Below are 45,618 nucleotides of genomic sequence, written 5' to 3'. Positions count from 1 at the left end.
ACACGAAGGACGCTACCGGAGAAATACAGGAGCTCGCCGACTATGCCGGCCCATTCAGCGCGCGAAACGCGCAGATCGCCCGGAACGTGGACCGCTACGAACGGGAATGGGCGGCCGCGCGCCCCGGAGCCCGCCGGCCGGCGGCTGCCCGACGGCCGGGAGGGCACCGACACCCCCGCGGGCCGGGAGCCCGGAACAGGCGGGCAGGGCCCCGACGGCCCGTCCCGCACGATCGAGGGCCGCGGCCCTTCGCGGAGGCGATGAGCGATGCCACTCACCCCTGTCCTCACCACCCGCTGGGGCGCCGACCGGTCGTGGCGGCTGTCCACCTACGAGTCCCTCGAGGGCTACGCGGCGCTGCGCACCGCGCTGTCGATGCAGCCCGACGAGCTGGTCACCCTGGTCAAGGACTCCGGGCTGCGCGGCCGCGGCGGCGCCGGCTTCCCGACCGGGATGAAGTGGAGCTTCATCCCGCAGCCCAAGCCGGGGGAGGAGCCCACCGGGCCCGCGGCGCTGCCCAAGTACCTCGTGGTCAACGCCGACGAGGGCGAGCCGGGCACCTGCAAGGACCTGCCGCTGATGATGGCCGACCCGCACTCCCTCATCGAGGGCGTGATCATCTCGTCCTACGCCATCCGCTCGAAGCTGGCCGTCATCTACGTCCGCGGCGAGGCCGTGCACGCCCATCGCCGGTTGATGAACGCCGTCGGCGAGGCCTACGCGGCCGGTTACCTCGGCCGCGACATCCTCGGTTCCGGCTACGACCTCGACCTGATCGTGCACGCCGGCGCCGGCGCCTACATCTGCGGCGAGGAGACGGCGCTGCTGGACTCCCTCGAGGGCTACCGCGGCCAGCCCCGGCTCAAGCCGCCGTTCCCCGCGGTCGCCGGCCTGTACGGCGCCCCCACGGTGATCAACAACGTCGAGACCCTGGCCAGCGTGCCGTTCGTCGTCCGCGGCGGAGCCGAGTGGTTCAAGGCGTTCGGGCCGGAGAAGTCGCCGGGGCCGAAGATCTACTCGCTGTCGGGCCGCGTGGTCCGCCCCGGCCAGTACGAGGCCCCCATGGGGACGACGATGCGCGAGCTGCTGGAGATGGCCGGCGGCGTCCGCCCCGGGCACCGGCTGAAGTTCTGGACGCCGGGCGGCTCGTCGACCCCGTACTTCACCGCCGAGCACCTCGACGTACCGCTGGACTTCGACTCGGTCGCCGCGGCCGGGTCGATGCTCGGCACCACGGCGCTGATGGTCTTCGACGAGACCGACTCGATCGTCGAGGCGACCCTGCGGTTCACCGAGTTCTACGCGCACGAGAGCTGCGGCAAGTGCACCCCGTGCCGCGAGGGCACCTACTGGCTGGTGCAGATCCTGGAACGGATCGCGCACGGGCGGGGGACCGCCCAGGACCTCGACATCCTGGTCGACACCTGCGACAACATCCTGGGCCGGTCGTTCTGCGCCCTGGGTGACGGTGCCACGAGCTGCATCACGAGCTCGCTCAAGTACTTCAGGGACGACTACGTCGCCCTGCTGCCGCCCGAGGAGCAGGCCCGGCTCGGCCGCTCCCTCCGCCTCGAGCCGGTCGGAGCCGCGTCATGACGCTCATGCCCACCAACCCCCCGCCCGCGGCCGCGGTGCCTCCCGGCGCGCCCGGCCCGCACACGCCGCCGGACGCCGTCCACTGCACGATCGACGGCTTCGACGTCGCCGTGCCGAAGGGGACGCTGATCATCCGCGCCGCCGAGATGGTCGGCGTGCAGATCCCGCGGTTCTGCGACCACCCGCTGCTCGAGCCGGTCGGTGCCTGCCGGCAGTGCCTCGTGGAGGTGGAGGGTCAGCGCAAGCCGGTCGCCTCCTGCACGATGCCGGTGACCGACGGCATGGCCGTGAAGACGCAGCTGTCCAGCCCGGTCGCCGACAAGGCGCAGCAGGGCACGATGGAGCTGCTGCTGATCAACCACCCGCTGGACTGCCCGGTCTGCGACAAGGGCGGCGAGTGCCCGCTGCAGAACCAGGCGATGAGCAACGGCCGCACCGAGAGCCGGTTCGTCGACGAGAAGCGCACCTACCCCAAGCCCCTGCCGATCAGCACCGAGATCCTGCTCGACCGCGAGCGCTGCGTGCTCTGCGCCCGCTGCACCCGGTTCTCCCAGCAGGTCGCCGGTGACCCGTTCATCGAGCTGTTCGAGCGCGGCGCCCTGGAGCAGGTCGCCATCTACGAGGACGAGCCGTTCGAGTCCTACTTCTCGGGCAACACCACCCAGATCTGCCCGGTCGGCGCGCTCACCAGCGCCCAGTACCGGTTCCGCGCCCGCCCGTTCGACCTGCGCAGCGAGCCCAGCGTCTGCGAGCACTGCGCCTCCGGCTGCTCCATGCGCACCGACTACCGGCGCGGCAAGGTCACCCGCCGGCTGGCCGGCGACGACCCGGCGGTGAACGAGGAGTGGACCTGCGACAAGGGCCGCTACGCGTTCCGCTACGCCACCGCCAACGAGCGGCTGACCACCCCGCTGGTGCGTCGTGACGGCGTCCTGCAGCCAGCGTCCTGGCCGGAGGCGTGGGCCACCGCCGCCGCGGGCCTGCGCGAGGCCCGCGAGCAGGGCGGCGTCGGCGTGCTGCCCGGTGGCCGCCTGACGGTGGAGGACGCCTACGCCTGGGCGACCTTCGCCCGCGTGGGGCTGGGCACCAACGACGTCGACGCCCGCGCCCGGGCCCACTCCGACGAGGAGCTGGCCTTCCTGGCCGCCACCGTGGCCGGCACCGGGCCGGCCACCGGCGCCGTCACCTACGACGACCTCGGTTCGGCACCCGCCGTCCTCCTCGCCGGCCTCGAGCCGGAGGAGGAGTCGCCGATCCTCTTCCTGCGGCTGCGCCGCGCGGTGCGGACCAACGGCCTCGCGGTCTTCGACCTGGCGCCGTTCGCCACCCGCGCCGCGGAGAAGCTGCAGGCCACCGTGCTGGCCACCCTGCCCGGCGCCGAGGCCCGCTCCCTGCACGCCCTGGCCGAGGGCAGTTGGGGTGGCCCGGCGGTGGAGGCGCTGCGCGCGCCGGGTGCCGTCCTGCTCGCCGGGGAGCGGCTGGCCGAGGTGCCCGGTGCGTTCTCCGCGCTGCTCGCGCTGTCCCGCGCCACCGGCGCGCGGCTGGCCTGGGTGCCGCGCCGCGCCGGGGAGCGGGGCGCGGTGGAGGCCGGTGCTCTGCCGACCCTGCTGCCCGGTGGCCGCAGCGTCGCCGACGCCGAGGCCCGTGCCGAGGTGGCCGCCGTGTGGGGGATCGACCCCGCAGCCGTGCCCGCGACGCCCGGCCGGGACACCACCGGCATCCTCACCGCCGCGCGCAGCGGCCGGCTCGCCGGCCTGCTCGTCGGCGGGGTGGACCCGGCCGACCTCCCCGACCCGGCGCTCGCGGTCGGGGCGCTCGACGCCGCCGCCTTCGTCGTCAGCCTGGAGATGTTCCCGAGCGCGGTGACCGAGCGCGCCGACGTCGTCCTGCCGGTGGCCGCCGCTCCGGAGAAGGCCGGCAGCTACCTGGACTGGGAGGGGCGGGTGCGCTCCTTCGACGCCACGCTGCACGGCACCGGGATGCTGACCGACGGGCGCGTGCTGCAGGGCCTGGCCGACGAGCTGGACGTCGACCTGCGACTGCCCACGCCGGAGGCGGCCCGTGCGGCGATGGCCGCGCTCGGCTCCCGTCGTCCGGCGGGCGCCGCCGGCCCGGCCGTGGCGGCGCCGGTGGCGTCGTCCCTGCGCGCCGGGGAGGCGCTGCTGGCGTCCTGGCGCCAGCTGCTGGACGTCGGCACCCTGCAACGCGACGAGCCGGAGCTCGCCGGCACCGCCCGGCGCCCGGTGGCCCGCGTCTCGGCGGGCACCGCGGCCGGGCTCGGGCTGGCCGACGGCGACCACCTCACCGTGGATGGCGTCACCGGGTCGGTCAGCCTGCCGGTGCGCATCACCGCGATGCCCGACCAGGTGGTGTGGCTGCCGATGCGCTCGCCGGGCAGCGAGATCCGGACCGCTCTGGGCACCGGGCCGGGCGGCATCGTGCGGCTCGCCCGGACGACCCAGCCGCACGGCTCCACCTCGGCCGACGTCCGCGGAGGCGTGCGATGAACCTGTGGGCCGCGGCGGACCAGCCGACGCTGGAGGACTTCGGCAACGACGTCTGGTGGATCGTCCTCATCAAGATCGTCGGCGTCTTCGTCGTGCTCGTGCTCATGACGCTGTTCGCGATCGTGTTCGAGCGCAAGGTCGTCGCCCGCATGCAGCAGCGGATCGGCCCCAACCGGGTCGGGCCGCGCGGCTACCTGCAGAGCCTCGCCGACGGGCTGAAGCTGGCGTTCAAGGAAGACATCATGCCGGCGCTGGCCGACAAGCCGGTGTACTTCCTGGCCCCGGTCCTGGCTACGGTTCCCGCGTTCCTGGCCTTCTCCGTCATCCCGATGGGCCCGATGGTGAGCATCTTCGGCGAGCGCACGCCGCTGCAGCTGACCGACGCCCCCATCGGCGTCCTCGTGGTCCTGGCCTGCTCCGCCATGGGCATCTACGGGATCGTGCTGGGCGGCTGGGCCTCGGGCTCGACGTACCCGCTGCTGGGCAGCATGCGGAGCGCGGCCCAGATGATCAGCTACGAGATCGCGATGGGCCTGTCCATCGTCGCGGTGTTCCTCTACGCGGGATCGATGTCCACCTCCGAGATCGTCGCCGCCCAGGCCGACGGCAACCGGCTGGACTTCTTCGGCCTGGAGTTCACCGGCCCCAGCTGGTTCGCCGTGCTCCTGCCGGTCTCCTTCGTCATCTACGTGATCGCAGTCGTCGGCGAGACCAACCGGGCGCCGTTCGACCTGCCCGAGGCCGAGAGCGAGCTGGTCGGCGGCTTCCACACCGAGTACTCGTCGCTGAAGTTCGCGCTGTTCTTCCTCGCCGAGTACATCAACATGGTCACCGTCTCGGCGCTGGCCGCGACGCTGTTCCTCGGCGGCTGGCGCGCGCCGTGGCCGATCTCGATCTGGGACGGCGCCAACAGCGGCTGGTGGCCGCTGCTGTGGTTCTTCCTCAAGGTCGTTGCCGCGCTGTTCGTCTTCATCTGGCTGCGCGGCACGCTGCCCCGGCTGCGCTACGACCAGTTCATGCGCTTCGGCTGGAAGGTCCTCGTCCCGGTCGCGCTGGTGTGGATCCTCGTCGTGGCCACCATGCGCACCGTCTCCCGCGAGGCCGACCTGTCCACCGGCGAGGTCGCGATCTACGTCGGGCTCCCGGCGGCGCTGCTGGTCCTCGGCGGCCTGCTGGTCGCCAGCCGCTCGGCCAACCGGGACACCCGGCTCATGGCCGAGCAGGCCTCGGCCGGGGCCGTGCACGCCAGCGACCCGGAACCGGACGTGCTGCCCCCGGCCGGTGCACGCCGTCGGCCGACCGGCGGTCCGAGCCGGGCCGAGGGCGGGTTCCCCATCCCGCCGATGGACCTCACGGTGCCGCCCTCGCCGCGGATCCGCCGCGAGAGCACGGAACCGGGGACGGCGGTCGTGAGCACCGGCCGCCGCGGCACGGCGACGATCGAGGAGGACGGCGATGACTGAGCCCACCGAGCCCGGCGAGCAGGACCTGGTGCGGCGCTCCGCCGGCGAGGTCGAGCGCTCTCCCGGCGCCCGCCCGGGACGGCCCTCCGTGCGGGACGCGATCATGCCCGCGCCCACCCAGGGGTTCGGTGTCACGTTCGCGCAGATCTTCCGCACGGTGAGCACCGAGCAGTACCCGTTCGAACCCAAGGTGACCAAGCCGCGCTACCACGGGCGGCACGTGCTGAACCGGCACCCGGACGGGCTGGAGAAGTGCGTCGGGTGCGAGCTGTGCGCGTGGGCGTGCCCGGCCGACGCCATCTACGTCGAGGGCGGGGACAACACCGAGGACGCCCGCTTCTCACCCGGCGAGCGGTACGGCGCGGTCTACCAGATCAACTACCTGCGGTGCATCTTCTGCGGGCTGTGCATCGAGGCCTGCCCGACCCGCTCGCTCACGATGAGCAACGACTTCGAGCTGGCCGACGACAACCGCCAGGACCTGATCTACACCAAGGAACAGCTCATGGCCCCGCTGCTGCCCGGCATGGAGGCGCCTCCGCACGCCATGCGCCTGGGCGACGACGAGAAGGACTACTACCTGCGCGCGCCGGAGGTGGCACCGTGAACCCGGACGCCGCGGAGGTCGTGATCGGCACCGGTGAGGCCGTCGCCTTCTGGGTCCTCGGCCCGGTCGCGCTCGCCGGGGCGCTGGGCATGGTCTTCAGCCGCAACGCCGTCCACTCGGCGCTCTGGCTGGTCACCACCATGCTGTCGCTGGGTGTCTTCTACGTGATCCAGTCCGCGCCGTTCCTCGGTGCGGCGCAGATCATCGTCTACACCGGCGCGATCATGATCCTGTTCCTCTTCGTGCTCATGCTCGTCGGACGCGACTCCTCGGACTCCGTCGTGGAGACGCTGCGCGGCCAGCGGGTCGCCGCGGCCGTCCTGGGTGTGGGCTTCGCCGCGCTGGTCGGTGCCGGCGTCGCCCGTGCGACCGAGGGCCTGACGGTGGTCGGCCTCGGCGACGCCGGTGGCGACGGGAACGTGACGGCGATAGCCGAACTGCTCTACACGCGCTACGTGCTGGCCTTCGAGGCCACCGGTGCGCTCCTGATCGTCGCCGCGGTGGGTGCGCTGGTCTACACGCAGATGGAGCGCCGGCCCGGGAGCCGGCGCGGGCAGAAGGAGCTGTCCCGGGCCCGCTTCCTGACGGACGACCGCCCCCAGACCCTCCCCGGCCCGGGTGTCTACGCCCGCGCCAACTCGGTGGCCGCGCCCGCGCTGCTGCCCGACGGGCGGACGTCCGCGGAGACCGTCGCCACCGGGGTCGAGGCCCAGGAGGTCGAGCAGATGCCGCGCCCCACCGGCCGCGAGCAGCTCGGCTCACCGGACGCCGCGCTCGGCAGCCTGGACCCGACGACGAGCGGCACGCCCGGCGGTCGCACGGGAGGCGAGCACAGGTGAGGAAGTTCGGGAGCTCACCCGGGAGCAGAGCGCCCCGAGGCATGACGCCGACCAGCGCCGGCGAGGAGAAGTCATGACTCTCACCTACTACCTGGTGCTGGCCGCGATCCTCTTCACGATCGGCGCGGTGGGCGTCCTGGTCCGGCGGAACGCCATCGTCGTCTTCATGTGCGTCGAGCTGATGCTCAACGCGGTGAACCTGACGCTGATCACCTTCGCGCGGAGCACGGGCACCGTGGACGGCCAGATCATGGCGCTGTTCGTGATGGTCGTCGCCGCCGCCGAGGTGGTCGTCGGGCTCGCCATCATCATGTCGATCTACCGGACCCGCCGGTCCGCCTCGGTCGACGACGCCAACCTGCTGAAGTACTGACCGGACGGGGTTGCAGTGCCTGCTGAAGGGTTGCTCGCCGCCTCCTGGCTGCTGATCGCGTTGCCGCTCGCCGGCGCCGCGGTGCTGCTGCTGGGCGGCCGCCGCACCGACCGCTGGGGCCACCTGCTGGGGACGGCGACGGTCGTGGCCGCCTTCGTCCTGGCCGTGGCCTGCACGGTGCAGCTCGCCGGGCTGGACCAGCGGTCGGCCGACGTCGAGCTGTTCACGTTCATCCGGAGCGGGGAGCTCGACGTCACCGCCGGGCTGCTCTACGACCCGCTGTCGGCGATCTTCGCGCTGCTGATCACCGGCGTGGGCTCGCTGATCCACGTGTACTCGATCGGCTACATGGCGCACGACCCCGCACGCCGCCGGTTCTTCGCCTACCTCAACCTCTTCGTCGCGGCGATGCTGCTGCTGGTCCTCGGCAACAGCTTCGTGGCGCTGTACGTGGGCTGGGAGGGCGTGGGCCTGGCGTCCTACCTGCTGATCGCCTTCTGGTACACCCGCCCGGCCGCGGCCACCGCCGCCAAGAAGGCGTTCATCATGAACCGGGTCGGGGACGTCGGTCTGGCGATCGCCATCTTCGTGATGTTCGCCCAGCTGGGGACGACGTCCTACGCCGGGGTCTTCGGCTCCGTGGGCACCCTGGCCGGCGGCACGATCACCGCGATCGGGCTGCTCCTGCTGCTGGGCGCGTGCGGCAAGTCCGGTCAGTTCCCGCTGCAGGCGTGGCTGCCCGACGCGATGGAGGGCCCGACCCCGGTGTCGGCGCTCATCCACGCCGCGACGATGGTCACCGCCGGCGTCTACCTCATCGCCCGGTCGGCGCCGATCTACGACCTGGCGCCGACCGCCCGCGCCGTCGTCCTTGCCATCGGGGCGGGAACGCTGCTGATCGGCGCGATCGCCGGCTGCGCCTACGACGACATCAAGAAGGTGCTGGCCTACTCCACGGTCAGCCAGATCGGCTACATGTTCCTGGCCGTCGGCCTGGGCCCGGCGGGTTACGTCGCCGGCCTGGCCCACCTGCTGGCGCACGGGTTCTTCAAGGCCGGGCTGTTCCTCGGCGCCGGGTCGGTCATGCACGCGATGAACGACTCGGTGGACATGCGCCGGTTCGGTGCGCTCTGGAAGAAGCTGCCGGTCACCTTCGCGACCTTCGGGCTGGGCTACCTCGCGCTCATCGGGTTCCCGTTCCTGTCCGGCTACTTCACCAAGGACGCGATCATCGAGGCGGCGCTGGACCGCGGCGACGTCTGGGGCTGGGTGCTCGGCGGGGTCGCCGTCCTCGGCGCTGGGCTGACCGCCTTCTACATGACCCGGCTGATGCTCATGACGTTCTTCGGCCGCGCCCGCTGGGAGGACGGCGTCCACCCGCACGAGGCGCCGACGGTCATGACCGCCCCGATGGTCGTGCTGGCCGTCGGGTCGGTCGGCGCCGGTGCGCTGCTGGTGTCGGTCTTCCCGCTGTCGGGCTGGCTCGAGCCGGTGTTCGGCGAGCCGGCGGAGGCCGCGCACGTGGTGGCCCCGGCGGTCATCGGGCTGGTGGTGACCGTCGTGATGCTGCTGGGCGTGCTCGCGGCCTGGCTGTTCGTCGGCCGGCGCGAGGTGCCGGTCACCGCGCCGGTGCGGGTCTCGCCGGTGACGCGCGCGGCCCGCAACGCCCTGTACGCCGACACCGTCAACGAGTCGCTGTTCATGCGCCCCGGCCAGTGGCTCACGCGCGCCCTGGTCTGGCTGGACAACCGCGGCGTCGACGGCGCGGTCAACGGCCTGGCCGCCGGGCTCGGCGGCACCTCCTCCCGGCTGGCCCGGACGCAGACCGGTTTCGTGCGTTCGTACGCGATGGGCATGCTCGGCGGCGCCGTCCTGGTCGCCGGGGCCCTGCTGGCGGTGACCGCCGGATGAGCGGCCGCCCGACCCCCGCCCCGAACCTCCCGACCCCCGAGACGGTGGTGCCCCGACCGTGAGCGCGTCCCTCTACCTGGTGGCGATGATCGCGGTCCCCGCGATCGGTGCCGCGGCGGTCGCCGCGCTCCCGCGGGAGCGCGGCCTGCTGGCCAAGCAGGTCACGCTCGGCGTCAGCCTGGTCGTCCTGCTGCTGGCGGTCCTGGCCACCGCGGCCTTCGACGTCGACGGCGACCGGTTCCAGCTGACGACGTCGGTCTCCTGGATCCCCGACTTCGGTGCCGAGTTCGCGCTCGGGGTGGACGGCATCGCCCTGGTGATGCTGCTGCTCATCGGCGTGCTCGTACCGCTGGTCGTCACGGCCTCGTGGCACGAGGCCGATCACGGCCCCCGCCCGACGCGGGTGTTCTTCGCCTGGCTGCTGCTGCTCGAGGCCATGATGGTCGGCGTCTTCGTCGCCACGGACGTGCTGCTCTTCTACGTCTTCTTCGAGGCGATGCTCGTCCCGATGTACTTCCTGATCGGCAGCTTCGGCGGTCCCCGCCGGCAGTACGCGGCGGTCAAGTTCTTCCTCTACAGCCTGGTCGGCGGGCTGATCATGCTCGCCGCCGTCATCGGGCTGTACGTGGTCAGCACCAGCCAGCTGGGCGAGGGCACCTTCGCGTTCGACGCCCTGCGGCAGCTCGACATCGACCCCGAGGTGCAGAAGCTGCTGTTCCTCGGCTTCTTCGTCGCCTTCGCGATCAAGGCGCCGCTGGTGCCGTTCCACACCTGGCTGCCCGACTCCGGCGCCGAGGCACCCATCGGCGGGTCGGTGCTGCTGGTCGGCGTGCTGGACAAGGTGGGCACGTTCGGGTTCCTGCGCTACTGCCTGCCGCTGTTCCCCGACGCCTCGCGGTTCTTCGCGCCGTTCGTGCTGGTGCTGGCGGTGGTCGGCATCCTCTACGCGGCGCTGCTGGCCATGGGGCAGAGCGACATGAAGCGGCTGGTGTCCTACACGTCGATCTCGCACTTCGGCTTCATCGCGCTGGGCATCTTCGCGTTCACCACCGAGGCCGGCACCGGCGCGGTGCTCTACATGGTCAACCACGGGCTCGCGACCGGCCTGCTGTTCCTCGTCGTCGGGATGCTCATCAGCCGTGGCGGCTCGCGGCAGATCGGCGACTACGGCGGCGTCGCGGCCAAGGCGCCCCTGCTGGCCGGTGCCTTCCTCGTCGCGGGGCTCGCCTCCCTGGCGCTGCCGGGCACCAACAGCTTCGTCAGCGAGTTCCTGGTGCTGATCGGCTCGTTCCCGGAGCGGCCGGTGTTCACCGTCGTGGCCACCGTCGGCATCATCCTGGCGGCGCTCTACATCCTGCTGATGTACCAGCGCACCATGCACGGACCGCCCCGTGGGGTCCTGCTGCAGCAGGACGCGGCCGAGCCGGCGCCCGGCCTCGGCACCGGTGGGGCGACGGCGACGGCGACGGCGACGCGCACCGCGGCACCCGGCACGCTCCGGGTGCTGGACCTGAGCCGTCGTGAACTGGTGGTCGTGGCGCCGCTGGTCGCGCTGATCATCGGGCTCGGCGTGTACCCGCAGCCGCTGCTGGACCTCATCGAGCCGGCCGTCAGCGCCACCATGAGCGACCTCGGAGGGACCGACCGATGATCGAGGCCCCGGACCTCTCCTACGCCGCGCTCGCGCCGCTGCTGTTCGTCCTCGGTGCCGCATGCGTGGGCGTGCTGGTGGAGGCGTTCGTGCCGCGCGACGCGCGCCAGCCGGTGCAGGTGGCGCTGGCGCTCGTCGGCACCGTCGGCGCGCTGGTGACCACGCTCCTGCTGTCGGGCACCCACGAGACCACCGCGGGCGGGGCCCTCGCCGTCGACGGCCCGGCGCTGTTCCTCCAGGCCACGATCGCCGGGCTGGGGGCGCTGTCGATCCTGCTGTTCGCCGAACGCGGGCTGGACCCGGCACGGTCGGCGTTCGTGGCCAGCGCCGCCGTCCCGGCCGGCAGCCCGCGCGACCGCGAGCTGCTGACCGCCACCCGGGTGCAGACCGAGGTCTACCCGCTGGCCAGCTTCGCCATCGGCGGCATGATGCTGTTCGTCGCGGCCAACGACCTGCTGGTCATGTTCGTGGCCCTGGAGGTGCTCAGCCTCCCGCTCTACCTGATCTGCGGGCTGGCGCGGCGCCGCCGGCTGCTGTCGCAGGAGGCGGCGGTCAAGTACTTCCTGCTCGGTGCCTTCGCGTCCGCCTTCTTCCTGTACGGGCTGGCGCTGGTCTACGGCGCCACCGGCAGCATCCGGCTGCGCGACATCCGCGAGGCGGGGCTCGACGGCGGGGGCGACACCCTGCTGGTGCTCGGCCTCGGCCTGCTGATCGTCGGCCTGCTGTTCAAGGCCAGCGTCGCGCCGTTCCACACCTGGACGCCGGACGTCTACCAGGGCGCCCCCACGCCGGTCACCGCCTTCATGGCCGCCTGCACCAAGGTGGCCGCCTTCGGGGCCATCCTGCGGCTGCTCTACGTCGCCTTCGGCACCGCCGAGTGGACCTGGCGCCCGCTGGTCTACGCCGTGGCGATCGTGTCGATGGTGGTCGGGGCGGTGCTCGGCCTGACCCAGACCGACCTCAAGCGCATGCTCGCCTACTCCTCGGTGGCGCACGCCGGCTTCCTGCTCACCGGTGTGCTGGGGCTGGGCGCCGGGGGAGAGGGGTCCGGGCTCGCCGGCACGATGATCTACCTGCTGGTCTACGGCCTGACCACGATCGGCGTCTTCGCCGTCCTCACCCTCGTGCGCGACGGCGACGGCGAGGCCTCGCACCTGTCGCAGTGGGCGGGGCTCGCCGCGCGGTCCCCGCTGACGGCGGCGGTGATGACCCTGTTCCTGCTGGCGCTGGCCGGGATCCCGCTGACCGCCGGGTTCACGGGCAAGTTCGCGGTCTTCCGCGCGGCCATCGAGCAGGGGGCGTGGCCGCTGGTGGTCGTGGCCCTGCTGGCCAGCGCGGTGGCGGCGTTCTTCTACCTGCGGGTCATCGTGCTCATGTACTTCTCCGAGCCGGTCGCCGACGGGCCGACCGTCGGCGTGCCGGGCGTGCCCACCACCGTCGTGCTGGCGATCACCGCGACGGCCACCGTGGCGCTGGGCGTCCTCCCCGGGGCGGTGCTCGACCTCGCGGGGCAGGCGGCTAGATTCGTCGGTTGATGACCGGAGCCCGTGCCGCAACCGACGGCACTCACCCCGAGGTCTGGCACCGGATCTCCGCGCCGGCGTCGACCATCGGCCCCTGGCTCCCCGAGGGCGAGCTCGGCGCCGGGCTGGCCGAGGGGCTCGTCCGGGTGGAGGCGCGGCTGGCCGAGGCGGTCGGCAGCGAGCACCCGTTCGTCCGCGAGGCGGCCGGCCACCTCATGGCCGCCGGCGGCAAGCGCTTCCGCCCGATGCTGGCGCTGCTGGCCGCCCAGCTCGGCGATCCGTCCGCGCGGCAGGTCGTCGAGGGTGCCGTCGTCTGCGAGCTCACGCACCTGGCCACGCTGTACCACGACGACGTCATGGACGAGGCCGCCGTGCGCCGCGGCGCTCCCAGCGCGAACAGCCGCTGGAGCAACAGCATCGCGATCCTCACCGGCGACCTGCTGTTCGCCCGGGCCTCCGACATCCTGGCCGACCTCGGCCCCGAGGCGGTGCGCATCCAGGCCCGCACCTTCGAGCGGTTGGTCACCGGTCAGATCCAGGAGACCGTCGGCGCCCAGCCGGGCGAGGACGCCGTCGCGCACTACCTGCAGGTGCTCGCCGACAAGACCGGTTCCCTGGTCGCGACGTCGGCCCGCTTCGGTGCCTCGTTCGCCGGCGTCGACCCGGCCCTCGTCGAGGCGCTGACCGCCTTCGGCGAGGAGGTGGGCGTGGCCTTCCAGCTCTCCGACGACCTGCTCGACATCGTCACCGACGGCGCCTCGGGCAAGCTGCCCGGCACCGACCTGCGCGAGGGCATCGCCACGCTGCCCGTGCTGTTCGCCCTCGCCGGCAACGACCCGGCCGAGGCCCGGCTGCGCGAGCTGGTGGCCGCGCCGGTCACCGACGACGCCGACCACGCCGAGGCGCTGCGCCTGCTGCGCTCCTCGCGGTCGCTGGTGCGCGCCAACGACGTGCTCCGCGAGTACGCCGACCGCGCGCGGGCCCGGCTGGACGCGGTCCCCCCCGGCGACGTCCGCGACGCGCTGTCGGCGCTGTGCGAGTACGTGGTCACCCGCACCAGCTAGCGCACCGCGACGGTGAGGTGGCGCGCGACGGGCATGCTGGTGCGCATGCGGACCCCTGCCGGCTTCGCCCTCGCCGCGCTGGTGCTGGCCGGGTGCACCGCCCGGTCCTCCGAGGGCACGGCGTCGCCGCCGGTGGTCGCCGCGCCGACCGGGGCCCCGGCGCTGGACGTGGAGGTGCTCGCCGACGGCCTGGACCACCCGTGGGACGTCGTCCAGGCGCCGGACGGCACCCTGCTGCTCGACGAGCGCGCCGGCGGCTTCACCGCCGTCCTGCCGGACGGCGGGGTGCGGAGCGTGACGGCCGACCCCGACGACCTGTTCGCGGACGGCGAGACCGGGCTCATGGGCCTGGCGCTCGACCCGGCGTTCGAGCAGAACCGGGTCCTCTACAGCTGCCAGGGCTCGACCGAGGGCGACATCAGGGTCGTCCGGTGGACGGTGGCGGAGGACTGGTCGTCGGCCACCCGGTCCGCCGACCCGCTGGTGGAGGGCCTGCCGCTCAACGAGCGCTCCGGGCGGCACGGGGGGTGCCGGCTGGAGTTCGCGCCCGACGGCGCCCTCCTCGTCGGCACCGGGGACACCGCCGACGGGAGCCTGCCGCAGGACCGGAGCTCGCTCGGCGGGAAGGTGCTGCGCGTCGACGTCGCCACCGGGGAGGTCGAGGTCTGGACGCTGGGCCACCGCAACGTGCAGGGGCTGGCCGTGCGGCCCAGGTCGGGGCAGGTGTTCTCCGTGGAGCACGGCCCCGACCGCGACGACGAGGTCAACCTGCTGCGGGACGGCGCCAACTACGGCTGGGACCCCGACGGCGACGGGTCCTACGACGAGAGCGTCCCGATGACCGACCCCGCCATCCCCGGCGCGGTCGAGGCGGTGTGGTCCTCCGGCACGCCGACGCTGGCGACCAGCGGCGCCACGTTCGTGGCCGGGGAGGAGTGGGCCGACTACGACGGGCTGCTCCTGGTGGCCCTGCTCAAGGCGCAGGGGGTGCTGGCGCTGCGGCTCGACGACGCGGGTGACGTCGTCGAGCAGTACCGCATCCCCGAGCTCGACGGCACCTCCGGGCGGATCCGGACCGTGCAGCAGGGCGGGGACGGCGCCCTCTACGCCCTGACGGACAACGGCAGCGACGACGCGCTGCTGCGGATCACGCCCGGGAGCTGATCCGGCGCTCGCGCACCCGCGCGGGCACCGGCACGTCCGGGGGCAGCAGCGGGCACGGCTCGGGCTCGCAGGTGACCGTGCGCAGGGGGAGCACCCCCGCCCACACCCGGTCGGGTCCCTCGACGTCCCTCGCGTCGTCGCCGGGCGGGCCGGTGCGGATCTTCACGCTGGCCTCGGCCAGGTCGAGCGCGAGCACCGCCGTGGCGGCCAGCTCCTTGCGGTCCGGCCGCCGGGACGCCGCCCAGGAACCGGGCGCGAGCTGCTCGGTGAGCGCCTCGAGCCCGACGAGGCGCTCGGCCTCCTCGGTGACCAGCCGGGCGGTGCCGTGCACCACCGCGCAGCGGTAGTTCACCGAGTGGTGGAAGGCGGAACGGGCGTAGACGACGCCGTCGAGGTGCGTGACGGTGAAGCAGACCGGGGCGCCGTCGGTGGCGGCCCGGAGCGTCGCCGCTCCGGTGGAGCCGTGCAGGTAGAGGGTGTCGCCGCGCCGTCCGTACCCGGTGGGCAGGACCACCGGGGCGCCGGCGAGCTGCACGCCCAGGTGACCCATCAGGCCGGCGTCGAGGACCGCGTACAGGTCGGCGCGGTCGGTCCGGGCGCGCTTGCTGCCGCGGCGCACGGTGCTGCGGTCGGTGGGGGAGAGCGGTGCTGCGACGTCCATGCCCCGATCCTGCGGGCCACCGGTGGCCCTGTGGAACGGCCAATCCGCTAGCATTTCGGCAGGCCACCCCGGGACGACGACGAGGAGATCGGTGACCGGCATCCCGCCCCTCGTGCTCGACCGCGCGGCCGGCGTCCCGCTGGCGGTGCAGCTCGCCGACGCGCTGCGGGCCGCCGCCGCCGACGGCGTCCTCCGGCCGGGCGACCGGCTGCCGTCGACGCGGGAGCTCGCCGCCGCGCTGCGGGTCAGCCGCACGGTGACGGCGGCCGCCTACGACCAGCTGCTCGCGGAGGGCTGGGCGGGCGGCCGGCGAGGAGTGGGCACCTTCGTCCTGGGCGGTGCCGGGGCGGGAGCCGCCGCACCGGTGCCCCGCCGGCCCGACGAGCGGCCCACCCCCGTCCTGGTCGACCTCCGGGCCGGCTCGCCGTGCCTGGAGGTGCTGGACCGGGCCGCGTGGCGCCGGGCCTGGCGCGCGGCGGGGGACGGCGCCCCGGACGGCCGCCCGGAGCCGGCGGGGGATCCGGGCTTCCGGCAGGCGGTGGCCGAGCACCTGCTGCGCCACCGCGGGCTCGTGGCCGGCCCGGACGACGTGCTGGCCACCGCCGGCACCTCGGCCGCGGTGGCCGAGGTCGTGCGCACCCTGCCGCCCGGCAGCCGGGTCGCGGTGGAGGACCCGGGCTACCAGCGGGTCGTGGGCGCGCTGCTCGACGCGGGGATCGAGGTCGTGCCCGTGCCGGTGGACGACGACGGGCTGGTGGTCGACGCGCTGCCCGCGGACCTGGCGGCGGTGTACTGCACGCCGGCCCACCAGTACCCGCTGGGCCGGCGGATGTCGGCGGCGCGGCGGCTGGCCCTGGTCGCCCGGGCCCGTGCCGACGGCTGGTGGGTGCTGGAGGACGACTACGACGGCGAGCTGCGTTACGACGTCGCCCCGCTGCCGTTGCTGGGGGCGCTGGGCCCGGACGTCGTGGTCCACCTCGGGACGAGCAGCAAGATCCTCAGCCCGACGCTGGGCGTCGGCTGGCTCGTGGCGCCCGCGTCCCTGCGGGCCGACGTGCTCGCCCGCAGGGTCGCCACCGGGTCCCGCCCGGCCCGTGCCGGGCAGCGGGTGCTGGCCGCGATGGCCGGCTCCGGGGATCTCGCCCGGCACCTGCGGCGGCTGCGCCGCGAGCTGGCCGGCCGGCGGGAGGAGGTGCGGGCCGCGGTGGCCGCGGCGGGGTTCCGCGCCGAGGGCGATCCGGCGGGCGCGCACGTGCTGGTGCCGCTGGCGGGCAGCGAGGTGGAGGCGGCGGTGCTGGCGGCCGCGGGGCGGCGAGGCGTCGCCCTGGACGGCCTGGCGCGGCACTCGGCCCGTGCGGACGTCGGCCGCGCAGGGCTGGTGCTCGGCTTCGCCGCCCCGACGCGTGGCGAGCTGCGCGACGCGCTGGTCGTGCTGACCTCGGTGCTGCGCGAGCAGGCGGCGGCCGCACCGCGGGCCCGCCCCCCGGGAGGGGACGGGCCCGCGGGCACGGCCTAGTAGGGGATCAGGCCTTCACTTCCCAGGTGTCGCCGCCGGCGAGGAGTGCGTCGAGGTCGCCGGGACCCTGCAGACGGGCCTCGTCGAGCTGCTCGGCCATCATCGCCTCGTACGAGGGCTTGCGGACCTTCCGGAAGACGCCCATCGGCGTGTAGCGCAGGTCCTGGGAGGACAGCCGCGACAGCGCGAACGCGTAGGACGGGTCCTCGCGGGTGGCGTCGTGCACGACGATCTCGCTCGGGTCGACCTGGTTGGTCTCGGCGATCCGCAAGCCGCCGAAGTCCTCGCGGACCACGCACGAGGCGCCGTCCGGACCGAAGACCAGGGGCTTGCCGTGCTCGAGCGGGATCGTCCACATCGGGCCGGTCGCCGGGTCCTTGAGCAGCTCGAACGCGCCGTCGTTGAAGATGTTGCAGTTCTGGTAGATCTCCACCAGCGACGTGCCCTGGTGCTCCGCGGCCTGCCGCAGCACCTCGGTGAGCCCCTTGCGGTCGGAGTCCATGGCGCGGCCGACGAACGTGGCGTCGGCGCCCAGGGCGAGGGACACCGGGTTGAACGGGTGGTCCAGCGAGCCCATCGGCGTGGACTTGGTGACCTTGCCGACCTCCGAGGTGGGGGAGTACTGCCCCTTGGTCAGCCCGTAGATCCGGTTGTTGAACAGCAGGATCGTCATGTTGACGTTGCGCCGCAGCGCGTGGATCAGGTGGTTGCCGCCGATCGACAGCGCGTCGCCGTCGCCGGTGACCACCCAGACCGAGAGGTCGGGACGCGAGGCCGCCAGGCCGGTGGCGATCGCGGGGGCGCGGCCGTGGATCGAGTGCATCCCGTAGGTGTTCATGTAGTACGGGAAGCGCGACGAGCAGCCGATGCCCGACACGATGACCATGTCCTCGCGGGCGATGCCGAGGCTGGGCAGGAAGCTCTGGACCGCGTTGAGGATGACGTAGTCACCGCACCCGGGGCACCAGCGGACCTCCTGGTCGGTCTTGAAGTCCTTGCCCTTGAGCTCGGTCTGCTTGGGACCGTGCTGTTCGAGCGAGCGGGCGATGGCGGCGTCGATCGGGGTCGGCGCGTCCGGCATGCCCAGTTCGACGGTGGTCACTGGAGTGCTCCGTTCACAGCTGTGGGGTTCACGGCGGTGGAGTTCGCGGCGGCGGGGTCCGCGGTGTCGATGGCGTCCTGGATGACCGCGGCCAGCTCGGCGGAGCGGAACGGCATCCCGCGCACCTGCGTGTGGCTCTGCACGTCCACCAGGTACTTGGCGCGCAGCAGCAGGGCCAGCTGCCCGAGGTTCATCTCCGGGCAGATCACCCGGTCGTACCGGGCCAGGACCTCACCGAGGTCGGCCGGGAACGGGTTGATGTGCCGCAGGTGGATCTGGGCTACCTTGCGGCCGGAGGACCGGATCCGCCGGCAGGCGGCGCCGATCGGCCCGTACGTGGAGCCCCAGCCGATGACGGCGACGCGGGCGTCGCCGTCGGGGTCCTCGACGTCGGTCGGCGGGATCGTCGCGGCGATGCCGTCGATCTTCGCCTGGCGCGTGCGCGTCATGAAGTCGTGGTTGGCCGGGTCGTAGGAGATGTTGCCCGTCCGGTCGGCCTTCTCCAGCCCACCGATGCGGTGCTGCATCCCCGCCGTGCCGGGGATGGCCCAGGCGCGCGCCAGGGTCTCCTCGTCGCGCAGGTAGGGGAGGAACTCGCCGTCCTCGCCGTTGGGCTCGGTGGCGAACGCGACCGCCGGGGTGAGGTCGGGCAGCGAGTCGGCGTCGGGGATGGCCCACGGCTCGGCGCCGTTGGCCAGGTACCCGTCGGACAGCAGCATGACGGGGGTCCGGTAGGCGAGTGCGATCCGCGCGGCCTCGACGGCGGCGTCGAAGCAGTCGCCGGGAGACCGTGGCGCGATCACCGGCACCGGCGCCTCGCCGTTGCGGCCGAACATCGCCTGCAGCAGGTCGGACTGCTCGGTCTTGGTGGGCAGGCCGGTCGAGGGCCCGCCGCGCTGCACGTCGACGATCACCAGCGGCAGCTCGGTCATGACCGCCAGGCCGATCGTCTCGGCCTTGAGCGCCACACCGGGGCCCGACGTCGTGGTGATGCCGAGCGCGCCGCCGAAGGAGGCGCCCAGGGCCGCGCCGATGCCGGCGATCTCGTCCTCGGCCTGGAAGGTGCGGACGCCGAAGGACTTGTGCCGGGACAGCTCGTGGAGGATGTCCGACGCCGGGGTTATCGGGTACGCGCCGAGGAAGATCGGCAGGCCGGAGCGCTGCCCGGCGGCGACGAGCCCGAGGGCCAGAGCCTGGTTGCCGGAGATGTTCCGGTAGCGGCCCGGCTTCATCGGGGCGGGCTTGATCTCGTAGGAGACCGCGAACGCCTCGGTGGTGTCGCCGTAGTTGTAGCCGGCGCGGAACGCGGCGATGTTGGCCGCCGCGATCTCCGGCTTCCGGCGGAACTGCCGCTCCAGGAAGCGGATGGTGCCCTCGGTCGGCCGGTGGTACATCCAGCTCAGCAGGCCGAGCGTGAACATGTTCTTGCTGCGCTCGGCCTCCTTCTTGCCGAGACCGGAGTCCTTGAGCGCATCCGTCGTCATCGAGGTCAGCGGGACGCTGACGGTCTGCCAGCCCTCGAGGGAGCCGTCCTCGATCGGGTTCGTCGCGTAGCCGACCTTGGCCAGGTTCCGCGGGGTGAACTCGTCGGAGTCGAGGATCAGCAGCCCGCCGCCGGGCAGCTCGGCGAGGTTCGCCTTGAGCGCGGCGGGGTTCATCGCGACCAGCACGTCGGGCGCGTCACCCGGCGTCATGACGTCGTGGTCGGCGAACTGCAGCTGGAAGGAGCTGACGCCCGGCAGGGTGCCCGTCGGCGCCCGGATCTCGGCGGGGAAGTTCGGCAGCGTCTTCAGGTCGTTGCCGAAGGAAGCCGTCTCGCTCGTGAACCGGTTGCCGGTGAGCTGCATGCCGTCGCCGGAGTCGCCGGCGAGCCGGATGACGACGCGGTCGAGCTCCACGACGCTCTTCACGAGGCCGCCGGGGGCCGAGCTGGACACCGAGGTGGCCAGGGCACCGTCCGGATTCGGCGGCGCGACGGTCGGGTTGGTGCCAGTCATCAGCGGTCTACCTCCACCGGGCGAGGTTACGTGCGTGTGTCCGGGGCCGGAATGTGCGACCGGACACGCTGCAGCGGCGAGGATTTCACCGCATTCCCCACCGGGAACCCCCGGGAACGCTCCGTCATTCCGGCGGGGGACCGTGGCCGGCTCGCGGGAACGGCCTCCTCCCCGACCGCGTTGGACCGGACGTGCATCGCTGGAACAACGGAATGAAGACCGCCCTGCTCCTCGGGCTCATGGGCGGGCTGATCCTCATGGCCGGGGCGCTCATCGGTGGCCGTGGCGGCCTGTTCATCGCACTGGTGATCGCACTGGCCGTCAACGGCTACGCCTACTTCAACTCCGACAAGCTCGCCCTGCGGTCGATGCGGGCCTTCCCGGTCACCGAGACCCAGGCGCCCGCTCTCTACGCGATCGTCCGGGAGCTGGCCACCGAGGCGCGGCAGCCGATGCCCCGGCTCTACGTGAGCCCGACGAACCAGCCGAACGCGTTCGCCACGGGGCGCAACCCGCGCAATGCCGCCGTCTGCGTCACCCAGGGGATCCTGGAGCTGCTCGACCGGCGCCAGCTGCGCGGGGTGCTCGCCCACGAGCTCTCGCACGTCTACAACCGCGACATCCTCATCAGCTCCGTCGCCGGCGCCATGGCCACGGTGATCACCTACCTGGCGCACATGGCCATGTTCGCGTCGCTGTTCGGTGGCCGGTCGGACGAGGACCGCGGCGGCGGCAACGCCCTCGGTGGGCTGCTGCTCATGCTGCTGGGCCCGATCGCCGCCGGGCTCGTGCAGATGGCGGTGAGCCGCAGCCGGGAGTTCCAGGCCGACGCCTCCGGCGCCGAGCTCTCCCACGACCCGCTGGCCCTCGCCGACGCGCTGCGGGTGATCGAGCGCGGCACGGCGGCCCGGCCGCTGCCCCAGGAGGAGCGGCTGGTCACCCAGAGCCACCTGATGATCGCCAACCCGTTCCGGGGTCACGGGCTGGCGTCGCTGTTCGCCAGCCACCCGCCGATGCCCGAGCGGATCGCCCGGCTGGAGCAGATGGCCCGCGAGTAGAAGGACCCGGCCGCACCCCACGACACGCTCCGCGTGCCGCGGGCCCTTGGCGGCCGGGCCGGTTCCATCAGCTCACCGGTAGTTGTCGAACTGCAGGGCGACGTCGAGGTCCGCGCCGCGCAGCAGCTGCTGGACCGCCTGCAGGTCGTCGCGCTTCTTGCCGCTCACCCGCAGCTGGTCGCCCTGGATCTGCGCCTGCACGCCCTTGGGTCCCTCGTCGCGGATCAGCTTGGCGATCTTCTTGGCGACGTCGGACTCGATGCCCTGCTTGATCGTCGCGCCGATCTTGTAGCTCTTGCCGGAGGACTGCGGCTCGCCGGCGTCGAGGACCTTGAGCGAGATGCCGCGCTTGATCAGCTTCTCCTTGAACACCTCGAGGGCGGCTGAGACCCGCTCCTCGGTGTCTGCCTGGAGCGTCACGCCCTCCTCGCCGGCCCAGGCGATGGTGGCGTTGGTGCCGCGGAAGTCGAAGCGCTGCGAGAGCTCCTTGGCCGCCTGGTTCAGGGCGTTGTCGACCTCCTGCCGGTCGACCTTGCTCACGACGTCGAAGGATGCGTCGGCCATGTCGTTCCTCTCCGTGCGGGTGTTCCCGTTCCCGGGACTCGTTGCCGGGGACCCGTCACCGCCGGGTCCCCCGTCTTGTAGTCTCTCCCGCGTACCGAACACGGCGGGTTGCCCGAGTGGCCAATGGGAGCGGACTGTAAATCCGTCGGCTTAGCCTACGAAGGTTCGAATCCTTCACCCGCCACACCTGGTACGACGGCCCCCGACCACGCGGTCGGGGGCCGTTGCTCTTCCTGCGGGCGTCAGGGCAGCGTCGGCGCTCGTGCGCTGGCGACGGCGGTGCGCTCCAGCGGCTCGCCGGCCAGGAAGAGCCAGCCGAACGCGATCTCGACGTAGCGCGTGCAGCGCACGGTCACCTCGGCGCCGTCGGTCTCGGCCGACCAGCCGTCGAGCTGCACCCCGCCGTCGGCCAGCTGGTCGGCGACCGCGATCTGCGCTGCCGCCCGGGTCAGCGGCAGCTCGGCACCGACGCCGCGTGCGTAGACCACCGCCTCATCCGCCTGGTTGGCCGCGGCCAGGGCTGCGCTGTCGCAGACCGACTGCACCTCCTGCTGCTCCAGGAAGGCGTGCGACGCCGAGATCGCGCCGAAGGCCATGAGTGCCGCCACCAGCCAGCAGACCAGCACGAAGGGCAGCGTCGAGCCGCGCTCGCGGTCCGGGTCCACGGGGTGCACGCGGGGGAGCGTAAGCAGCCGTCGCCGGTTGTCCACCACCTGTGGACACGATCTGTGGACACTGTGGACGACACGTCACCCGGTCCCGTGACCGCCGCCCTTTCCTGTGGACGGCGGCGAGCGAGCAAGCGGCCTCCGTGCCGGCCCGTCCGAGGGCGCGAGGGTCGCTGAGGTGACCCAACGTGGGATCCGAGTGGCGCAAGGTCACGACATGACGTAGCTGCACGGCGTGTCGACGCGGACGTGCTTGTCGCCGCCGGTCACGGGAAGCATTCTCTCCCGCGCGGTCCGTATTCGACGACGCTCTGCCCCCGCGCGTGGATGGCTGCCGTAAGCCAATCAGTCGCGCCCAGAGGGAGACGTCATGAACAGCAGCATGCAGCGAGACGGGCAGGCCGCCCGCGGTGTCAAGTGGACGCGTGGCGTGAAGTGGACCCGCGGCGTGAAGTGGACCCGCCAGGCCTGAGAGCCTCCCTATTCAGGGTTACCTCGTACGGGGCACTCGTTCGGCGCAACGGCTGCCCCGGCTCATGTCGCCGGCGGGACGTGCCGATTCTCTCCCTGGTCGGGTCCGCTCCGGGATCCGAAGAGGGTGCAGTGAGGGATCTCGCTGCTAGCCTTCGCCCGCCCGACGACCCGGGGAGTTCGCTTGCAGGTGGCTGAGCAGCACGTTCGCGAGCCGGACAAGGGGCGCGCGGCGCGTAGCCCCTGGCTCGTCGCGCTGCTCGGCCTCTCGTTCGGCTTGCCAGTCGGTGTCATGGTGCTGGTCGGCGGCCCGTCGGCGGTCGATGCGCGCGTCCTGGCGGCCGTGTTCTTCGCGGCCGTGGTCGCCGAATGGGTCAACGTCCACGTCGAGTTCCGACGGCAGAGCTTCCACAGTTCCGCCAGCGAGCTCGCCTTCGTCATCGCCCTCCTGGAACTCGGCGGGGCGTGGACGGCTGTCACCCGCGCGGCGGCGGTCGCGCTAGTCCTGATGGTCCAGCGGCTGCCTGCCCCCAAGGTGCTCTTCAACACCGCGGTCGCGGTGCTCGAGGCCGGCGTCGCCGTCGTGATCCTGGGATGGCTGCCGGGCGGTGACATCGCCTCCGTGCTGACCTGGGTCGCCTGCCTCGTCGCGGTCTTCGCGGCCAACGCGGTGGCCGCGTGCTTCGTCGCCGCGGCGATCACCCTGACCGAGGGCTATCCGGGCCGCCCCATCTGGGCGAGCCTCTTCACCCCCGTCGTCGTCGTCTCGCCGGTCGCCGTGCTGATCGGGCTGGCGATCCTGCTGCTCCTCCACGCCGCCCCCTGGTCCTGGGTGATCATCGCGCCGCTCGCAGTGGCTCTCGTCCTGCTGTACCGCCGGTTCGCCTCGGTCACGCGGGAGGGCCAGTCCCTGGAGCAGGTCTACGAGTTCGCCCGCCGCGTGGAGGAGGTCCGGCCCGACGAGGCCGGCACCCGCCAGATCGTGCAGGCGGTCCGCGAACTCCTGAACGCCGAGCGCGTGGCGCTGTGGCTGCCGCCCTACCTGGACGAGGAGCCTCGTCTCGTCGTCGCCACCGAGGACGGGGCCCACTGGTACGACGGGCCGGGCGATCCCGACGACGTGCTGCGCCGCAGGGCGGTGGGCTCGTCCGGTGGCGTCGTGCACGTGGCGGCGAGCCGCGCCGACGCCGCGGAGGCTGCCGCGCTGGCCCGCCGGGGGGTGTCGGACCTGCTGGGCGCACCGGTCACCACCGCGGCCGGTGAGCCGGGGTACCTCGAGGTCTGCGACCGCCGCAGCGACCTGGTCACCTTCAGCAGCAGCGAGCGCGGCGCGCTGGACTCGATGCTCACCCACGTCAACGCCGCGATCCGGCAGCAGCAGCTGCTCACCCGGATCCGCTACGACGCCGACCACGACCGGCTCACCGGGCTGCCGAACCGGCAGCGCCTCGCCGCCGAGGTCGACGCGCTCCTGTCCGACGGTTCCGGCGGCGGTCGCGCCGGCCTCATCCTCGCCTCCCTCGGCACCTACGCCGACGTCACCGACACGCTCGGGCACGCCGCCAGCGACGAGCTCCTGCTGGTCACCGCCGGGCTGCTGCGGGAGCACGCCCCGCCGCGGGCCCTGCTCGCCCGCATGGAGCGGGAGCAGTTCGCGGTGCTGCTCCCCGGGCTGTCCCTGGCCGCCACCGAGCGGGCCGCCCGCAGGTTGCGCGAGGCGGCCGCCACACGGGTCCGCGTGGCCGGGCTCGACCTCGAGGTGTCGCTCACCATCGGCGTGGTCGCCGCGCCCGTGCACGGCGCCGACGCCGGCACCCTCATGCAGCGGGCCGACGTCGCTCTGCTCGCCGCGGGGACCTCCGGCGGAGTGGCCAGCTACCACCCGGTCATGGACCAGCAGAGCCTGCGCCGTCTCCAGCTCGGCACCGAGCTGGAGCAGGCCATGGCCGACGGCCGGATCGGCGTGGTCTTCCAGCCGGTCATCGACGCCAAGACCTCCGACATCGTCTCCGTGGAGACGCTGGTCCGCTGGACCCACCCCCGCTACGGCGCGGTCCCGCCCGAGGACGTCATCGGCCTGGCCGAGCAGATCGGGCGGATCGGAGCGGTCACCGACCACGTGCTGGACCTCGCGCTGGCCCGCTGCCGCCGCTGGCTCGACCAGGGCATCGCCCTGTCGGTGGCCGTGAACGTCTCCGCGCGGTCCCTCGCCGACGTGGACCTGGTGCAGCGGATCAAGGGTGCGCTGGACCGCCACGGCGTCCCTGGCGAGCTGCTCGTTCTCGAACTGACCGAGAGCAGCGTGGTCGACGACGCCGTGCGCGAGAGCCTGGTCCTCGAGGACCTGCACGACCTGGGTCTGCGGCTGTCGATGGACGACTTCGGCACCGGTTACTCCTCGCTGTCCCAGCTGCGGCAGCTCCCGATCGACGAGGTCAAGATCGACAAGTCCTTCGTGCTCACCATGGCCACCGGTCAGGGGGAGGCCTTCATCGCGCGCTCGATCATCGAGCTGGCGCACAACCTGGGCCTCTGCGTGGTGGCCGAGGGTGTCGAGGACGAGATGACCCGCAACCAGCTGATGGCCATGGGCTGCGACAAGCTGCAGGGCTTCCTGATCAGCCGCCCGCTGCCGGAGGACCGGCTGGAGAAGTGGCTGCTCGCCCGCACGGGCGTGCGGTCGGCAGCGCCGGGCGCCACCCACCGGCGCCTGTTCGTCCGGACCTGAGGGAGGTCCCGCGTCCACCGTGCGGGGGCCCGCGGCGGGTCATTGCAGGGGTGCCGAACGCATCATGTAGAGTTCTCGACGGCTCGGAACAACGCCCCTTTAGCTCAGTCGGCAGAGCGTCTCCATGGTAAGGAGAAGGTCTACGGTTCGATTCCGTAAAGGGGCTCTGGCAGTAAGCTGACCGGCCGGTCCTGTCGCGAGACCGGGCCGCACGGTCGTCCCGGCGGTGTAGCTCAGCCTGGTAGAGCAAGCGGCTCATAATCGCTGTGTCACCGGTTCAAGTCCGGTCACCGCTACTCCCGACGGACCCGGCATGCTCGGGTCCGTCGTCGTGTCGACACCCGCCGGCGCGGCAGCAGGTCCCGGTCCCGGGCCTGTCCCACAAGGCTAGGAGCACTCACGTGGCAGCCACCGACGTCCGTCCGAAGATCACCCTGGCCTGCCAGGAGTGCAAGAACCGCAACTACATCACCCGCAAGAACCGGCGGAACGACCCCGACCGGCTCGAGCTGAAGAAGTATTGCCCCCGCGAGCGCAAGCACACGCTGCACCGCGAGACCCGCTGACGGTCCGCGGCAGCCGAGCGAGGGCGGGAGCATGACGCTGGACCGGGAACTGGTCGGGCGCAGCTACCCGCCCTCTGCCGTCTACGAGGTCGGTCGCGCGAAGATCGCCGAGTTCGCCACCGCGATCGGGGCCGACGACCCGGTCCACCGCGACGCCGAGGCCGCCCGCGCGGCGGGCCACGCCGACGTCATCGCGCCGCCCACCTTCGCCATCGTGGTCAGCCTCGGGGCGGCCTTCGTCGTGCTGAGCGACCCCGAGGTCGGCCTGGACTACAGCCGGGTCGTCCACGGCGAGCAGAAGTTCACCCACCACCGTCCGATCCGGGCCGGTGACCGGCTGGTCGCGACGACCACGATCGACGCCGCCCGGACCGTCGCCGGCAACGACCTGCTGACCGCCCGCGTGGAACTTGCCACCGAGGACGGCGAGGCCGTGTGCACCGCGACGTCGATGCTCGTCGCACGGGGTGCCGCATGACCGGGCCCGTCGAGGTCGGCACCGAGCTGCCGGAGCTGGTGGTCCGCGTCAGCCGCGCGGACCTCGTCCGCTACGCCGGCGCCTCCGGCGACTTCAACCCCATCCACTGGAACGAGCGGGTGGCGTCCGCGGTCGGCTTCCCCGGCGTCATCGCCCACGGCATGTTCACGATGGCGCTGGCCGGGCGGGCCGTCACCGGCTGGACGGGAGACCCCTCCGCCCTCGTCGAGTTCCAGGTCCGGTTCGGCCGCCCCGTCGTCGTTCCGGACGACGACGCGGGCGCGGAGGTCACCGTCCGCGGCAAGGTCGCCGCCCTGCTCGACGACGGCCGGGCGCGGGTCGACCTCACCGTCACCAGCGACGGCGAGAAGGTCCTCTCGCTGGCCCGTGCGGTGGTCCGCATCTCGTGACCGGGGGCCGGCCCCTGGGCGCGCTCGTCGCCGTCCTGCTGCTGGCCGGCTGCACCTCCTTCGCCGACGCCACCCCGGACCCCGGCGCGGCGGCGCCCACGACGGCTCCCGCGCCTCCGGCGGTGCCCGACCCGACCGTCTGCCCGGCCGAGCGGGCCGCGCCGGATCCGGCCCGCCCCGCGATCGACTACGTCTTCCGGCTCTCCGACGACCTGCGCACGGTGACCGGCAGCGAGACCGTCGTCTTCACCCCCGACGTCCCCACCGACGAGCTGGTGTTCCGGCTCGTGCCCAACGCCCCCGAATCGGCACCGGCGGGTCACCGGCTCACCGTCGACCGGGTCAGCGGCAGCGACGTCGACGACGGCGCGTACGAGGACGCCGGAGGGGCGGCGCCCGGCGGGCTGTACGTGGTGCGCCTGTCCGAGGAGCTGGACGCCGGGGAGTCCACCGAGGTGCGGCTGGACTTCACGCTCACCGTCGGCGCGGGCGGGTTCGAGCGGTTCGGCGTCACGGAAGGCATCACGTGGTGGGCCAGCGGCGCACCCCTGCTGGCCTGGGAGCCGGGGGAGGAGTGGGCCCGCGACCCCTTCGTCGGGCTGACCGGTGAGACCGCCGTGAGCCCCGCCGCGGACACCACGGTCACCGTGTCCGCACCCGAGGCCCTCACCGTGCTGATGAGCGGCAGGCAGGTGCCGCCCTCCGAGCCGCGGCAGGGGCGTCGCACCTGGCGGTCGACGGAGCCGGTCGCCCGGGACGTCGCCGTCGCCGCCGGCCTCTTCGGGACGGCGGAGCGCGAGACCACCGGGGGAGTGCTGGTCCGCGCGGGGGCCCTGGCCGGGGGCGACCTCGAGCCCGCGCAGCTGCTCGACGACACGATCACCGCCATCGCCGAGCTGGAGGAGTTCCTCGGCCCGTTCCCGTACGGGACGCTGACGGTGGCGCTGCTGCCCGACTACGGCGGCGGGATCGAGTACCCGAGCTTCATCCTGCAGGCGACGCCCAGCCGCGAGGTCCTCGTCCACGAGGTCGCGCACATGTGGTTCTACGGGATGGTCGGCAACTCCCAGTTCCGCGACCCGTGGCTGGACGAGGCGTTCGCGACCTGGGCGGAGGCGGTCCCCGGACCTCCACCGGCGCAGGTGCTGGACGCGCTGCTGGGGAGCGATGGCGCGGTCGGCGCGGCCATGGACGGCTTCGACGGCGACGGCCCGTACGTGCGCACCGTGTACGGCAAGGGTGGCGCCGCACTGCTGGCGGCGCGGGAGGCCGCCGGCGCCGAGGCGTTCGATGCGGCCGTCCGCTGCTACCTCGATGCGACGGCCTGGTCGATCGCCACCCCGGAGGACGTCGGCGCGGCCCTCGCCGCCCTGCCCGCGGCGGTCGACGTCCTCGTCCGCGCGGGGGCGCTGGACGAGGACGACCTCCCCCGCTGAAGCCGGGGCATGCCCCGCGTCAGCCGGCGGAGGTCAGCAGCCGCTGCATCCGCGTGACGCCCTCGACGAGGTCGTCGTCGCCCAGGGCGTAGGACATCCGGACGTAGCCCGGGGTGCCGAAAGCCTCGCCGGGGACGACCGCGACCTCCGCCTGCTCCAGGATCAGCTCGGCCAGCTCCGCGCTGGTCTGCGCGGTGCGCCCTCCGATGGACCGGCCGAGCAGACCCTTCACCGAGGGGTAGACGTAGAAGGCACCCTGCGGTTCGGGGCAGGCGATGCCGGGGATCTCCCGGAGCATCGACACGATCGTCGTCCGGCGCCGGTCGAAGGCCTCGCGCATGACCCCGACGGCCGAGAGGTCGCCGGTCAGGGCGGCGATCGCCGCGGCCTGGGAGACGTTCGCGACGTTCGACGTCGCGTGCGACTGCAGGTTGGTCGCGGCCTTCACCACGTCCGCGGGCCCGGCGATCCAGCCCACCCGCCAGCCGGTCATGGCGTAGGTCTTGGCCACGCCGTTCACCACCACGCAGCGGTCGGCGAGCTCGGGGACCAGCACCGGCATCGAAGGTGCGCCGGCCCCGCCGTAGGTGAGGTGCTCGTAGATCTCGTCGGTCAGCACCCACAGGCCCGCCTCGAGGGCCCAGCGGCCGATCTCCTCGACCTGCTCGGCCGGGTACACCGCGCCGGTCGGGTTGGAGGGGGAGCAGAAGAGCAGCGCCTTGGTGCGCGGCGTGCGTGCCGCCTCCAGCTGGGCGGCCGACACCAGGTAACCGCTCTGCTCGTCCGCGACCACGGGCACCGGTACGCCACCGGCCAGCCGGATGGCCTCCGGGTAGGTGGTCCAGTACGGCGCGGGCACGATCACCTCGTCGCCCGGGTCGAGCATCGTCGCGAACGCCTCGTACACCGCCTGCTTGCCCCCGTTGGTGACCAGCACCTGCGCGGGGGTGAGCTGCAGCCCGGAGTCCCGGGCCGTCTTGGCGACGATGGCCTCCTTCAGCGCGGGCAGGCCACCGGCCGGGGTGTACCGGTGCATGGCCGGCGTGCGGGCCGCGGTGATCGCCGCATCGACGATGTAGTCCGGGGTCGGGAAGTCGGGCTCGCCGGCACCGAACCCGATGACCGGCTTGCCGGCCGCCTTGAGGGCCTTGGCCTTGGCATCCACGGCGAGGGTCGCGGACTCGGCGATGGAGCCGATGCGACGGGAGATGCGGCGCCCGGCGGGCGGCAGCTCGGTGGACGGGGCGGCGGACTCCGGGGCGGAGGCGGCGGTCTCCGGGTGCGCGGGCATGGGGCCATCGTGTCAAAGTCGCCGGTGGACGGCGACGGAGCCGGGTCCAGGCCGTCCTGGCGGGACCACCGGTCCGCCTCCGCAGTGGCGGAGGGCGCCGGCCCGCCCGGCGGGCGGACCCGTCGGTCCGCCCGCTGCCCGGGAGGTTGGCTGGCGGGCGCGGGCGTCCCGTACACTTGCAACCCTGGGGCAGTTGACCCCGCCACCGGCGTGCCCCGGATCTTCTCCAGGAGTTCGGGCGCGCCCACGGCGAGCAGGCTGTCCCGGGGCCCACCCAGGGCACAGGGGTGTAGCTCAATTGGCAGAGCAGCGGTCTCCAAAACCGCAGGCTGCAGGTTCAAGTCCTGTCACCCCTGCCCGTGCCGCCGGCCCGCCGGCGACGAGCACGTCCGCAGCACCGCACCACAGCAGGCATCCAGCAGCACCGACCGACGGCCCTCGCGGGAGAGGCCACCACGACGAGGCGAGCGAGGCGCAGTGAGCGACGAGAAGCCGGGCCGCGAGGACGACGCGCGCGCCGCCTCCGACGCAGAGCTCACCGACGAGCAGCTCGATCACGAGGCGCCGGGCGTCGACGACGCAGGCGCCCTCGAGGCGGCCGAGGACGAGGTCGCCGGCGAGGCGCAGTCCGAGGAGGACAAGGTCGTGGCCACGCCGGCCCGTGGCCGAGGCCGTGGCCGGATCACCGCCGGCGACCCGGACGAGGACGACGAGCCGGCCACTCGCACCCGGCGGGCCGCCCGTGCGGCCACGCCCCCGGCCCGCGAGGGCTCCGGGACGCGCTCGCGTGCCGCGGCCGAGCGGGCCCGGGCCGAGGAGAACCGGCCCCGTCGCTCGCTCGCGCGCTTCCTCCGCGAGGTCGTCGCCGAGCTGCGCAAGGTCATCTGGCCCGGCCGGCGCGAGCTCATCACCTACACCACCGTGGTCATCGTCTTCGTGGCCTTCATGGTTGCGCTGGTGGCCGGGCTCGACCTGCTCTTCTCCCAGGGCGTGATCGCCGTCTTCGGCTGACCTCCGTCCCGCGCCGCACCGCCCCCTGAACAAGGAAGAGACCTCTGTGACAGACCCCCGCGAGCCCTTCGACACCGACAACGCGGTCGAAGGCATCGATCTGGACGACGCCCGTTTCGACGAGCGCGGCTCCGCCGACGTCGAGACCGGTGCCGGCGAGACCGGCGCCGCCGAGGGGTCCAGCGACACCGCGGACCTGCAGACCGGCACCGAGGTGTCCGACGTGACCCCCGAGGTCGAGACCGGGGAGCCCGGCAGCCTGGCCGCCGATCCCCTGGCCGCGCCGGCCCCTGCTTCCGACGCCGAGCCGGAGGAGGACGAGGACCCGGCCGAGGCGATGAAGAAGGCGCTGCGGATCGCCCCCGGCGACTGGTACGTCGTGCACTCCTACGCGGGCTACGAGAACAAGGTGAAGACCAACCTCGAGGCGCGCATCCAGTCCCTGGACGTGGAGGACTACATCTACCAGATCGAGGTGCCCACCGAGGAGGTCACCGAGATCAAGAACGGCAAGCGCTCGCAGGTCAACCGCAAGGTCCTGCCGGGCTACCTGCTGGTCCGGATGGAGCTCAACGACGAGTCCTGGGGCGCGGTGCGCAACACCCCCGGCGTCACCGGTTTCGTCGGCGCCACCTCCAAGCCCTCGCCGCTGACCCTCGACGAGGTCGTCAAGATCCTCGTGCCGGCCACCGCGCCGCAGGCCCCGCGGACCACCGAGTCGGCCGCGGCCTCCGGCGGTGCCGCCGCCGCCGCGGCCACCGTCGTCGATTTCGAGGTCGGCGAGTCGGTCACCGTCATGGACGGCCCGTTCGCGACGCTGCCCGCCACCATCAACGAGATCAACGCCGAGCAGCAGAAGCTGCAGGTGCTGGTCTCCATCTTCGGCCGCGAGACGCCCGTCGAGCTGTCGTTCAACCAGGTCAGCAAGATCTGAGCGCTCGACGGCGTTCGGAGCACCAGCTGATCGACCAGAGATAGATCGACCAGAGATAGAAGGAAGTCATGCCCCCCAGGAAGCGGTTGACCGCGGTCATCAAGCTCCAGATCAAGGCCGGCGCGGCCACCCCCGCGCCGCCCGTGGGTCCGGCGCTCGGCCAGCACGGCGTCAACATCATGGAGTTCTGCAAGGCGTACAACGCGGCGACCGAGTCGCAGCGCGGCGACGTCGTCCCGGTGGAGATCTCGGTCTTCGAGGACCGGTCCTTCACCTTCATCACCAAGACCCCGCCGGCCGCGCGCATGCTGCTCAAGGCCGCCGGTGTCGAGAAGGGCTCGGGCGAGCCGCACAAGACCAAGGTCGCCACGGTCACCCGTGACCAGGTCCGCGCGATCGCCCAGACCAAGATGACCGACCTCAACGCCAACGACCTGGACCAGGCCGAGAAGATCATCGCCGGCACCGCCCGGTCGATGGGCATCACAGTCCAGGGCTGAGGGCAGTAACGGCCTCGTTCCGAGGCTCACCCCGAGCGTGCGAGGGGTGAGGAGAACGAGGTCCTTCGACCAGCACTCGTGGGAGGGCCGCGCCTGGCCCGGTCACCACGCGATCCCCGGCGACGTCCGGGGGAGAGGAACCACCATGGCGAAGCACGGCAAGAAGTTCCGCGCCGCGGCCGAGAAGGTCGACCGCGACAACCTCTACACCCCGCTCCAGGCCGCCGGTCTGGCCAAGCAGACGTCGACGACCGCCTACGACGCCACCGTCGAGGTCGCCATGCGCCTGGGCGTCGACCCGCGCAAGGCCGACCAGATGGTCCGCGGCACGGTCAACCTGCCGCACGGCACCGGCAAGACCGCCCGCGTCATCGTCTTCGCGACCGGCGACAAGGCCGCCGAGGCCGAGGCCGCCGGCGCCGACGTCGTGGGCTCCGACGACCTGATCGAGCGGATCCAGGGCGGTTTCCTGGACTTCGACGCCGCGATCGCGACGCCGGACCAGATGGCCAAGGTCGGTCGCATCGCCCGCATCCTCGGTCCCCGCGGCCTGATGCCGAACCCGAAGACCGGCACCGTCACCCCCGACGTCACCAAGGCCGTCAACGACATCAAGGGCGGGAAGATCAACTTCCGCGTCGACAAGCAGGCCAACCTGCACCTGGTGATCGGCAAGACGTCGTTCGACGAGGCCAAGCTGGTCGAGAACTACGCCGCCGCCCTGGACGAGGTGCTCCGCGCCAAGCCGTCCTCGGCCAAGGGCCGGTACGTCAAGAAGGTCACCATCTCCACGACGATGGGCCCGGGCATCCCGGTCGACCCGAACCGCACCCGCAACCTGACGGTGGACGAGCCGACCGCGTAAGCGGTTCCCGCGCCACCTCGGAGGCCCCGCAGCGACGACGTTCGCTGCGGGGCCTCCGTCGTCCGCCGCCTGTTCAGGTGGCCGGCCGCCACCCCCGCGTCGACATGGCGTACCCTGGTGCGCGTTCCCCCCAAGACCGCTGGTCGTCGCACGTCCGCGTGCGATCGAAGGTCCCGGATCACCGGGCGCCCGCGCAGGAGGACGGATCGACAGCCGGGCGCCACCGCGCGCCCGATGTTCGCCCCGTGCGCCCTGCGCCGGGGCGTTCTGCGTCTCCGGGGCGTCGATCGCCCGTCGTCGTGCAGCGTCCAGTGGTCGCCCGACAGACGAGAGGAGGCCCATGCCCACGCAGGCGAAGGCCGCGGTGATCGACGAGATCACCGAGCGGTTCCAGAACTCGAGTGCGGCGGTGCTCACCGAGTACCGCGGGCTGACCGTGGCGCAGCTGACCCAGCTACGCCGTTCCCTCGGTGAGGGCAGCAGCTACGCCGTCGTCAAGAACACCCTGACGAAGCGGGCAGCGGACCAGGTCGGATTCTCCGACCTCGCCCCGCTGCTCAACGGTCCCACCGCGATCGCCTTCATCGAGGGCGACCCGGTGAACGCGGCCAAGGCCATCCGTGACTTCGCGCGCGCCAACCCGCTGCTCGTCGTCAAGGGCGGCGTGGTCGAGGGCCGCACGGTCGATGCCGCCGAGGTCACCCGCCTCGCCGACGTCGAGAGCCGTGAGGTTCTCCTCGCCAAGCTGGCCGGCGCGATGAAGGGCAACCTGACCAAGGCTGCCGGGCTGTTCCAGGCCCCGCTGTCGCAGGTCGCCCGCCTGGCCGCCGCGCTGCAGGAGAAGAAGGCCGCCGACGCTCCGGCCGCCGAGGCTCCCGCCGCCGACACCGCTGCTGCTGACACCACCCCCGAGACGGCCGCCCCGGCCACCGATGACCAGGCCGCCGACGCGGCCGGTAACTGATCCCAGAAGGAGACACCATGGCCAAGCTTTCCAGCGCCGAGCTGCTCGACGCGTTCAAGGAGATGACCCTCCTCGAGCTGTCCGACTTCGTGAAGCAGTTCGAGGAGACCTTCGAGGTCACCGCGGCTGCTCCCGTCGCCGTCGCGGCCGCCCCGGCCGCCGGTGGCGGCGACGGTGGCGCTGCCGCCGCCGAGGAGCAGGACGAGTTCGACGTCATCCTCGAGGCTGCCGGCGACAAGAAGATCCAGGTCATCAAGGAGGTGCGCGGTCTGACCTCGCTCGGCCTCAAGGAGGCCAAGGACCTGGTCGACAACGCCCCGAAGCCGATCCTGGAGAAGGTCGCCAAGGACGCCGCCGAGAAGGCCAAGGCCGCTCTCGAGGGCGCCGGCGCCACCGTCACCGTCAAGTGACCCCCTCCCCGGCCTAGCCGGGGAAGCACCACCCCTGCACAGGGGCCGTCCTCCGCACGGAGGACGGCCCCTGTCGCGTTTCCGGGTGGTTTCGACCGCCTGGGCGTAACCGGGGTCACGTAAACCGCGTGACACACGTAACCTGACGCCCGCACGTTCGTTACTGACCAGTAGTGATGCGTGGTGATCGGTTCCTGTGGCGGAGTTGATCTAGCTATCGCACACTGCCGGGGCCCGTCAGTGCGGCGGGGCGGGGAACCGGCGGTGCGACCGGAACGGGAGGCAGGAGACACGTGGGCGTCGCAGTCGAGGTCTCGGGGCTGAGCAAGTCGTTCGGCAGCCAGAACATCTGGAGCGACGTGACCCTGACGTTGCCGCCGGGGGAGATCTCGGTGCTGCTCGGCCCCTCGGGCACCGGCAAGTCGGTGTTCCTCAAGTCGCTGGTCGGCCTGCTCAAGCCCGAGAAGGGCTCGATCGTCATCAACGACGTCGACCTCGTGACGACCAGCGAGCACAAGCTCTACGAGATCCGGAAGCTGTTCGGGGTCCTGTTCCAGGACGGCGCCCTCTTCGGCTCGATGAACCTCTTCGACAACATCGCCTTCCCGTTGCGGGAGCACACGAAGAAGACCGAGTCGGAGGTCAGGTCGATCGTCCTCGAGAAGATGGAGATGGTCGGTCTCCAGGGCGCCGAGGGGAAGCTGCCCGGCGAGATCTCCGGCGGCATGCGCAAGCGCGCCGGCCTGGCTCGAGCCCTGGTGCTCGACCCCGAGATCATCCTCTTCGACGAGCCGGACTCGGGGCTGGACCCGGTCCGCGTGGCCTACCTGAACCAGCTGATCGTCGACCTCAACGCCCAGATCGACGCGACCTTCCTCATCGTCACCCACGACATCGGCACCGCCCGTACGGTTCCGGACAACCTGGGGCTGCTCTTCCGCCGCAACCTGGTCATGTTCGGCCCCCGCGAGCAGCTGCTCACGTCGCAGGAGCCGGTCGTCCGGCAGTTCCTCAACGGTCGGCGCGAGGGTCCGATCGGGATGAGCGAGGAGAAGGACGTCGCCCAGGTGGAGGCCGAGATGGCGGCCCTGGAGGCCCGGGGCGGGGACTCGCACAACGGCGTCGGCCCCAAGGGCGCCTCCGGTGGGGACGCCGTCCCGCCGCAGCTGACGCCCACCGAGGGGCTGCCCGAGCGGAAGGCCGAGCGCCGGCGGCAGGAGCGGGTCGCCCGCATGCTGCACGAGTTCGACGAGGGGACGCAGGAGGCCATCCGCGCGTCTCTCCCCGAGGACCTGCTCACCCGCGCCGACTCCGGTGCCTTCGAGCCGACCCGGGGTGCCGGTGGTCGGCACTGGGCCCCCGAGCCCGACGCCAGCCCCTCGGGCTCCACCGCCACCGCCGTCCTTCCCCGGCAGGGTGGTGAGGGATGACGGCGACCGACGAACCGAAGGCGCCCGGTCTGCTGGACGGGAAGTTCTCCCCGACCCGTCCGCTCGCGGTCAGCGGCAACCTCTTCGCCTTCGCCCTGGACGTGGTCCGCGCGCTCCCGAAGCGGCCCTTCCAGCTGCGGGAGTTCATCCAGCAGACCTGGTTCGTCGCCAGCGTCACGATCCTGCCCACGGCTCTGGTGGCCATCCCGTTCGGCGCGATCATCGCGCTCCAGCTGGGATCGCTCACCCGGCAGCTCGGCGCCCAGTCCTTCACCGGGTCCGCGTCGGTCCTCGCGGTGCTCCGCGAGGCCAGCCCGATCGTGACCGCGCTGCTGATCGCCGGAGCCGGCGGCTCGGCCATCTGTGCTGACCTGGGTGCCCGCAAGATCCGCGACGAGATCGATGCCATGGAGGTGCTGGGAATCAGCCCGATCCAGCGGCTCGTCGTCCCCCGGGTCCTGGCTTCCATGCTCGTCGCGGTCCTGCTCAACGGACTGGTCAGCGTCGTCGGTGTCGCGGGCGGCTACTTCTTCAACGTCGTTCTCCAAGGTGGCACGCCAGGTGCCTATCTCGCATCGTTCAGCGCCCTCGCACAGGTCGAGGACTTCTGGTCCGGCGAGCTCAAAGCGCTGATCTTCGGTCTCATCGCAGGCGTCGTCGCTTCCTACAAGGGACTCAACGCCGGCGGGGGACCCAAGGGAGTCGGCGACGCGGTGAACCAGTCCGTCGTCATCACCTTCCTCCTGCTGTTCGCGGTCAACTTCGTGATCACCGCCCTGTACTTCCAGCTCGTCCCGCCGAAGGGGCAGTGATGGCCCTTCTCTCGCCCACCGACCGGGTCCGGGTCGGCCTGCGCAAGCTCAAGAAGGGCTACCAGAAGCCGCTGGACACCCTCGACGATCTCGGGGACCAGCTCGGCTTCTACGGCCGCGCGCTGGGCTGGGTGCCGCGCACCCTGCGCCGCTACAAGCGGGAGACGTTCCGGCTGCTCGCGGAGGTCACGTTCGGCACCGGCGCGCTCGCGGTCATCGGCGGCACGGTCGGCGTCATCGCCTTCCTCTCCTTCTTCACCGGCACCGAGGTCGGGCTCCAGGGCTACGCCGCCCTGGACCAGCTCGGCACCTCCGCCTTCACCGGCTTCCTCTCCGCCTACTTCAACACCCGCGAGATCGCGCCCCTGGTGGCCGGGCTGGCCCTCTCGGCGACGGTCGGCTGCGGGTTCACCGCGCAGATCGGCGCGATGCGGATCAACGAGGAGATCGACGCGCTCGAGGTCATGGGCGTGCCGTCGCTGCCGTTCCTGGTGACCACGCGCATCATCGCCGGCTTCATCGCCGTCGTCCCGCTGTACGTGCTGGGGCTCCTGACGAGCTACTTCGCCACCCGGACCATCGCCACCCAGGCGTACGGGCAGTCGACCGGGACCTACGACCACTACTTCAACCTGTTCCTGCCACCGCAGGACGTGCTGTGGTCGTTCCTCAAGGTGCTCGTCTTCGCCGTGATCATCATCCTGACGCACTGCTACTACGGCTACCGCGCCAGCGGTGGGCCGGCGGGCGTGGGCATGGCCGTCGGCCGGGCGGTGCGCTTCTCCATCGTGGCCATCAACATCGTCGACCTGTTCCTGTCGCTGGCCATCTGGGGCTCGACGACGACCGTCCGGATTGCGGGGTGAGGGCCTGATGTCCACGGCCAAGGGGCGCGTGATCCGGCGCCGGGTGCAGGGACTGGCCTTCCTCGTCGTGCTGGCGCTGCTGCTGGGTCTGTCGGTGGCCACCTACAAGAAGGTGTTCACCGACGTGGCGCGGGTGACGCTGCTCGTCGACACGGCCGGCAACCAGCTGCAGGAGGCTTCCGACGTCAAGGTGCGCGGGGTCATCGTGGGGGACGTGCGTGAGGTCGAGGCCGACGTCGACGGCGCCACCATCGAGCTGGCCATCAACCCCGAGTACCTCGACCAGATCCCGGCCGACGTCACCGCCCGGCTGCTGCCCAAGACGCTCTTCGGTGAGCGCTTCGTCTCCCTCGAGCTCCCCGAGCAGCCGAGTGCCGAGCGCCTCGCCGACGGTGACGTCATCGGCCAGGACCGCAGCGAGAACGCCATCGAGCTGCAGCGCGTCATCGACGACACGCTTCCGCTGCTCCAGGCCGTGCAACCGCAGGACCTCTCCTACACCCTCGGCGCCGTCGCCGACGCACTGCGCGGGCGCGGCGACTCGCTCGGCGCGAACCTTGCCGCCACCGGCGAGTACTTCGGGGAGATCAGCACCGTGCTGCCGGAGCTGCAGGCCGACATCTCCGGGCTGGCCGACTTCGCCGAGACCTACGAGGGCGCGGCCGACGACCTGCTCGCCGTGCTCGACAACCTGGCGGTCACCAATACGACGGTGGTCGACCAGGAGGAGCAGCTGCGCCGCACGTTCACGGTGGGCGCCAGCTCCGCCAACGTCACCGCCGGCTTCCTCGAGACCAACGAGCGGAACCTGATCTCGCTGGCCGAGACCTCGCGTCCCGTCCTCGGTCTCTTCGCCGAGTACTCGCCGATCTACCCCTGCCTGCTCGAGGGACTGACCCGGTCCGTGCCCCGGATCGGTGAGACCTTCGGTGCCGACGGGGATCCGGCCCTGAACCTCAACATCCAGGTCGTGCTGCCGCCGCGCAACGGATACCAGCCGGGCGACCAGCCCGCCTACCAGGACATGTCCGCGCCGGACTGCCGCGGCCTCGACGACATCGACGGCGAGATCGCACAGGCGGCCTCGGGGGAGTACTACTGCCCGTTCCCGCCCAACGACGGCGTCGAGTCGCCGGAGAGCCAGGAGCGTCCGGAACCCGCCTGCTACCGCGGCGGCCCCGACGACGGTGGCAACCCGCCGCCGGGCAGGACCACCGGTGGCAACTCGGTGCCCGGCACCCTGGCCGGCTCGTTGGCCGAACTCGACTTCGTCCGGAGCCTGCTGGCCTACCAGACCGGGGCAGAGCCCGGTGAGGTGTCCGACCTGTCGGCGTCCAGCCTGGCACCCATCCTGCGGGGGAAGAGCGTGGTGATCCGATGAAGGGGCAGCTCCGCGGCCTGGCCGCGCCGCTGATCAAGCTGGTCGTGTTCGCGGTCGTGACGATGATGGCTGCCTACGTGCTCGTCACGACGATCACCAACGCCGGTTACGGGGATCAGACGGCCTACCGGGCGCAGTTCACCGATGTCGCCGGGCTCGTCGAGGGCGACGAGGTGCGGATCGCCGGGGTCCGGGTGGGGCAGGTGACGACCATCGGGGTGGCGGACCAGTCCGACCGGAACGCCCGGCCGGTGGCCGAGGTGGGGTTCGAGGTGACCGCCGACGTCCCGCTCCCCGCGGGCGTCGAGGCGACCATCCGCTACCGCAACCTCGTCGGGCAGCGGTACATCGCCCTGACCGAGGGGGATGGTTCCTCCGGCGCGACGCTGCGGGAGGACGAGGCCATCCCGCTCGACCGCACCACCGAGGCGCTGGACCTCACCACCCTGTTCGGCGGCTTCCAGCCGCTGCTGCAGGCGCTCTCCCCGCAGGACGTCAACCGGGTGTCGTTCGAGATCATCCAGGTGTTCCAGGGCGAGGGCGGGACCATGGAGAGCCTGCTCGCGCACGTCGCCTCGCTGACCGAGTCCCTCGCCGACAAGGACGCGGTGATCGGCAGCGTCATCGACAACCTGACCACCGTCATGAGCACGGTGGCCGCCCGCGACCAGCAGCTGTCCGACCTGGTGGTCAGCCTGCAGCAGTTCGTCACCGGCCTGGCCGGTGACCGCGAGGCCATCTTCGACTCGCTGCAGACGATCGACCAGCTCGCTGTCGCGACCAGCGGCTTCCTCGAGGAGGTCCGACCGCCGCTGGCCGCTGACATCCGGGCTCTGGAGGACCTGTCCCGCAACGTCGCCGACAGCGGTGACCTCGTCGAGGAGTTCCTCCAGCTGGCACCGACCAAGCTGGACCTGACGACCCGGACGGCCATCAACGGCAGCTGGTTCAACTTCTTCATGTGCCGGTCCGGCGGAACCGTCACCCTGCCGGCACCGCTTCCGGGCCAGGAGCCCATCGCCCGTGAGTTCGAGTTCGACAGCGGTGCGGAGGGGTGTGGGTGATGGCGCGCTCCGCGAACTTCCGCGACAAGAACCCGGTCGTCGTCGGGGCCGTGAGCCTGACCGTGATCGCCGTACTGGTGTTCCTGGCCTTCAACGCCCAGTCCCTGCCACTCGTCGGCGGCGGCACCGTGTACCGGGCGCAGTTCTCCGAGGCCGCCGGATTGCAGGCGGACGACCCGGTCCGGGTCGCCGGCGTCAAGGTCGGCAGCGTGGAGAGCCTGGCCCTGGAGGGCGGCGCAGTGATGGTCGAGTTCCGGATCAAGGACACCTTCGTCGGGGACCGCTCGGAGGCCGCCATCAAGATCGAGACGGTGCTCGGGGCGAAGTACGTGGCCCTCGTGCCCCGTGGGTCCGGGGAGCTCGACCCCGAGGAGCCGATCCCGCTGGAGCGCACCGCGTCCCCCTACGACGTCGTCGAGGCCTTCGCGGACCTCTCCAGCACGGTGCAGGAGATCGACACCGCTCAGATGGCGAGATCCTTCGAGGTGCTGTCGGAGACCTTCGCCGAGACGCCGGAGGAGGTCCGGTCCTCCCTGCAGGGCTTGGCCCGGTTGTCGGACACGATCGCCTCCCGCGACGCCCAGCTGCGGGAGCTGCTGTCAGCGACGCGGGACGTCACCCAGGTGCTCGCCGATCGCAACGGCGAGTTCACCCGGCTGATCCTCGACTCCAACACCCTGCTCACCGAGGTGCAGGAGCGGCGGGAGCTCATCGACTCGATCCTGACCAGCACGCAGGAGCTCTCGCGGCAGCTGTCGGGGCTGGTCGCGGACAACCGTGAGGCGCTCACCCCGGCGCTGCAGCAGCTGTCGCGGGTCACCGACATCCTGTCGCGCAACCGGGCAGCGCTGGCCCAGACGGTCAACGAGCTGGCGCCGTTCGTCCGGGTGTTCACCAACACCCTCGGCAACGGCCGCTGGTTCGACAGCTTCGTCAACGACCTGCTGCCGACGGTTGTCGGCGCAGCCATCTGCACGCCGGCGGGGTCCACGCCCGTCACCGGCTGCACCCCGGGAGGTCAGTGATGAGCGGCACGCTGCAGCGCGGGATCGCACTGGCAGCCGCGCTGGTGCTGCTCGCCGCGCTGGGCTGGACGATCCTGCGGCCGGCCGGCCAGTACCGGGTGACGGCGTACTTCACCGAGACGGTCGGCCTCTACCCGGGGTCGGACGTCCGGGTGCTCGGCATCCCGATCGGCACCATCGACGACATCGTCCCGCTCGGTGACCGCGTCCGCGTCGAGATGAGCATCGACGACGACTACGCGATCCCCGCGGACGCGGATGCCGTGGTGCTCGCCCCGTCGCTGGTGTCCGACCGGTACGTGCAGTTCGCCCCGGTCTACGACGGCGGCCCGAAGATGCAGGACGGCGACGAGCTGTCGCTCGAGCGCACCGCCATCCCGGTGGAGCTCGACGCCGTCTACGCGGCGCTCGACGAGCTGTCGGCCGCGCTCGGCCCGACCGGCGCCAACGCGAACGGGGCGCTGTCGGACCTCGTCGACGTGGGTGCGGCCAATCTCGAGGGCAACGGCGAGGCGCTGAACCGGACCCTCACCGGGTTCTCCCAGGCGGTGGAGACACTGGCGGAGAACCGCGAGGACCTGTTCGGGTCGCTGGACAACCTGCAGGTCTTCACCTCCGCGCTGGCCACCATCGATGCCCAGGTAGGCCAGTTCAACGACAACATGGCGGCGGTGACCGACCTGCTGGCCGCTGAGCGGGAGGACCTTGCGGAGGCGATCACCCTGCTCAACGACGCGCTCGCCGACGTTGCCGGCTTCGTGCGTGACAACACCGCGCTGCTCACCACGAACGTCGACCGGCTGGCCGACGTCACCCTCGTGCTCGTGCAGCAGCGCAACGCGCTCGCCGAGGTGCTCGACGTGGCGCCGGCCGCGCTGGGCAACCTGGCCCGGGCGTACAACCCCGACTACGGCACCCTGGACACCAGGGACAACGGTTTCGGCTCCATGACGCCCGAGGTGGTCGTCTGCGGAGCGCTCTACCAGCTCGGCCGCGTCGACCTCGAGGTGCTGCCGCTGCCGGTCGAGCCGACGGCGCCGTTGCGTAACAGCGTGCAGGACATCTGCTCCCGCCTGCTCTCGGGCGATGCCGACAACGCCAACGGCCCGGACGACCTCAACGGCAACGGCGTCGCGGATCGCGACGAGATCTGGGAGGCGATCTTCGGCGGCGGCGGCGGCGGTGGCGGTGGCGGCGCACCGCCACTGCCGGTCGGCTTCGTTCCCGTCGCGACGGAGGCTGCGGAATGACCCGGACCCGGCGGCTCGTGGCGCTCAGCGCCGGGCTGCTCCTGCTGACCGGTTGCGGCTTCCGCGGCGCCTACTCGTTCAGTCTCCCCGGTGGGGCCGACCTCGGGGACGAGCCGTACACGGTGCAGATCGAGTTCCTCGACGTGCTGGACCTGGTGCCGCAGTCCGGTGTGCGGGTGGCCGACGTCCCCGTGGGCCGGGTCGAGGAGATCGAGCTCGGCGAGGACTGGACCGCGGTGGTCACGGTCACCGTCAACGGCGACGTCGAGCTGCCGGCCAACTCCGTGGCGGCCATCCAGCAGTCGTCGCTGCTGGGGGAGAAGTACGTCGAGCTGGCCCCGCCGGGCGGCGAGGTGGAGCCGCGGGGCAGCCTCGGCGACGGTGACCGGATCCCGCTCGAGCGCACCAACCGCAACGTCGAGGTCGAGGAACTGCTCGGCGCGATGTCCCTGGTGCTCAACGGTGGCGGCCTGGCACAGCTCCAGACGATCAACCGGGAACTCGGGAACGCGCTGGAGGGTCGGGAGTCGGCCATCAAGGAGACGCTCACGCAGCTCGACACGTTCATCGGTGGCCTCGACGAGCAGAAGGCGGAGATCAACCGTGCTCTCGACAACGCCGACGCGCTCGCCGCGACCCTGGCGGAGCGCACGGCGACGATCGAGACCGCGCTCGACACCATCGGCCCGGGCCTCGACGTGATCAACCAGCAGCGCGACCTGCTGGTCTCCATGCTCGAGGGTCTGGCCCGGCTGGGCGACGTCGGCACCAGGGTCATCGAGCAGTCGGCGGCCAACACCGTCGCCGACCTGCAGCTGCTGCAGCCGGTGCTCACCCAGCTGGCCGCCGCGGGGCCGGACCTGGCCGGTTCCCTGGAGCTGCTGCTCACCTACCCGTTCCCGGACAGCTCCCTGTCGGCGCTGAACTACCGGCAGGCGCAGTCCGGCGGCACGGCGCTGTTCACGAACATGACCGCCACCATCGACCTCGACCTCACCACGATCTTGTGCCGCTTCGTCGTCGACCAGGACGGCTCACTGCGGGAGCTGGCCGTGACCGACGTCCTCGTGGGTGACGGCTGTGGAGTGGAAGGCGACACCGGTACCGGCGGTGGCGGTGGGGGAGGCGGCGGCTCGACCACGACGGCGACATCACCGTCCGGGCTGGAGGGCTTGCCCGGCACCGTGGTCGACGCGGTACCCGGAAGCGTCGATCGGGCCGGTCGCGCCGGTCTCCCCGCAATTCCGGAGGTGGGTCGGTGATCACCCGCGCGACCAAGATCAAACTGTTGGCCTTCCTCACCGTCGCAATCCTGGGAACGGCCTACCTCGGCTTCAACTACGTGGGTCTGGACCGCCTCCTGCTGGGCAGCGGGTACGAGGTCGCTGCCGATTTCGACGACTCCGGCGGGATCTTCGTCAACGCCGAGGTCACCTACCGCGGGGTCGCCGTGGGGCGGGTGACGGACATGGAACTGGTCGACGACGGGGTCCGGGTCGAGCTCAGCATCGACCCGGGGACCGACCCCATCCCGGCCGACACCGATGCGGTCGTGGCCACCCGCAGCGCGGTGGGGGAGCAGTACGTGATCCTGCGCCCACGCAGCGAGGGGGAGCCCTACCTCGAGGACGGCGCGGTCATCGTGCAGGAGCGGACCAGCATCCCGGTGCCCGTCGAGCAGATGCTGCTCAACATCGACGAGCTGGTCGGGTCCATCGACGCGGAGAGCCTCCGGATCGTGGTCGACGAGCTCGGCCGGGCCTTCGCCGGCTCCGGTGACGATCTCGGGCGTCTCATCGACAACGGCGACCTGCTGCTGGCCCGCGCGCAGGAATCATTGCCGCAGACGCTGAAACTCATCACCGACGGCCAGGCGGTGCTGGACACCCAGCGCGCCAGTCGTACGGCCATCCGGCAGTGGGCGGCCGACCTCCGGCTCTTCACCGACACGCTGGTCGAGCTGGACCCGCAGCTGCGGGGTCTGCTGGTGAGCGCGCCCGCCTCGGGGGAGGCGCTGCAGCGCCTGGTGGAGGACGCCGGTCCGGGTCTGGGTTCCCTCGTCCGGAACCTGGACATCCTCAACAAGGTCCAGATCCCGCGGCTGGACGGGATCCAGCAGATGCTGGTGACCTACCCCGACGCGGTCACGGGTGGCTTCACGGTCGTCCGGCGGGACGAGGACGGGGTGCTGCGCTCGCACTTCGGCCTGGTCCTCACCCAGCAGCCGCACTCCTGCGTGACCGGCTACGTGCCGACGAGCCGGACGCCGAGCCAGGGGGCGGTGGCGGCGGTCGACACCGACTCCGTGTCCTGCCAGGTCTTCGACGGCGTGGACCCGCGGCCCGAGGACGGCTACGACGAGAACGGCTCGAGCATCCGCGGCGAGCAGAACATCGGCAGCGACGGCGGACGCGGGGCCGCGCAGCCGGGCGGCGGAGTTCCCGCCGGCGGCGGCGGTGGGCCCAACCCGCTCAGCCCGATCACCGATCTGCTGAGCGAACTGCTGCGCGCCACCCCGGTGGCCACGGTGCAGGGCTGAGCGTGGCATGCTCGCCCGCCCGGACGACGGCACGCCGTCCCCGACTGCCACGTCGACGACGACAAGGAGGACCTCGCGGGTGAAGAGTGACGCGCGGGCCCACCCGCCGGAGGCGGAGGACACGACCCGGACGGTCGACGACGGTCCCACGGCCGGCGCCGGTCCGTCGCCGGTCGCCCCCGACGGGACCGGCACGGACGGCGCCGACGTCGGGGCGGGGGACGAGCCGACGGGGAACGACCACCCCGGTCCGCGCGGACCGCGGCCGGCGCTGCCGCTCGTGCCGGTGCTCGGCGGGCTGCTGGTGCTGCTGCTGGCCGCCGTCGCCTTCCTGTGGTCCACCCGCCCCGGGACCTCCGACATCCGCACCGCCGACTACGCCGGCGCGCTGCAGGCCGCGCGGTCGGGGGTCGTGGACGTGACGTCCTTCGACCACCTGACCATCGACGACGACATCGAGCAGATCCGGCGGGTCGCCGTGGGCGATCTCCGCGAGGAGGCGGTCGAGCAGCTCGAGAGCCGCCGGCAGCAGATCGTCGAGTCGGAGGCCGTCGTCAGCACGGAGGTGGTGGGCGCCGGCGTGACCGCGGCCGACGAGGACAGCGCCACCGTCGCGCTGCTCATCCAGTCCAGCCAGCAGTCCAACGCCAGCGAGCAGGCGCAGATCGTCAAGTACCGCATCCAGGTGGAGCTCGAGAAGGTGGACGACCAGTGGCGGCTGTCCGGGATCACGGGGCGGTGACGCGGGCATGAGCGAGAACTCCGGCAACCGCGCCCGCCCGACCCCGCGCCCGCGGCCGGCCGCGGGCGCCCGTCCGAGCCCCCGCGCGCGCGTCGCCGGCGCCCGCCGGGAGCGCGACGAGCCCGGCACGGCGCCGGCCACGACCGACGACGTGCGGCCGGACGACGGGACGGCGACCCCG

At 72.3% G+C, this 45,618-nt stretch carries 40 protein-coding genes and 4 tRNA genes; 38 read left to right on the top strand and 6 right to left on the bottom strand.

Features of this window, described 5'->3' with window-relative positions; genetic code table 11:
- Nucleotides 1–267: 267 nt before the first annotated feature.
- From nuoF to C5507_RS19035, 11 genes are all read left to right on the top strand, one after another.
- Nucleotides 268–1,596 carry an NADH-quinone oxidoreductase subunit NuoF gene (gene nuoF, locus C5507_RS19085; RefSeq protein ID WP_104530081.1) on the top strand — a complete coding sequence of 443 codons (1,329 nt, stop codon included), beginning with the start codon at nucleotides 268–270 and terminating at the stop codon, nucleotides 1,594–1,596.
- Nucleotides 1,593–4,103, top strand: a complete 2,511-nt coding sequence (locus tag C5507_RS19080; protein WP_104530080.1) for an NADH-quinone oxidoreductase subunit G — start codon at nucleotides 1,593–1,595, stop codon at nucleotides 4,101–4,103. The genes nuoF and C5507_RS19080 overlap by 4 nt, the downstream gene beginning before the upstream one ends.
- Nucleotides 4,100–5,566, top strand: coding sequence for an NADH-quinone oxidoreductase subunit NuoH (nuoH, locus tag C5507_RS19075; RefSeq protein WP_104530079.1), 1,467 nt, complete (start codon nucleotides 4,100–4,102; stop codon nucleotides 5,564–5,566). The genes C5507_RS19080 and nuoH overlap by 4 nt, the downstream gene beginning before the upstream one ends.
- Nucleotides 5,559–6,173: an NADH-quinone oxidoreductase subunit NuoI gene (gene nuoI, locus C5507_RS19070; protein WP_207225849.1), complete on the top strand. Its 615-nt coding sequence runs from the start codon at nucleotides 5,559–5,561 to the stop codon at nucleotides 6,171–6,173. The genes nuoH and nuoI overlap by 8 nt, the downstream gene beginning before the upstream one ends.
- Entirely contained in the window at nucleotides 6,170–7,012 is an 843-nt protein-coding gene (locus C5507_RS19065; RefSeq protein WP_104530078.1) for an NADH-quinone oxidoreductase subunit J, read from the top strand. The genes nuoI and C5507_RS19065 overlap by 4 nt, the downstream gene beginning before the upstream one ends.
- Nucleotides 7,013–7,085: 73 nt before the next feature.
- Nucleotides 7,086–7,385: an NADH-quinone oxidoreductase subunit NuoK gene (nuoK, locus tag C5507_RS19060; protein ID WP_104530077.1), complete on the top strand. Its 300-nt coding sequence runs from the start codon at nucleotides 7,086–7,088 to the stop codon at nucleotides 7,383–7,385.
- 15 nt (nucleotides 7,386–7,400) lie between these two features.
- A complete protein-coding gene (gene nuoL / locus C5507_RS19055) occupies nucleotides 7,401–9,296 on the top strand; it encodes an NADH-quinone oxidoreductase subunit L (protein WP_242611175.1) in 1,896 nt (631 codons plus the stop codon).
- 58 nt (nucleotides 9,297–9,354) lie between these two features.
- Entirely contained in the window at nucleotides 9,355–10,947 is a 1,593-nt protein-coding gene (locus C5507_RS19050) for an NADH-quinone oxidoreductase subunit M (protein ID WP_104530075.1), read from the top strand.
- A complete protein-coding gene (gene nuoN, locus C5507_RS19045) occupies nucleotides 10,944–12,482 on the top strand; it encodes an NADH-quinone oxidoreductase subunit NuoN (RefSeq protein WP_104530074.1) in 1,539 nt (512 codons plus the stop codon). The genes C5507_RS19050 and nuoN overlap by 4 nt, the downstream gene beginning before the upstream one ends.
- Nucleotides 12,482–13,534: a polyprenyl synthetase family protein gene (locus tag C5507_RS19040; RefSeq protein ID WP_104530073.1), complete on the top strand. Its 1,053-nt coding sequence runs from the start codon at nucleotides 12,482–12,484 to the stop codon at nucleotides 13,532–13,534. Before nuoN ends, C5507_RS19040 begins: the two co-directional genes overlap by 1 nt.
- 45 nt (nucleotides 13,535–13,579) lie before the next feature.
- The gene (locus C5507_RS19035) at nucleotides 13,580–14,698 is read left to right on the top strand and encodes a PQQ-dependent sugar dehydrogenase (RefSeq protein ID WP_104530088.1); all 1,119 of its coding nucleotides are present in this window, start codon (nucleotides 13,580–13,582) and stop codon (nucleotides 14,696–14,698) included.
- On the opposite strand, the gene C5507_RS19030 is transcribed toward C5507_RS19035, so the two are convergent.
- On the bottom strand, nucleotides 14,682–15,359 hold the full coding sequence (locus tag C5507_RS19030; protein ID WP_104530072.1) for a pyridoxamine 5'-phosphate oxidase family protein: 678 nt from the start codon (nucleotides 15,357–15,359) through the stop codon (nucleotides 14,682–14,684). The two genes, C5507_RS19035 and C5507_RS19030, sit on opposite strands and share 17 nt — an antisense overlap.
- Nucleotides 15,360–15,450: 91 nt before the next feature.
- Between C5507_RS19030 and pdxR the strand changes: the two genes are divergently transcribed.
- Complete coding sequence (gene pdxR / locus C5507_RS19025) at nucleotides 15,451–16,875, top strand: MocR-like pyridoxine biosynthesis transcription factor PdxR (RefSeq protein WP_207225848.1); 1,425 nt, start codon at nucleotides 15,451–15,453, stop codon at nucleotides 16,873–16,875.
- 7 nt (nucleotides 16,876–16,882) lie between these two features.
- Here pdxR and C5507_RS19020 read toward each other — a convergent pair whose 3' ends face one another.
- The gene (locus tag C5507_RS19020; RefSeq protein WP_104530070.1) at nucleotides 16,883–17,977 is read right to left on the bottom strand and encodes a 2-oxoacid:ferredoxin oxidoreductase subunit beta; all 1,095 of its coding nucleotides are present in this window, start codon (nucleotides 17,975–17,977) and stop codon (nucleotides 16,883–16,885) included.
- Nucleotides 17,974–19,974, bottom strand: coding sequence for a 2-oxoacid:acceptor oxidoreductase subunit alpha (locus C5507_RS19015; protein WP_207225847.1), 2,001 nt, complete (start codon nucleotides 19,972–19,974; stop codon nucleotides 17,974–17,976). Before C5507_RS19015 ends, C5507_RS19020 begins: the two co-directional genes overlap by 4 nt.
- Before the next feature lie 191 nt (nucleotides 19,975–20,165).
- Here C5507_RS19015 and htpX point away from each other — a divergent pair, with 191 nt between their 5' ends.
- Nucleotides 20,166–21,032 (top strand): zinc metalloprotease HtpX, encoded by an 867-nt coding sequence (gene htpX, locus C5507_RS19010; protein WP_104530069.1) that lies wholly within the window; start codon nucleotides 20,166–20,168, stop codon nucleotides 21,030–21,032.
- Between the two features lie 72 nt (nucleotides 21,033–21,104).
- Here the strand turns inward: htpX and C5507_RS19005 are convergent, their stop codons facing one another.
- Nucleotides 21,105–21,596, bottom strand: coding sequence for a YajQ family cyclic di-GMP-binding protein (locus C5507_RS19005; protein WP_104530068.1), 492 nt, complete (start codon nucleotides 21,594–21,596; stop codon nucleotides 21,105–21,107).
- Nucleotides 21,597–21,698: 102 nt separating this feature from the next.
- On the opposite strand from C5507_RS19005, the gene C5507_RS19000 reads away from it, so the two are divergent.
- A tRNA-Tyr gene (locus tag C5507_RS19000) sits at nucleotides 21,699–21,780 on the top strand.
- 58 nt (nucleotides 21,781–21,838) lie between these two features.
- Here the strand turns inward: C5507_RS19000 and C5507_RS18995 are convergent.
- Nucleotides 21,839–22,270 (bottom strand): pilus assembly protein TadG-related protein, encoded by a 432-nt coding sequence (locus C5507_RS18995; RefSeq protein WP_104530067.1) that lies wholly within the window; start codon nucleotides 22,268–22,270, stop codon nucleotides 21,839–21,841.
- A gap of 655 nt (nucleotides 22,271–22,925) precedes the next feature.
- Here C5507_RS18995 and C5507_RS18990 point away from each other — a divergent pair.
- From C5507_RS18990 to C5507_RS18960, 7 genes are all read left to right on the top strand, one after another.
- Nucleotides 22,926–25,463: a putative bifunctional diguanylate cyclase/phosphodiesterase gene (locus C5507_RS18990; protein ID WP_242611173.1), complete on the top strand. Its 2,538-nt coding sequence runs from the start codon at nucleotides 22,926–22,928 to the stop codon at nucleotides 25,461–25,463.
- A 93-nt stretch (nucleotides 25,464–25,556) separates the two neighbouring features.
- A tRNA-Thr gene (locus tag C5507_RS18985) sits at nucleotides 25,557–25,629 on the top strand.
- 56 nt (nucleotides 25,630–25,685) lie between these two features.
- Nucleotides 25,686–25,759: transfer RNA gene (locus tag C5507_RS18980), tRNA-Met, on the top strand.
- A 105-nt stretch (nucleotides 25,760–25,864) separates the two neighbouring features.
- Nucleotides 25,865–26,029 carry a 50S ribosomal protein L33 gene (rpmG, locus tag C5507_RS18975; RefSeq protein WP_014378026.1) on the top strand — a complete coding sequence of 55 codons (165 nt, stop codon included), beginning with the start codon at nucleotides 25,865–25,867 and terminating at the stop codon, nucleotides 26,027–26,029.
- Between the two features lie 31 nt (nucleotides 26,030–26,060).
- Nucleotides 26,061–26,507 carry an FAS1-like dehydratase domain-containing protein gene (locus C5507_RS18970; protein ID WP_104530065.1) on the top strand — a complete coding sequence of 149 codons (447 nt, stop codon included), beginning with the start codon at nucleotides 26,061–26,063 and terminating at the stop codon, nucleotides 26,505–26,507.
- Nucleotides 26,504–26,917: a MaoC family dehydratase gene (locus tag C5507_RS18965; RefSeq protein WP_104530064.1), complete on the top strand. Its 414-nt coding sequence runs from the start codon at nucleotides 26,504–26,506 to the stop codon at nucleotides 26,915–26,917. The genes C5507_RS18970 and C5507_RS18965 overlap by 4 nt, the downstream gene beginning before the upstream one ends.
- The gene (locus C5507_RS18960; protein ID WP_104530063.1) at nucleotides 26,914–28,353 is read left to right on the top strand and encodes a M1 family aminopeptidase; all 1,440 of its coding nucleotides are present in this window, start codon (nucleotides 26,914–26,916) and stop codon (nucleotides 28,351–28,353) included. Before C5507_RS18965 ends, C5507_RS18960 begins: the two co-directional genes overlap by 4 nt.
- Nucleotides 28,354–28,372: 19 nt before the next feature.
- Here C5507_RS18960 and C5507_RS18955 read toward each other — a convergent pair whose 3' ends face one another.
- A complete protein-coding gene (locus C5507_RS18955) occupies nucleotides 28,373–29,644 on the bottom strand; it encodes a pyridoxal phosphate-dependent aminotransferase (protein WP_211295535.1) in 1,272 nt (423 codons plus the stop codon).
- Between the two features lie 283 nt (nucleotides 29,645–29,927).
- Between C5507_RS18955 and C5507_RS18950 the strand changes: the two genes are divergently transcribed.
- The 17 genes from C5507_RS18950 to C5507_RS18870 all read left to right on the top strand — a co-directional run bounded on the left by C5507_RS18950 (nucleotide 29,928) and on the right by C5507_RS18870 (nucleotide 45,437).
- Nucleotides 29,928–30,000 (top strand) — tRNA-Trp (locus C5507_RS18950).
- Between the two features lie 121 nt (nucleotides 30,001–30,121).
- Nucleotides 30,122–30,655: a preprotein translocase subunit SecE gene (gene secE / locus C5507_RS18945; RefSeq protein ID WP_104530062.1), complete on the top strand. Its 534-nt coding sequence runs from the start codon at nucleotides 30,122–30,124 to the stop codon at nucleotides 30,653–30,655.
- Between the two features lie 46 nt (nucleotides 30,656–30,701).
- On the top strand, nucleotides 30,702–31,589 hold the full coding sequence (gene nusG / locus C5507_RS18940) for a transcription termination/antitermination protein NusG (RefSeq protein WP_207225846.1): 888 nt from the start codon (nucleotides 30,702–30,704) through the stop codon (nucleotides 31,587–31,589).
- Between the two features lie 68 nt (nucleotides 31,590–31,657).
- The gene (gene rplK, locus C5507_RS18935; RefSeq protein WP_104530061.1) at nucleotides 31,658–32,089 is read left to right on the top strand and encodes a 50S ribosomal protein L11; all 432 of its coding nucleotides are present in this window, start codon (nucleotides 31,658–31,660) and stop codon (nucleotides 32,087–32,089) included.
- 145 nt (nucleotides 32,090–32,234) lie between these two features.
- Nucleotides 32,235–32,954: a 50S ribosomal protein L1 gene (rplA, locus tag C5507_RS18930; protein ID WP_104530060.1), complete on the top strand. Its 720-nt coding sequence runs from the start codon at nucleotides 32,235–32,237 to the stop codon at nucleotides 32,952–32,954.
- A gap of 340 nt (nucleotides 32,955–33,294) precedes the next feature.
- Nucleotides 33,295–33,918: a 50S ribosomal protein L10 gene (gene rplJ / locus C5507_RS18925; protein WP_104530059.1), complete on the top strand. Its 624-nt coding sequence runs from the start codon at nucleotides 33,295–33,297 to the stop codon at nucleotides 33,916–33,918.
- 17 nt (nucleotides 33,919–33,935) lie between these two features.
- Entirely contained in the window at nucleotides 33,936–34,328 is a 393-nt protein-coding gene (rplL, locus tag C5507_RS18920) for a 50S ribosomal protein L7/L12 (protein WP_104530058.1), read from the top strand.
- Between the two features lie 293 nt (nucleotides 34,329–34,621).
- Entirely contained in the window at nucleotides 34,622–35,758 is a 1,137-nt protein-coding gene (locus C5507_RS18915) for an ABC transporter ATP-binding protein (RefSeq protein WP_104530057.1), read from the top strand.
- Complete coding sequence (locus C5507_RS18910) at nucleotides 35,755–36,570, top strand: MlaE family ABC transporter permease (RefSeq protein ID WP_242611172.1); 816 nt, start codon at nucleotides 35,755–35,757, stop codon at nucleotides 36,568–36,570. The genes C5507_RS18915 and C5507_RS18910 overlap by 4 nt, the downstream gene beginning before the upstream one ends.
- Nucleotides 36,570–37,436, top strand: a complete 867-nt coding sequence (locus tag C5507_RS18905) for an MlaE family ABC transporter permease (protein WP_242611171.1) — start codon at nucleotides 36,570–36,572, stop codon at nucleotides 37,434–37,436. The genes C5507_RS18910 and C5507_RS18905 overlap by 1 nt, the downstream gene beginning before the upstream one ends.
- Nucleotides 37,437–37,443: 7 nt before the next feature.
- Complete coding sequence (locus C5507_RS18900) at nucleotides 37,444–38,817, top strand: MCE family protein (RefSeq protein WP_104530056.1); 1,374 nt, start codon at nucleotides 37,444–37,446, stop codon at nucleotides 38,815–38,817.
- On the top strand, nucleotides 38,814–39,881 hold the full coding sequence (locus C5507_RS18895) for an MCE family protein (protein ID WP_104530055.1): 1,068 nt from the start codon (nucleotides 38,814–38,816) through the stop codon (nucleotides 39,879–39,881). Before C5507_RS18900 ends, C5507_RS18895 begins: the two co-directional genes overlap by 4 nt.
- Complete coding sequence (locus C5507_RS18890; protein ID WP_104530082.1) at nucleotides 39,881–40,906, top strand: MCE family protein; 1,026 nt, start codon at nucleotides 39,881–39,883, stop codon at nucleotides 40,904–40,906. Before C5507_RS18895 ends, C5507_RS18890 begins: the two co-directional genes overlap by 1 nt.
- Complete coding sequence (locus C5507_RS18885) at nucleotides 40,906–42,156, top strand: MCE family protein (protein WP_104530054.1); 1,251 nt, start codon at nucleotides 40,906–40,908, stop codon at nucleotides 42,154–42,156. The genes C5507_RS18890 and C5507_RS18885 overlap by 1 nt, the downstream gene beginning before the upstream one ends.
- On the top strand, nucleotides 42,153–43,418 hold the full coding sequence (locus C5507_RS18880) for an MCE family protein (RefSeq protein WP_104530053.1): 1,266 nt from the start codon (nucleotides 42,153–42,155) through the stop codon (nucleotides 43,416–43,418). The genes C5507_RS18885 and C5507_RS18880 overlap by 4 nt, the downstream gene beginning before the upstream one ends.
- Nucleotides 43,415–44,695 (top strand): MlaD family protein, encoded by a 1,281-nt coding sequence (locus C5507_RS18875; RefSeq protein ID WP_158657649.1) that lies wholly within the window; start codon nucleotides 43,415–43,417, stop codon nucleotides 44,693–44,695. Before C5507_RS18880 ends, C5507_RS18875 begins: the two co-directional genes overlap by 4 nt.
- Before the next feature lie 79 nt (nucleotides 44,696–44,774).
- Nucleotides 44,775–45,437: a hypothetical protein gene (locus tag C5507_RS18870; protein ID WP_104530051.1), complete on the top strand. Its 663-nt coding sequence runs from the start codon at nucleotides 44,775–44,777 to the stop codon at nucleotides 45,435–45,437.
- The last annotated feature ends 181 nt before the right edge of the window (nucleotides 45,438–45,618 follow it).

This window comes from Blastococcus saxobsidens, from assembly GCF_002938435.1.
GTDB classification, from domain to species: domain Bacteria; phylum Actinomycetota; class Actinomycetes; order Mycobacteriales; family Geodermatophilaceae; genus Blastococcus; species Blastococcus saxobsidens.
The sequence above is the reverse complement of the archived record's forward strand: the minus strand, read 5'-3'. Positions and strand labels throughout refer to the sequence as shown.

Excerpts from the sequence above, each read along its gene's own strand:
- rplL (WP_104530058.1), top strand. The coding sequence starts at position 33,936 with ATGGCCAAGCTTTCCAGCGCCGAGCTGCTCGACGCGTTCAAGGAGATG.
- rplA (WP_104530060.1), top strand. The coding sequence starts at position 32,235 with ATGGCGAAGCACGGCAAGAAGTTCCGCGCCGCGGCCGAGAAGGTCGAC.
- C5507_RS18955 (WP_211295535.1), bottom strand. The coding sequence starts at position 29,644 with ATGCCCGCGCACCCGGAGACCGCCGCCTCCGCCCCGGAGTCCGCCGCC.
- nuoK (WP_104530077.1), top strand. The coding sequence starts at position 7,086 with ATGACTCTCACCTACTACCTGGTGCTGGCCGCGATCCTCTTCACGATC.
- C5507_RS19005 (WP_104530068.1), bottom strand. The coding sequence starts at position 21,596 with ATGGCCGACGCATCCTTCGACGTCGTGAGCAAGGTCGACCGGCAGGAG.
- nuoH (WP_104530079.1), top strand. The coding sequence starts at position 4,100 with ATGAACCTGTGGGCCGCGGCGGACCAGCCGACGCTGGAGGACTTCGGC.
- C5507_RS18890 (WP_104530082.1), top strand. The coding sequence starts at position 39,881 with ATGGCGCGCTCCGCGAACTTCCGCGACAAGAACCCGGTCGTCGTCGGG.
- C5507_RS18970 (WP_104530065.1), top strand. The coding sequence starts at position 26,061 with ATGACGCTGGACCGGGAACTGGTCGGGCGCAGCTACCCGCCCTCTGCC.
- C5507_RS19040 (WP_104530073.1), top strand. The coding sequence starts at position 12,482 with ATGACCGGAGCCCGTGCCGCAACCGACGGCACTCACCCCGAGGTCTGG.
- nuoI (WP_207225849.1), top strand. The coding sequence starts at position 5,559 with ATGACTGAGCCCACCGAGCCCGGCGAGCAGGACCTGGTGCGGCGCTCC.
- C5507_RS18880 (WP_104530053.1), top strand. The coding sequence starts at position 42,153 with ATGACCCGGACCCGGCGGCTCGTGGCGCTCAGCGCCGGGCTGCTCCTG.
- nuoF (WP_104530081.1), top strand. The coding sequence starts at position 268 with ATGCCACTCACCCCTGTCCTCACCACCCGCTGGGGCGCCGACCGGTCG.
- C5507_RS18965 (WP_104530064.1), top strand. The coding sequence starts at position 26,504 with ATGACCGGGCCCGTCGAGGTCGGCACCGAGCTGCCGGAGCTGGTGGTC.
- nuoN (WP_104530074.1), top strand. The coding sequence starts at position 10,944 with ATGATCGAGGCCCCGGACCTCTCCTACGCCGCGCTCGCGCCGCTGCTG.
- C5507_RS19030 (WP_104530072.1), bottom strand. The coding sequence starts at position 15,359 with ATGGACGTCGCAGCACCGCTCTCCCCCACCGACCGCAGCACCGTGCGC.
- C5507_RS18895 (WP_104530055.1), top strand. The coding sequence starts at position 38,814 with ATGAAGGGGCAGCTCCGCGGCCTGGCCGCGCCGCTGATCAAGCTGGTC.
- C5507_RS18910 (WP_242611172.1), top strand. The coding sequence starts at position 35,755 with ATGACGGCGACCGACGAACCGAAGGCGCCCGGTCTGCTGGACGGGAAG.
- C5507_RS19035 (WP_104530088.1), top strand. The coding sequence starts at position 13,580 with ATGCGGACCCCTGCCGGCTTCGCCCTCGCCGCGCTGGTGCTGGCCGGG.
- rplK (WP_104530061.1), top strand. The coding sequence starts at position 31,658 with ATGCCCCCCAGGAAGCGGTTGACCGCGGTCATCAAGCTCCAGATCAAG.
- C5507_RS19015 (WP_207225847.1), bottom strand. The coding sequence starts at position 19,974 with ATGACTGGCACCAACCCGACCGTCGCGCCGCCGAATCCGGACGGTGCC.
- C5507_RS18905 (WP_242611171.1), top strand. The coding sequence starts at position 36,570 with ATGGCCCTTCTCTCGCCCACCGACCGGGTCCGGGTCGGCCTGCGCAAG.
- C5507_RS18885 (WP_104530054.1), top strand. The coding sequence starts at position 40,906 with ATGAGCGGCACGCTGCAGCGCGGGATCGCACTGGCAGCCGCGCTGGTG.
- C5507_RS18900 (WP_104530056.1), top strand. The coding sequence starts at position 37,444 with ATGTCCACGGCCAAGGGGCGCGTGATCCGGCGCCGGGTGCAGGGACTG.
- rplJ (WP_104530059.1), top strand. The coding sequence starts at position 33,295 with ATGCCCACGCAGGCGAAGGCCGCGGTGATCGACGAGATCACCGAGCGG.
- C5507_RS19080 (WP_104530080.1), top strand. The coding sequence starts at position 1,593 with ATGACGCTCATGCCCACCAACCCCCCGCCCGCGGCCGCGGTGCCTCCC.